This window comes from Acinetobacter sp. YH16038 (assembly GCF_013417275.1).
In the GTDB taxonomy this organism is placed as follows: domain Bacteria; phylum Pseudomonadota; class Gammaproteobacteria; order Pseudomonadales; family Moraxellaceae; genus Acinetobacter.
The window spans coordinates 1-53,199 of sequence record NZ_VPEG01000002.1 but is presented as its reverse complement, the minus strand read 5'-3'; the positions used below and the strand labels follow the sequence as shown (position 1 = coordinate 53,199).

Annotated in this window: 74 protein-coding genes and 7 tRNA genes (1 of these 81 only partly in view); 22 read left to right on the top strand and 59 right to left on the bottom strand. The window is 42.3% G+C overall.

The genetic code is table 11. The annotated features are described in order from the left end of the window. Together FTV34_RS00435 and FTV34_RS00430 are read left to right on the top strand one after the other, a co-directional pair. A protein-coding gene (locus tag FTV34_RS00435; RefSeq protein WP_180068375.1) for an inorganic triphosphatase crosses the window boundary here: on the top strand, window positions 1–717 show its final stretch. It extends 741 nt beyond the left edge of the window; the window shows 717 of its 1,458 coding nt (coding positions 742–1,458); its start codon lies off the left edge, out of view; the stop codon is at window positions 715–717. Between the two features lie 120 nt (window positions 718–837). Next, the gene (locus tag FTV34_RS00430) at window positions 838–2,289 is read left to right on the top strand and encodes a CYTH and CHAD domain-containing protein (protein ID WP_180068373.1); all 1,452 of its coding nucleotides are present in this window, start codon (window positions 838–840) and stop codon (window positions 2,287–2,289) included. A 22-nt stretch (window positions 2,290–2,311) separates the two neighbouring features. On the opposite strand, the gene FTV34_RS00425 is transcribed toward FTV34_RS00430, so the two are convergent. After that, window positions 2,312–2,944 (bottom strand): hypothetical protein, encoded by a 633-nt coding sequence (locus FTV34_RS00425; protein WP_004786345.1) that lies wholly within the window; start codon window positions 2,942–2,944, stop codon window positions 2,312–2,314. Between the two features lie 110 nt (window positions 2,945–3,054). Between FTV34_RS00425 and FTV34_RS00420 the strand changes: the two genes are divergently transcribed. Continuing rightward, entirely contained in the window at window positions 3,055–3,450 is a 396-nt protein-coding gene (locus tag FTV34_RS00420) for a DUF3144 domain-containing protein (RefSeq protein WP_004786347.1), read from the top strand. Between the two features lie 107 nt (window positions 3,451–3,557). After that, window positions 3,558–4,622, top strand: coding sequence for an amidohydrolase (locus FTV34_RS00415; protein WP_180068426.1), 1,065 nt, complete (start codon window positions 3,558–3,560; stop codon window positions 4,620–4,622). Between the two features lie 215 nt (window positions 4,623–4,837). On the opposite strand, the gene FTV34_RS00410 is transcribed toward FTV34_RS00415, so the two are convergent. Together FTV34_RS00410 and FTV34_RS00405 are read right to left on the bottom strand one after the other, a co-directional pair. Further along, window positions 4,838–7,603 (bottom strand): pitrilysin family protein, encoded by a 2,766-nt coding sequence (locus tag FTV34_RS00410; protein WP_180068371.1) that lies wholly within the window; start codon window positions 7,601–7,603, stop codon window positions 4,838–4,840. Window positions 7,604–7,744: 141 nt separating this feature from the next. Further along, a complete protein-coding gene (locus FTV34_RS00405) occupies window positions 7,745–8,566 on the bottom strand; it encodes a PhzF family phenazine biosynthesis protein (protein WP_180068370.1) in 822 nt (273 codons plus the stop codon). A gap of 116 nt (window positions 8,567–8,682) precedes the next feature. On the opposite strand from FTV34_RS00405, the gene FTV34_RS00400 reads away from it, so the two are divergent. Both FTV34_RS00400 and gloB read left to right on the top strand, forming a co-directional pair. After that, window positions 8,683–9,267 (top strand): flavin reductase family protein, encoded by a 585-nt coding sequence (locus tag FTV34_RS00400; protein ID WP_180068368.1) that lies wholly within the window; start codon window positions 8,683–8,685, stop codon window positions 9,265–9,267. Between the two features lie 120 nt (window positions 9,268–9,387). Continuing rightward, a complete protein-coding gene (gene gloB, locus FTV34_RS00395; RefSeq protein ID WP_180068366.1) occupies window positions 9,388–10,122 on the top strand; it encodes a hydroxyacylglutathione hydrolase in 735 nt (244 codons plus the stop codon). Window positions 10,123–10,134: 12 nt separating this feature from the next. Here the strand turns inward: gloB and FTV34_RS00390 are convergent, their stop codons facing one another. Then, a complete protein-coding gene (locus FTV34_RS00390; protein ID WP_004786360.1) occupies window positions 10,135–10,407 on the bottom strand; it encodes a hypothetical protein in 273 nt (90 codons plus the stop codon). Window positions 10,408–10,825: 418 nt separating this feature from the next. Between FTV34_RS00390 and FTV34_RS00385 the strand changes: the two genes are divergently transcribed. Further along, window positions 10,826–11,029, top strand: coding sequence for a hypothetical protein (locus FTV34_RS00385; protein ID WP_004786362.1), 204 nt, complete (start codon window positions 10,826–10,828; stop codon window positions 11,027–11,029). 145 nt (window positions 11,030–11,174) lie between these two features. On the opposite strand, the gene FTV34_RS00380 is transcribed toward FTV34_RS00385, so the two are convergent. From FTV34_RS00380 to FTV34_RS00370, 3 genes are all read right to left on the bottom strand, one after another. Beyond that, a tRNA-Leu gene (locus tag FTV34_RS00380) sits at window positions 11,175–11,259 on the bottom strand. Window positions 11,260–11,299: 40 nt separating this feature from the next. Next, window positions 11,300–11,373 (bottom strand) — tRNA-Trp (locus tag FTV34_RS00375). A gap of 33 nt (window positions 11,374–11,406) precedes the next feature. Continuing rightward, window positions 11,407–11,491 (bottom strand) — tRNA-Leu (locus FTV34_RS00370). A 520-nt stretch (window positions 11,492–12,011) separates the two neighbouring features. Between FTV34_RS00370 and FTV34_RS00365 the strand changes: the two genes are divergently transcribed. After that, window positions 12,012–13,037, top strand: coding sequence for a site-specific integrase (locus tag FTV34_RS00365; protein WP_180068364.1), 1,026 nt, complete (start codon window positions 12,012–12,014; stop codon window positions 13,035–13,037). Between the two features lie 96 nt (window positions 13,038–13,133). Then, window positions 13,134–13,805: a hypothetical protein gene (locus FTV34_RS00360; RefSeq protein WP_180068362.1), complete on the top strand. Its 672-nt coding sequence runs from the start codon at window positions 13,134–13,136 to the stop codon at window positions 13,803–13,805. Between the two features lie 108 nt (window positions 13,806–13,913). On the opposite strand, the gene FTV34_RS00355 is transcribed toward FTV34_RS00360, so the two are convergent. From FTV34_RS00355 to FTV34_RS00125, 48 genes are all read right to left on the bottom strand, one after another. Beyond that, window positions 13,914–14,429, bottom strand: a complete 516-nt coding sequence (locus FTV34_RS00355) for a glycosyl hydrolase 108 family protein (RefSeq protein WP_180068424.1) — start codon at window positions 14,427–14,429, stop codon at window positions 13,914–13,916. 248 nt (window positions 14,430–14,677) lie between these two features. After that, complete coding sequence (locus FTV34_RS00350; protein ID WP_180068360.1) at window positions 14,678–15,169, bottom strand: hypothetical protein; 492 nt, start codon at window positions 15,167–15,169, stop codon at window positions 14,678–14,680. A 58-nt stretch (window positions 15,170–15,227) separates the two neighbouring features. Further along, on the bottom strand, window positions 15,228–15,950 hold the full coding sequence (locus FTV34_RS00345; RefSeq protein WP_180068359.1) for a leucine-rich repeat domain-containing protein: 723 nt from the start codon (window positions 15,948–15,950) through the stop codon (window positions 15,228–15,230). 3 nt (window positions 15,951–15,953) lie between these two features. Continuing rightward, complete coding sequence (locus tag FTV34_RS00340; protein ID WP_180068357.1) at window positions 15,954–18,854, bottom strand: hypothetical protein; 2,901 nt, start codon at window positions 18,852–18,854, stop codon at window positions 15,954–15,956. Beyond that, entirely contained in the window at window positions 18,841–19,017 is a 177-nt protein-coding gene (locus tag FTV34_RS00335) for a hypothetical protein (RefSeq protein WP_257226070.1), read from the bottom strand. The genes FTV34_RS00340 and FTV34_RS00335 overlap by 14 nt, the downstream gene beginning before the upstream one ends. Window positions 19,018–19,025: 8 nt before the next feature. Continuing rightward, a complete protein-coding gene (locus FTV34_RS00330; RefSeq protein WP_218949113.1) occupies window positions 19,026–19,334 on the bottom strand; it encodes a hypothetical protein in 309 nt (102 codons plus the stop codon). Between the two features lie 7 nt (window positions 19,335–19,341). After that, window positions 19,342–20,262: a phage BR0599 family protein gene (locus FTV34_RS00325; protein ID WP_180068353.1), complete on the bottom strand. Its 921-nt coding sequence runs from the start codon at window positions 20,260–20,262 to the stop codon at window positions 19,342–19,344. After that, on the bottom strand, window positions 20,262–21,473 hold the full coding sequence (locus FTV34_RS00320) for a hypothetical protein (RefSeq protein WP_180068351.1): 1,212 nt from the start codon (window positions 21,471–21,473) through the stop codon (window positions 20,262–20,264). Before FTV34_RS00320 ends, FTV34_RS00325 begins: the two co-directional genes overlap by 1 nt. 42 nt (window positions 21,474–21,515) lie before the next feature. After that, window positions 21,516–24,374, bottom strand: a complete 2,859-nt coding sequence (locus FTV34_RS00315; RefSeq protein WP_180068350.1) for a hypothetical protein — start codon at window positions 24,372–24,374, stop codon at window positions 21,516–21,518. Window positions 24,375–24,432: 58 nt separating this feature from the next. Continuing rightward, window positions 24,433–24,756: a hypothetical protein gene (locus tag FTV34_RS00310; protein ID WP_180068348.1), complete on the bottom strand. Its 324-nt coding sequence runs from the start codon at window positions 24,754–24,756 to the stop codon at window positions 24,433–24,435. A 76-nt stretch (window positions 24,757–24,832) separates the two neighbouring features. Further along, window positions 24,833–25,480: a hypothetical protein gene (locus FTV34_RS00305; protein ID WP_180068346.1), complete on the bottom strand. Its 648-nt coding sequence runs from the start codon at window positions 25,478–25,480 to the stop codon at window positions 24,833–24,835. Window positions 25,481–25,541: 61 nt separating this feature from the next. Next, entirely contained in the window at window positions 25,542–25,769 is a 228-nt protein-coding gene (locus FTV34_RS00300; RefSeq protein ID WP_180068422.1) for a hypothetical protein, read from the bottom strand. A gap of 77 nt (window positions 25,770–25,846) precedes the next feature. Beyond that, the gene (locus FTV34_RS00295) at window positions 25,847–26,188 is read right to left on the bottom strand and encodes a phage tail assembly chaperone family protein, TAC (protein WP_180068344.1); all 342 of its coding nucleotides are present in this window, start codon (window positions 26,186–26,188) and stop codon (window positions 25,847–25,849) included. Further along, window positions 26,188–26,670 (bottom strand): phage tail tube protein, encoded by a 483-nt coding sequence (locus FTV34_RS00290; RefSeq protein ID WP_180068342.1) that lies wholly within the window; start codon window positions 26,668–26,670, stop codon window positions 26,188–26,190. The genes FTV34_RS00295 and FTV34_RS00290 overlap by 1 nt, the downstream gene beginning before the upstream one ends. A gap of 69 nt (window positions 26,671–26,739) precedes the next feature. After that, complete coding sequence (locus FTV34_RS00285; RefSeq protein ID WP_180068340.1) at window positions 26,740–26,940, bottom strand: hypothetical protein; 201 nt, start codon at window positions 26,938–26,940, stop codon at window positions 26,740–26,742. A 9-nt stretch (window positions 26,941–26,949) separates the two neighbouring features. Next, window positions 26,950–27,318 carry a DUF3168 domain-containing protein gene (locus FTV34_RS00280; protein ID WP_180068339.1) on the bottom strand — a complete coding sequence of 123 codons (369 nt, stop codon included), beginning with the start codon at window positions 27,316–27,318 and terminating at the stop codon, window positions 26,950–26,952. Window positions 27,319–27,359: 41 nt separating this feature from the next. Further along, window positions 27,360–28,139 (bottom strand): hypothetical protein, encoded by a 780-nt coding sequence (locus FTV34_RS00275; RefSeq protein WP_180068337.1) that lies wholly within the window; start codon window positions 28,137–28,139, stop codon window positions 27,360–27,362. Window positions 28,140–28,237: 98 nt separating this feature from the next. Next, complete coding sequence (locus FTV34_RS00270; protein WP_180068335.1) at window positions 28,238–28,708, bottom strand: HK97-gp10 family putative phage morphogenesis protein; 471 nt, start codon at window positions 28,706–28,708, stop codon at window positions 28,238–28,240. A 26-nt stretch (window positions 28,709–28,734) separates the two neighbouring features. Beyond that, on the bottom strand, window positions 28,735–29,010 hold the full coding sequence (locus tag FTV34_RS00265; protein ID WP_179992020.1) for a hypothetical protein: 276 nt from the start codon (window positions 29,008–29,010) through the stop codon (window positions 28,735–28,737). Between the two features lie 104 nt (window positions 29,011–29,114). Then, window positions 29,115–29,444 carry a phage head closure protein gene (locus FTV34_RS00260; RefSeq protein ID WP_180068333.1) on the bottom strand — a complete coding sequence of 110 codons (330 nt, stop codon included), beginning with the start codon at window positions 29,442–29,444 and terminating at the stop codon, window positions 29,115–29,117. Window positions 29,445–29,452: 8 nt separating this feature from the next. Continuing rightward, entirely contained in the window at window positions 29,453–29,743 is a 291-nt protein-coding gene (locus FTV34_RS00255; protein ID WP_179992022.1) for a head-tail connector protein, read from the bottom strand. Further along, window positions 29,740–31,182, bottom strand: a complete 1,443-nt coding sequence (locus FTV34_RS00250; RefSeq protein WP_180068331.1) for a phage portal protein — start codon at window positions 31,180–31,182, stop codon at window positions 29,740–29,742. Before FTV34_RS00250 ends, FTV34_RS00255 begins: the two co-directional genes overlap by 4 nt. 10 nt (window positions 31,183–31,192) lie before the next feature. Next, a complete protein-coding gene (locus FTV34_RS00245; protein WP_180068329.1) occupies window positions 31,193–31,360 on the bottom strand; it encodes a hypothetical protein in 168 nt (55 codons plus the stop codon). Window positions 31,361–31,441: 81 nt separating this feature from the next. Then, entirely contained in the window at window positions 31,442–32,782 is a 1,341-nt protein-coding gene (locus FTV34_RS00240) for a phage major capsid protein (protein ID WP_180068325.1), read from the bottom strand. Continuing rightward, window positions 32,779–33,369 (bottom strand): HK97 family phage prohead protease, encoded by a 591-nt coding sequence (locus FTV34_RS00235; RefSeq protein ID WP_180068323.1) that lies wholly within the window; start codon window positions 33,367–33,369, stop codon window positions 32,779–32,781. The genes FTV34_RS00240 and FTV34_RS00235 overlap by 4 nt, the downstream gene beginning before the upstream one ends. Window positions 33,370–33,423: 54 nt before the next feature. After that, window positions 33,424–34,926, bottom strand: coding sequence for a terminase large subunit (locus tag FTV34_RS00230; protein ID WP_180068321.1), 1,503 nt, complete (start codon window positions 34,924–34,926; stop codon window positions 33,424–33,426). Window positions 34,927–34,998: 72 nt separating this feature from the next. Beyond that, complete coding sequence (locus FTV34_RS00225) at window positions 34,999–35,340, bottom strand: TerS protein (RefSeq protein WP_257226068.1); 342 nt, start codon at window positions 35,338–35,340, stop codon at window positions 34,999–35,001. A gap of 233 nt (window positions 35,341–35,573) precedes the next feature. After that, complete coding sequence (locus FTV34_RS00220) at window positions 35,574–35,906, bottom strand: HNH endonuclease (protein ID WP_180068318.1); 333 nt, start codon at window positions 35,904–35,906, stop codon at window positions 35,574–35,576. 3 nt (window positions 35,907–35,909) lie between these two features. Beyond that, complete coding sequence (locus FTV34_RS00215; protein WP_180068316.1) at window positions 35,910–36,113, bottom strand: hypothetical protein; 204 nt, start codon at window positions 36,111–36,113, stop codon at window positions 35,910–35,912. Window positions 36,114–36,424: 311 nt separating this feature from the next. Next, the gene (locus tag FTV34_RS00210; protein ID WP_180068314.1) at window positions 36,425–36,913 is read right to left on the bottom strand and encodes a recombination protein NinB; all 489 of its coding nucleotides are present in this window, start codon (window positions 36,911–36,913) and stop codon (window positions 36,425–36,427) included. A gap of 17 nt (window positions 36,914–36,930) precedes the next feature. After that, entirely contained in the window at window positions 36,931–37,281 is a 351-nt protein-coding gene (locus FTV34_RS00205) for a Gp49 family protein (RefSeq protein WP_180068312.1), read from the bottom strand. Between the two features lie 34 nt (window positions 37,282–37,315). After that, window positions 37,316–37,591, bottom strand: coding sequence for a hypothetical protein (locus FTV34_RS17860; protein ID WP_257226066.1), 276 nt, complete (start codon window positions 37,589–37,591; stop codon window positions 37,316–37,318). Continuing rightward, window positions 37,533–37,754 carry a hypothetical protein gene (locus FTV34_RS00200; protein WP_180068310.1) on the bottom strand — a complete coding sequence of 74 codons (222 nt, stop codon included), beginning with the start codon at window positions 37,752–37,754 and terminating at the stop codon, window positions 37,533–37,535. The genes FTV34_RS17860 and FTV34_RS00200 overlap by 59 nt, the downstream gene beginning before the upstream one ends. A 209-nt stretch (window positions 37,755–37,963) precedes the next feature. Further along, the gene (locus tag FTV34_RS00195) at window positions 37,964–38,284 is read right to left on the bottom strand and encodes a hypothetical protein (RefSeq protein WP_180068308.1); all 321 of its coding nucleotides are present in this window, start codon (window positions 38,282–38,284) and stop codon (window positions 37,964–37,966) included. Window positions 38,285–38,738: 454 nt separating this feature from the next. Continuing rightward, window positions 38,739–39,233, bottom strand: coding sequence for a hypothetical protein (locus tag FTV34_RS00190; RefSeq protein ID WP_257226065.1), 495 nt, complete (start codon window positions 39,231–39,233; stop codon window positions 38,739–38,741). 94 nt (window positions 39,234–39,327) lie between these two features. Next, a complete protein-coding gene (locus tag FTV34_RS00185; RefSeq protein ID WP_180068305.1) occupies window positions 39,328–39,768 on the bottom strand; it encodes a hypothetical protein in 441 nt (146 codons plus the stop codon). 18 nt (window positions 39,769–39,786) lie between these two features. Next, on the bottom strand, window positions 39,787–40,017 hold the full coding sequence (locus FTV34_RS00180) for a hypothetical protein (protein ID WP_180068303.1): 231 nt from the start codon (window positions 40,015–40,017) through the stop codon (window positions 39,787–39,789). Continuing rightward, window positions 40,017–40,433 carry a hypothetical protein gene (locus FTV34_RS00175; protein ID WP_180068301.1) on the bottom strand — a complete coding sequence of 139 codons (417 nt, stop codon included), beginning with the start codon at window positions 40,431–40,433 and terminating at the stop codon, window positions 40,017–40,019. Before FTV34_RS00175 ends, FTV34_RS00180 begins: the two co-directional genes overlap by 1 nt. Further along, a complete protein-coding gene (locus tag FTV34_RS00170) occupies window positions 40,426–40,935 on the bottom strand; it encodes a hypothetical protein (RefSeq protein WP_180068299.1) in 510 nt (169 codons plus the stop codon). Before FTV34_RS00170 ends, FTV34_RS00175 begins: the two co-directional genes overlap by 8 nt. Continuing rightward, window positions 40,928–41,278, bottom strand: a complete 351-nt coding sequence (locus FTV34_RS17855; protein ID WP_257226061.1) for a hypothetical protein — start codon at window positions 41,276–41,278, stop codon at window positions 40,928–40,930. Before FTV34_RS17855 ends, FTV34_RS00170 begins: the two co-directional genes overlap by 8 nt. After that, entirely contained in the window at window positions 41,271–41,558 is a 288-nt protein-coding gene (locus FTV34_RS00160) for a DUF3310 domain-containing protein (protein ID WP_180068297.1), read from the bottom strand. Before FTV34_RS00160 ends, FTV34_RS17855 begins: the two co-directional genes overlap by 8 nt. After that, window positions 41,555–41,719 (bottom strand): hypothetical protein, encoded by a 165-nt coding sequence (locus tag FTV34_RS00155; RefSeq protein WP_180068295.1) that lies wholly within the window; start codon window positions 41,717–41,719, stop codon window positions 41,555–41,557. The genes FTV34_RS00160 and FTV34_RS00155 overlap by 4 nt, the downstream gene beginning before the upstream one ends. Beyond that, entirely contained in the window at window positions 41,716–42,930 is a 1,215-nt protein-coding gene (locus FTV34_RS00150; protein ID WP_180068293.1) for a hypothetical protein, read from the bottom strand. Before FTV34_RS00150 ends, FTV34_RS00155 begins: the two co-directional genes overlap by 4 nt. Continuing rightward, window positions 42,927–44,303, bottom strand: coding sequence for a replicative DNA helicase (gene dnaB, locus FTV34_RS00145; protein ID WP_180068291.1), 1,377 nt, complete (start codon window positions 44,301–44,303; stop codon window positions 42,927–42,929). Before dnaB ends, FTV34_RS00150 begins: the two co-directional genes overlap by 4 nt. Further along, window positions 44,296–45,174: a DNA-binding protein gene (locus FTV34_RS00140; protein WP_180068289.1), complete on the bottom strand. Its 879-nt coding sequence runs from the start codon at window positions 45,172–45,174 to the stop codon at window positions 44,296–44,298. The genes dnaB and FTV34_RS00140 overlap by 8 nt, the downstream gene beginning before the upstream one ends. After that, window positions 45,171–45,335: a hypothetical protein gene (locus FTV34_RS00135; RefSeq protein ID WP_180068287.1), complete on the bottom strand. Its 165-nt coding sequence runs from the start codon at window positions 45,333–45,335 to the stop codon at window positions 45,171–45,173. The genes FTV34_RS00140 and FTV34_RS00135 overlap by 4 nt, the downstream gene beginning before the upstream one ends. A gap of 52 nt (window positions 45,336–45,387) precedes the next feature. Then, window positions 45,388–45,852, bottom strand: a complete 465-nt coding sequence (locus FTV34_RS00130) for a phage regulatory CII family protein (protein ID WP_180068285.1) — start codon at window positions 45,850–45,852, stop codon at window positions 45,388–45,390. Window positions 45,853–45,917: 65 nt separating this feature from the next. Beyond that, window positions 45,918–46,115, bottom strand: coding sequence for a hypothetical protein (locus FTV34_RS00125; protein WP_180068283.1), 198 nt, complete (start codon window positions 46,113–46,115; stop codon window positions 45,918–45,920). A 131-nt stretch (window positions 46,116–46,246) separates the two neighbouring features. Here FTV34_RS00125 and FTV34_RS00120 point away from each other — a divergent pair, with 131 nt between their 5' ends. From FTV34_RS00120 to FTV34_RS00060, 13 genes are all read left to right on the top strand, one after another. Then, the gene (locus FTV34_RS00120; RefSeq protein WP_180068280.1) at window positions 46,247–46,927 is read left to right on the top strand and encodes a S24 family peptidase; all 681 of its coding nucleotides are present in this window, start codon (window positions 46,247–46,249) and stop codon (window positions 46,925–46,927) included. A gap of 123 nt (window positions 46,928–47,050) precedes the next feature. Further along, complete coding sequence (locus tag FTV34_RS00115; RefSeq protein WP_257226057.1) at window positions 47,051–47,524, top strand: hypothetical protein; 474 nt, start codon at window positions 47,051–47,053, stop codon at window positions 47,522–47,524. Beyond that, window positions 47,521–47,802 carry a hypothetical protein gene (locus FTV34_RS00110; RefSeq protein WP_180068278.1) on the top strand — a complete coding sequence of 94 codons (282 nt, stop codon included), beginning with the start codon at window positions 47,521–47,523 and terminating at the stop codon, window positions 47,800–47,802. Before FTV34_RS00115 ends, FTV34_RS00110 begins: the two co-directional genes overlap by 4 nt. Next, window positions 47,799–48,305, top strand: coding sequence for a hypothetical protein (locus FTV34_RS00105; RefSeq protein ID WP_180068276.1), 507 nt, complete (start codon window positions 47,799–47,801; stop codon window positions 48,303–48,305). Before FTV34_RS00110 ends, FTV34_RS00105 begins: the two co-directional genes overlap by 4 nt. A 1-nt stretch (window position 48,306) precedes the next feature. Continuing rightward, window positions 48,307–49,227, top strand: a complete 921-nt coding sequence (locus FTV34_RS00100) for a recombinase RecT (RefSeq protein WP_180068274.1) — start codon at window positions 48,307–48,309, stop codon at window positions 49,225–49,227. Continuing rightward, on the top strand, window positions 49,224–49,883 hold the full coding sequence (locus tag FTV34_RS00095) for a PD-(D/E)XK nuclease-like domain-containing protein (RefSeq protein WP_180068272.1): 660 nt from the start codon (window positions 49,224–49,226) through the stop codon (window positions 49,881–49,883). The genes FTV34_RS00100 and FTV34_RS00095 overlap by 4 nt, the downstream gene beginning before the upstream one ends. Continuing rightward, window positions 49,880–50,113 carry a hypothetical protein gene (locus FTV34_RS00090; protein WP_180068270.1) on the top strand — a complete coding sequence of 78 codons (234 nt, stop codon included), beginning with the start codon at window positions 49,880–49,882 and terminating at the stop codon, window positions 50,111–50,113. Before FTV34_RS00095 ends, FTV34_RS00090 begins: the two co-directional genes overlap by 4 nt. Next, window positions 50,110–50,355 (top strand): hypothetical protein, encoded by a 246-nt coding sequence (locus tag FTV34_RS00085; RefSeq protein ID WP_131214555.1) that lies wholly within the window; start codon window positions 50,110–50,112, stop codon window positions 50,353–50,355. The genes FTV34_RS00090 and FTV34_RS00085 overlap by 4 nt, the downstream gene beginning before the upstream one ends. Before the next feature lies 1 nt (window position 50,356). Beyond that, complete coding sequence (locus FTV34_RS00080; RefSeq protein ID WP_180068268.1) at window positions 50,357–50,947, top strand: HNH endonuclease signature motif containing protein; 591 nt, start codon at window positions 50,357–50,359, stop codon at window positions 50,945–50,947. Next, window positions 50,947–51,288, top strand: a complete 342-nt coding sequence (locus tag FTV34_RS00075) for a hypothetical protein (RefSeq protein ID WP_180068266.1) — start codon at window positions 50,947–50,949, stop codon at window positions 51,286–51,288. The genes FTV34_RS00080 and FTV34_RS00075 overlap by 1 nt, the downstream gene beginning before the upstream one ends. Continuing rightward, complete coding sequence (locus tag FTV34_RS00070) at window positions 51,281–51,670, top strand: hypothetical protein (protein ID WP_180068265.1); 390 nt, start codon at window positions 51,281–51,283, stop codon at window positions 51,668–51,670. Before FTV34_RS00075 ends, FTV34_RS00070 begins: the two co-directional genes overlap by 8 nt. Further along, window positions 51,667–52,014: a hypothetical protein gene (locus FTV34_RS00065; protein WP_180068263.1), complete on the top strand. Its 348-nt coding sequence runs from the start codon at window positions 51,667–51,669 to the stop codon at window positions 52,012–52,014. The genes FTV34_RS00070 and FTV34_RS00065 overlap by 4 nt, the downstream gene beginning before the upstream one ends. Before the next feature lie 11 nt (window positions 52,015–52,025). Beyond that, complete coding sequence (locus FTV34_RS00060; protein WP_004782416.1) at window positions 52,026–52,337, top strand: AlpA family transcriptional regulator; 312 nt, start codon at window positions 52,026–52,028, stop codon at window positions 52,335–52,337. A gap of 61 nt (window positions 52,338–52,398) precedes the next feature. On the opposite strand, the gene FTV34_RS00055 is transcribed toward FTV34_RS00060, so the two are convergent. The 4 genes from FTV34_RS00055 to FTV34_RS00040 form a co-directional block, all read right to left on the bottom strand. After that, window positions 52,399–52,484, bottom strand: a tRNA-Leu gene (locus FTV34_RS00055). 384 nt (window positions 52,485–52,868) lie between these two features. Beyond that, window positions 52,869–52,953 (bottom strand) — tRNA-Leu (locus FTV34_RS00050). Between the two features lie 40 nt (window positions 52,954–52,993). Beyond that, window positions 52,994–53,067, bottom strand: a tRNA-Trp gene (locus FTV34_RS00045). 33 nt (window positions 53,068–53,100) lie between these two features. After that, a tRNA-Leu gene (locus FTV34_RS00040) sits at window positions 53,101–53,185 on the bottom strand. Window positions 53,186–53,199 lie beyond the last annotated feature (14 nt).

Sequence of the window (53,199 nt, the reverse complement as noted above, 5' to 3'; positions counted from 1 at the left end):
GCAGAGCAGGAACATATTGATCAGGCACAACAGGCCTTGAATCATCTCTATCTGACCCTACTTTTGTTTAAAGATTGGCATACTCAGGTTTCAGACGAATGGGCGCATCAGCTTGCCGCATTTAAACATCAGTTTGAACATCTGCAACATTTACAGCACATGCAAAACACCCTAGCTGGCTTCCTGCAAAATCCTACGACTGCAGAGAACCTGACTAAAGATATTCTCTATGCCAAAGAGAAGCTGAGCAATCTGGTGAAGTCTACTCAGAATGTGCATCACTATCTGGAATTGCTGATCTTCAGCTTAAGTACAAATGAAGCTAAGCCGCTGGAATTGAAATCTGCAGCGCAAACTACCTTGCAGCAACAATACAAAGTCTTGCATGAACAGATGAACCAGACTGATATTACCAATTTTGAGAGTCTGGATCAGCTAGCAATTCGCATTCAGGAATTAAAATTCAGCTTCCCAATTTTGACCACGATTTATGATGTCAAAAACCTGCAAAAATACAGCAAGGCTTTAAATGATGCACAGCAGGCAGCAAATGAATATCAGACATTGGCCTCCTCTGCCCTGTATATCCAGCAGACTGAGCTGGAAGCCAGTGACTGGTTTGTGTTGGGTTGGCTGACTGCCAAGCAGGAAGTCTATGCACAGCGCTTACTGGAAGCGACAGAACAGTTTCTGGTCAGCCGCAAATTTCTTAAATAAGTATTTAACTGACTTTCAAAGCACGCTACGGCGTGCTTTTTGTTGCACAAGCACATCACAATACTTTTGTTGTTTGGTCTATATTGATTGTTATGAGCTTCATCGAGAAGGAATGGCCCGATGGCAGAAATCGAACTCAAATTCCAGATTCCGCAAAGTATACGTCACCAATTCGAACAAGATTTTCAGCAGTACGGGCCAACTCGACATCATTTATGTGCCAAATACTTTGATACTGCCGATCAGCAGTTACAGCAGCACAAAATTGCACTCCGGCAGCGTCTGGAAGATCAGCAATGGTTTCAGACCTTAAAAGCACCGAGCCAGCATCAATTTGAACGCTTTGAGCTGGAAGAAAGACTGGATACCGCACCGGACAACTGTGATTTAAAAGCTTATGCCAAGCATAAACAGGCTCGGAAGATTCTAAAACAGGCACTTCACACCCTAGATACGTCTCTGACTCTACAATTTGAAACTGATGTAGAGCGGGATCTCTGGATTGAAAATTACCGAGGAAGTCAGATTGAAATTGCACTGGATAGAGGTGAGATTCGTTCTAATGGCCAGACCTTGGATATTTATGAAGTTGAATTTGAGCTCAAAAGTGGCAAACTTGATGACTTAATTGATTTTGTTAAACCCTGGATTCAACGTTATCAGTTATGGCTGGATGTACGCAGCAAATCTGAACGTGGTTATGCTCTGCTGAATAATAAAACTGATCTTCCGGTCCAGCATCAGACAACCTTAGAGCTCGCAGCTAAAGACGATATTCATCATATATTGCAAAAAATTATCACCAACTGTCTGACGCACCTGTTTCCCAATGCGACGGCGATTGCGCTAGAGAATTACAATAGTGACCATGTGCACCAGGCCCGCGTCGCTATCCGGCGTTTACGCAGTGCCTTAAAAATCTTCCAGCCCTATCATCAGGATTTGACAGAGGAATGGCAGGATCAGTTACGCAATATCTTCCAGCAATTAGGCTCTACTCGGGATCGCGATGCTTTAGCTGAAAGTCTGCTTCCTCAGCTAGAAGCTGCGGGTTCACCAGTATTGCAGTTGCCTCCAGCCCAACAGGATCAGGCAGATATTAGCCAATTATTCAGAAAGCCAGCTACGATGGAGCTGATACTGGAGCTACTACAATTTAGTCAGGATCAGAGTGCAAACCAGCAAAAGTCCTCGCATAAAATCCTGTGTAAAGGACTCAGCAAACTGCATCAGAAAGTCTGTGCAGATGCAGAGAATTATCAGGAACTGGATATTGAATCACGCCACCGAACCCGCAAGCGGGTTAAACGCTTGCGTTATAATGTGGAATTTCTGCAAAGCCTGTTTCCGGAAAAGGAAATCAAAAGATATCTGAAAGCGTTAAAGCCCTTACAGGAGACTTTAGGTCATTATAATGACCTGTTTGTCGCAGAAAGCCTATATAGGCCTTATGCAAAAAAACACTCCAAAGCATGGTTTGTCATCGGATGGCTCACCGCAGAACAGCAGCATCTGTCGGAACAGGCTGCCGAGCAGTTACAGAAATTTTCTCACACCCAGCCATTCTGGTAAGAGATAAATAGACAAAATTGCTCTAGCGATATTTTCCATATACTTTCCAGGTATTGTTATCAGCTAATGGATCGCTATAACTATCGCTGCGCTGCTTACGCGGCTTATCACGGGCATCAACCAGTTCAAAATGTGGTTCGACACTCAGGACGATGCCATTCACATAGAACCGAGTCCGGGTGTATTCACTTTGACCATGCTGGAATACATAAGTACGCAGATCTACAAATTCACGATGTGCCACAAGTGCCGCTGTCTCATCACTGTCTAGCCAGCGTTGCATGGCCTGAATCTGTTCCGGTTCAAATTGCCCACATTTTTCAATCAGACTGGCAATGCCACGAAAAGTTTTGGATTCTTTGGCGCGGGTTTTATTAATCCGGATGCGGTCCACATGAAAATAGAATAAAGGCAGATTCAAATGGCTTGGCAAATGAATCGCATCCAGAACTTCATCTTCCATAAAAGGCTGAAACAGGTCTTGTGCCCTTTCAATCAGACCCAGCCATTGCTTGTAATATTCTTCGACCTGCGACTTGGTGCCATAATAAATTGGCAATCCTTCCACATTGGCCAGATTTGCTGGTGGCCAGATATTCTGGCGTAATAAGGCAATATCACTTTTCAGACTCTGTACAGCAATTGCATCTTGCATGAGATTTACATTTTTATTGCTTAGGCTATTTTTAGATTAAGGCAAAGGTTTAGTTTCTGCAAGGCTTTGCCTATAATTAGTGATTAAGATTTTATTATCAGGAAAAATTCATGGTTCAAAAGATTGAAGCAACCGATGTAACCGAAGAAGAAGCGTTAAATGCTGCATTCTTTGAACGTGCTGATGAATTTATTAAACAGGCCAACGAATTTAGCCGTGTAGAAAAAGGCTCTCAGGAAAACCCGGCAGAAAAACGTGGTCAAGTCAGCGCTGCAATGCTGTTTGGTACTGCCCGCTTTAATACCTGGGTCGCTGCCAACAATTTCAAAGATGGCAACGAGATGCGCGACGCTAAAGATCAGGTCATGTCTTATATCTTGCAGCAATTTCAGATGATGCTGGAAGATAACTACGATGAATACTGTGAGCAGTTTGAGAACTATTTACGTTTCCGTCGTAATGAAGAGTTTCATGCCAACAAGCATCAACACGACCACGATCATTAATGAAAGCCCTACGGGGCTTTTTTTAAATCTTTGATTTTTAGTTTGACTTTAATGCTGTATTTATCCTATAAAAAATGAATAAAAATTAAACGATGACCCAAAATATCATGCAGCAACTGCCCTTTCCGATTATAGATCCGCATATTCATCAGTGGGACCCTTATACCACACCGCATGCCGCAGCCTCTGCTGTAAAATTATTTGGCAAACATCCAAAACTGCTGGACAAAATGGTACGGCTGATCAAGCCCAAAGCAGTGATTGATACGATTGGTCTGACCGAACATCTGACCGCGCCTTATCTACCGGAAAACTATAAACGTGACATCGGTCATTATCAGGTGGAACAGATTGTGCATATAGGGGCAAGCTGGCATGAACATAAAGGCACGGGCGTGGTTAATGAAACCAGGTTTATTGCCGGGCTGCCTTTTGCTGAACAGAATATTCAGCTAGGCGGCATTGTGGCTACAGCTGACCCTCGTCAAAAAAACTTTAAACAGCTGCTGCAATTGCATCAGGAAGTTTCGCCGAAACTACGCGGTATTCGTAAAATGGCATCGTTTCATGCCGATAAAGGCATTCATGCCTGGACCGATGAACCGCATTTATACTGCAATAAGAAATTTCTGAAAGGATTTGAGGAATTAGCCAAAGCCAATTTAAGTTTTGATGCCTGGGTTTATTCTACCCAAATTTCTGATGTGGCCCATCTGGCCAAAACATTTCCTGAAACGCCGATTGTGCTGGATCACTTGGGCACACCTGCCGGCATCTTTGGGAAAGTCGGTAAAGCAACAGGACAAACAGCACAGCAGCGAGACTATATTTTTCAGACCTGGAAAGAAGACCTGGCTGAACTGGCAAAATGCCCAAATGTGTATAGCAAAATTTCCGGTCTGTTTATGCCTGTACTCGGTCATCGTTTTCATTTAGAGCGAAAACTGGCAAAAAAAGATGAACTGATTCAGCTCGCGGCTCTATTGATCCAGCATGCCCTACAATGCTTCGCTAAAGATCGCATCATGTTTGCTTCTAATTTCCCGATGGATCGTGTCAGCACAGATCTGGTCACCATCATTGATGCCTTTAGCGATATTGTGCAGAGCTATGACGAACATGCTGTAAAGCCGGTTTTTTATGAGAATGCCAAACGCTTTTATAGCCTATAGATACGTGGAAACGTCATCCGTAACTGGTTGAGGCAGGACTACATCATAAGAGGATTGTTTCTAGAATAAATTTATTTCGTGAAGGTGGTGGACGAGTTTTGCGGATGACAAATAGTTTTGGCTACTTTTGCCGAAGCAAAAGTAGCCATATAGACATCTAAACATTTATTTAAAATGAAAAGAGACCGTCATAGACTTATAAAAAATTACAGAGTTTATTTCACTTCTTTCCCATACTGATCCGCCATGACTTCGACCAGTTGATCCGGTTTAACATATTTTTTGATAACGGCATCGACATCTGCCTTGGTCAGCTTGGCAATCGCCTGATCACGTTTCTCCCGATAGATCAGATTACGATCTTTTTCCAGTTGTGGAATCAGCATGCTGTGAATACGGCGATCATCTTCTAGTGCAGTGACGCGCTGTTTCAAAATCGTGGCTTTCGCTGCTTCAACTTCCTGCTCGGTTACCCCTTTGGCCAGAAGCTCATTCAATACCTTATGCACCGCTTGTGACACCTGTGCTGATCGGCCAGGCGTATAATTCGCCTGAATGCCTAATGCGCCTGAATCAATCCATTCATCATACTGAGCATTGGCACTAAAACCATAAACCAGCGCATTTTTCTCACGTAATTCCTGTGCTAAACGTGAAGACAACTGAGAATCACCCAGAATATGCCGGAAGACCAGCATGGCTGGCAAATCTACATGTTCTGCACCGACCGGGAATGTCATGACAGCCTGATAATGACCGAACTCGCGCTGTTCAGACAACGCATGGATTTTCTGTGCCGGATAAACTGTATATTGACCACTTAAGCGCTCATAAGGCTGCTTCGCTTTCCAGCTCGCAAAGTTATTTTTGAGGACTTTGCTCACGGACTTCGGATTAAATTCCCCTGTCACTGCGATCTGGGCATGATGCGTATTAAAGAACTGCTGATATAACGCTACGACATGTTCACGAGTAGCAGCCTGAATCTGTTTTTTTGCCAGTTCAGGTTCAAAATGATAGCGAAGGTCACCCGGCTGATAAATCTCGGTCGCGCGAGACATGGTCAGGCCGGCCACCATATTGGGCTCAGTATAAGGACGGTCTAACGCAGACAGGCTTTGTCCTTTAATCAGGTCAAACTGGCTCTGCTCAAAGGCCGGTTTATTGAGCACATCCAGCACATACTGGAAAAATTCCTCAAACTTCTCTTTTTTGGCACTGATCTGAATGCTCATGCCATTTTCAGAGGAACTGGCCGTGGCTGAACCACCAGACTCAATAATTTTATCGGCAATCTGTTGCAAGCTTTGGGTTTCAGAAGAACGCAGCAATAAGTAAGCTGTCAGATCCAGAATCTCGCCTTTATTGAACAAACTTTGTGCCGTACCAAAATTAAGTGCAATAGTGGCATAAACTTTGTCATCCTGAGTCTGGGTCGGGAATAAAGCGTATTTAATACCATTCTTCAGTTTGCCCCGTTGAATCTGCTTGTCCTTAGCCTGTAAATATTGCTTGGACTGCGCCACATACTGCTTTACTTCTGCCTGATAGACACTGACATCTTTCAGCGGTTCTGCTGCTTCAGCCTGCTGGTCCAGAGTTTGAGCCGGCACTTCAGTCTGGGGCAACTCCTGTGCTTTTTTCTGATCTTCTGGTGTCGGCAAGATATTGCCAGAAATACGATATTCTGGCTTAAAGAATGCCTTATACACCTGATTGATCTGATTGACATCCAGCTTTTCTATGGCTTGCAGATCTTTGAAATACTGGCTCCAGTCACCTGAATAAGCCACTACATATTCACTTAAACGCGAACCTAAAGCGGTTGCGCTATTTTTAACATTGTCCGCCTGGTTTCGGGTTAGACTTTTAGCCCGGTTTAATTCGGTTTCATTAAATGGCTGGCTCTGCTCTACCCCCTGAATTAAGCCCTGCTCAACTTGTTTGACTTGATGATTTGGCGCATAGATGGCCCCCATAAAGACCAGATTAAAATCTTTATCGAGCCAGGTCATGGACTGCACTGTAGTGGTCTTACCAGTCTCGACCAGACTTTGATACAGGTGTCCGCTAGGTTGCAAAGTATATAAAATTGGAGACATGGCCAGTGTGGTTTTAATACTTTCTTCTGACTGGTTCAGATAAATATTAAATTTGGCCAGATCACTACCCTTTTGCACGGTAAATTCACGTTGTTTGATCTGTTCAGGTTTTAGCGCAGGCACTTTTACCGATTCAGGCACTTTGCGGGACTGAATCGGACTGAAATGGGTATCAATCTGCTTCAGCACTTCTGCCTTATTAAATTTGCCTGAAATAATCATGAGGGCATTATTCGGTGCATACCAGTGACGATAAAACTGGTTCAGCTCCTGCATCTTGATCGATTGCAGTTCGTTCAAGTCACCAATCGGTAATCGCCCCAGATACTGATTGCCATAAGCTGATTTAAATACCTGATCCATCAGTACGGAAAATGGCTGATCCAGACGGATTTCACGCTCACGTTTCACGATGTCAATTTCAGTCGGCACATACTTTTCTTGCAGGACCAGCTTGTCCATGCGTTCCGCTTCAAGGAAAATCACTTCATTGACCGCGGTCTGCTCAGGACGAATCACATTGGTATATTTGGTTGAGTAATAGTCGGTACTGGCATTGGTCATTAAGGTATATTGATCCAGACGGCGCTGAAACTCATCTCCCTTCACATTTTCCGTGCCTTTAAACGCCAGATGTTCAAGCAGATGCGCTAACCCACCTTTGCCTTGAGGATCATTCAGTGAACCGGTCAGATAAACCGTATTCATAAACACTTTATTTTCTTTATCATTGGGCGCAAGAATAATTCTTAAGCCATTTTCCAGTCGATATTCTTCGATATTCTGTTCTGTTTTCACCAATACCGGCTGTGCAAAACTGGCCGCTGTCCAGCCAGATAATAAAATCGCCAAGCTTAAACGTTTAAAGCGTATTTGCATTGTTCATCCAAATTTTTAAGTGTGAATTTTTATTTACAGTCACTCTGATCTTAGAGAAAAGTCTTTATTATGAATAGTCTATTTTATGAGATGCCAAATAAAATACCGCGCAATTTCACGGTATTTTATTGAGTATGTTAATTAAATATAAAGTTCGGCCAGCATAAACAGTTTGGCATAACCTGAAATCTCAATGCGGCCTTGTTCTTTTAATGCGCAATACAATACACCGCCACGTTGAGAGGCCTGATAAGCTACCAGTTCAGTTTTATTTAATTTCCCCGCCCAGATCGGTGCAATTCCGGTATGAATTGAACCGGTGACCGGATCTTCATTAATCCCATTACTCGGTGCAAAATAACGTGATATGCAATCATATTGCGTATCGCCAGCAGTAATCGCGACATCCAGTAATGGACCCGCTGCTGTAATTGCGGTTCTTTTTCCATTCAGCTGCTTCAGCAATTCAATATTGGGGTGCTCATCCAGCACATCTTGCACTGATTCATATTCAATAATATAACCTTGCGTATTCAGATAAACATTTTTAAAAGGCTTCGTCAGCGCCTGTCTTAAGGCTTCCGGATAATCTGTGATGAGTTCAGGCTGACGGATCGGGAAATTCATCCGGATTTTGCCATCCTCATCCTGGCATACTGTAAAAATGCCCAGATCTTTGACATGAAAATAAATGGTTTTTGCAGAGCTAAAATCCTTGAATAATACAAAGCTGCTGGCCAATGTGGCATGTCCACAGAAATCCACTTCCTTGGTCGGCGTAAACCAGCGAATTTCATAATTTTCTGCATCCAGCACTTTGACAAAAGCGGTCTCAGACAGATTATTTTCCAGGGCAATATTCTGCATCAGGTGATCATCCAGCCAAGCATCCTGCACGATGACTGCAGCAGGATTTCCCTTAAATAGAGACGTCGTAAAAGCATCCACCTGGTACATTTTCATTTTCTTTACTCCTGTATGTAGGTGTTTAGTTTAAAAGCTTTTTTCCAGAAGGGGAATTTTATATGCTGTAAATCAAATGATTTATTTTTCTCCCTTTTCACTCATTAAGGTTCTTTATGAACAATTCACATATTCAAACTGTACCTTTAGAAAAAGCCTATCGCCTGATCACACATGGTCCCACTGTGTTAGTGTCTGCCAATGATGGACGAGACACTGATGTCATGGCCGCTGCCTGGGCATGTGCACTCGAATTCAGTCCAGCAAAAGTCACCGTAGTACTGGATAAAAGCACCAAGACCCGAAAAATAATAGAAAATTCTGGCTACTTTGCCCTGCAGATTCCCACCCTCAAACAGCTGGAAATGGTCTATAGTCTGGGAACATTGAGTCTGTACAATGCCCCAGACAAACTGGAGCAGTCCGGTGTGCAGTTATTCAAATTCGCAGATCAAGAGATCCCAGTTGTAGAAGGTTGTGCCGCCTGGATTTTATGTGAGCTGATTCCCGAGCCACATAACCAGCAAGCCCATGACCTGTTTATTGGTAAGGTCATTGCCGCTTATGCCGATGATCGGGTGTTCCGTGATGGGCACTGGTTCTATCATGAAGTCAGCGAAGAATGGAAAAGTATTCATCATGTCGCCGGTGGTCACTTCTATACCATTGGCGAAGCTGTCGCAGTAAAAGATGCAGAATAAATAACCGATCTTTTTAAACAAATCATATAAAAAATTCTTGCAAACAGGCGACCTTGACCACAGTCAGACTGCCTGAATTTATGCTACTTTATCCATAATATCTGTTTGGTCTGATGTCTTATGATGCCGTTTAAAATCCACTGTATTGATGTCAAAAACTCATTACAAAATTATATCTGGTTACTTGAACATACACCGACGCATCAGGTCGTGGTCATTGATCCCACTGAAGCTGTGCTAGTTCAGGATTACTGTACCGAACATGGACTTGAGCTGAGTCAGATCTGGCTCACCCACTGGCATAAAGACCATATCGGGGGCGTTCCGGATTTAATTCAAAAGCAATCATTACCGGTATATGGCCCAAAAGCTGAGCTGGAAAAAATTCCGTTTATTAACCATCCACTTGAACATGACGACCAGTTCAGTTTTCATGGTGTTGAGGTACAGATTATTGCCGTACCGGGTCATACCCTAGGCCATATCGTGTATTTCCTAGATGCTATTGATGTGCTGTTTTGTGGCGACACTCTGTTTGCTATGGGCTGTGGACGGGTATTTGAGGGCACTTATCAGCAGATGTACCACTCTCTGGCTCGTCTGGCTGCCTTACCGCCACGTACTCAGGTTTATTGCACGCATGAATACACGCTGTCGAATGCACAGTTCGCCAAACATGTAGAACCGGATAATCCAGCAATTCTGGAGCGTTTCGAACAGGTTGAGCGTATGCGCATGCTTGGACAATGCACCTTACCCAGTACGATTGCAGCAGAACTGGAAACCAATCCTTTTTTACGCGCAGACAGTGTCGAAGAGTTTCAACGTTTACGCGTGATAAAAGACTCGTTTTAAACTTATAGCTGCTTAGAGTAGCTGATGCTTCTGAGCATAGTCATCCAGTTCTTGCTGGGTGACCACTCGTACCGCATTCATTTCATCAATCCTGACCAGCAATAATCCACCCAAAGCAGGTTGATAACGGCGCGCACTGCCAAATGGCGTATACGCCACCTTGGACTGCACTGAAAAATCCAGCCAGTCTTCATGGCCCAGCATCACAGCTACAGGCTCCTGCCCTTGTTGCTGCATAAGTTCAATTTGCTGTTTGACGTACTGTTCAATATTTAATTCAGTCATCATCAATCTTATTTAAATTATATCCATGACAGTATAAAGCGTTGAGCTTAAAACCATGACCTGAATACTTGGAAACTTTGCTGGATTGTATATTTTTAAGCCTTACTCAAACTCTAAAACTTTAAACCACGCTAATTCCTAATTTAAAATGAATAACAAATAAACAATTATTGATTTAAATATTTGAATATTAATAACTATTCAAAAAATTATTTAGGCTTAAAATTAAAATATTTAGTTACAACATCTTGAAAATAATAAAAAACATAGACTTAGATTAAAAACCCTATATTTCGTCTATATTATCTTGTTCATTAAATCCGCAAATTCAATTAAATTAATTTAAATAAGGGTATTTGCCCTTTAAAACGAAAATTCTCACCCTTATCTATGATTTAACTGATGAAGGAGTTATCTCGTGAAAAAAGTGGTTAAAGCAAAAAACGTTCTCGCATTTAGACTTTGGTTAGAAAAATTGGGGTATTCGGTTCGCACCCTGGCAGACAATCGTGGTTTTAGTTTCAGTTTTAAAAAAGAATATGGTCTGGTGACTTGTGATCTTTCAGGTAATGCATTGGCCATGCAACTGGGTGAGGAGTTTGAAGATCATCTGAAAGCTTAAATTAGATTAATCAGTACACTCATGATTTACCCTTTTATTTGAGTAAAATTTTCTTATTCCTATAATCAGCCCATTTCGATGGGCTTTTTTTCGTTTAAAAAATTTCAGGCGAAAAAAAACAAGGCATCAACCTTGTCTCTTTTGATGGTGGGGACGGAGAGACTCGAACTCTCACACCTCGCGGCGCTGGAACCTAAATCCAGTGCGTCTACCAATTTCGCCACGTCCCCATCAGGGTACCAACTTAGTGTCGGACTTTTTTTCAAACTTTGGCAGAGGATCAAGGATTCGAACCTTGACGAACGGTTTTGGAGACCGTCATGCTACCATTACACCAATCCTCTACTCGGCCATTTTACTCAATCTCTTGAGTAAATTGGTGGGGACGGAGAGACTCGAACTCTCACACCTCGCGGCGCTGGAACCTAAATCCAGTGCGTCTACCAATTTCGCCACGTCCCCGATGGCTGTGTATATTATAGAGATAGCAGGTCATTGACAAGTGATTTTACAAGCAATCACTGCCTATTCCGCTATAAATTAAACAGTTAATGCAATTTTTTTATTTTTTATAAGATTTAACAAGAAAACTCGGCCTTATGAGGTTTCTTTGCTACTGCTTTGAACTTAATCTCTAAGCTTGTCTAGCTCAGTCTCAGCAGATCAGACCTCTAGAACCTCACTTATCTTGATCGAGCATGTTGTTTAAACAATAAATGAATCCAATACAAAGAATAAAAAGCCGAGCCAATAAAAATGTCGCACTAAATTTCAGGCAAAAAAAAACAAGGCATTAACCTTGTTTCTTCATATATGGTGGGGATAGAGAGCATATCGCTATTAAACTGAAACCCTTATTCTGTAAGGGTTTTTCTTTTAGCCTTTGATTTTTAATAAATTAATATTGTATTAGAATGTATTGTAATGTGATTTAATACATCATCCAGACATCTAATTTGCACCAAATCTGCACCACGACATTATGAAAATACCAAAGGCTATTCAACGCGGTGATAGTTGGCGTATTTGCGTCAATCATCAGAACAAGCGTTACACCTCTACCCATGATACAGAAAAAGAAGCTTTAGAGTGGGCAGCTCGAAAAATTATTGAACTTAAAGACGCGGCTAAAGCATCAAAAGGTGAATTGCCTAAACATACTTATCAAGAAGCAATTGAGTATTACCTTAAGAATGTGACGCCAAAAAAGAAAGGTGCACGCTGGGAAACTTTGCGCTTAAGAAAGCTGATCCGCGATAATCCGCAATTAGTGTCAAAAAACCTTACGGATCTTAAATCATTTGATTTTGTGAAATATCGTGATGCCAGAATCAAGGATGTGACTGCGACAACTGTTTCAAGGGAAATGGAATTGCTTAGCGCGGTACTGCATTGTTGTATCCGTGAATTAGGTTGGCTGCATACCTCTCCTATGACTACAGTATCAAGGCCAAAGCTGCCACCACCACGAAATAGACGCGCTGCAGATCATGAGATTGAAGCTATTTTAAGTGCCTGCTCTTATGTTGAAGGTGAGCCGGTTAAAACTAAAGGTCAAGAAGTCGGCTGGGCAATGTTGTTTGCACTTGAGACTGCAATGCGCCTTGGTGAAATCACAGCGATGACCTGGAAGAATGTTCACATTGATAAAATGTATGTGCATCTACCAGACACCAAAAATGGTCTTGCTCGGAATATTCCATTGTCCGAGCGTGCTGAAGAATTGCTGCGCCACATGCAAGGTGTAAATAGTCCTCGCGTTTTAAGTATTGAATCAGACTCCCTATCCTCTTTATTTAGACAATATCGAGATAAATGCGGTATTCAGGATTTAAGATTCCATGATTTGCGCCATGAAGCCACTACTCGCATGGCCCAGATTATCCAGAACCCTGCCGATCTAGCCAAGATTACCGGACATACGGATATTAATATTCTGGTGAACACTTATTACAATCCAACTGCTACCGAGGTTGCACAACGATTAAGAAATGGACTTAGGAGATAACAATGAAAACATGGACCTACTTTTACATAGAGCACACGATTAAAAATGGGGAGGTTTTTAGGAAGGAGCCTGGGTGGGCTGTAAGGCATAGTTGTTTTGATTATCTGGGTAAGTGTGGATTTAGTGAAGATTAGAGTTTTTTTATTTGTATCAGTATTAATTAGCTTAATATTCTTTGCATTGTCTTATTGCTACTACTACCTAGAAACAAGTCAAAGACTTCCGTTGGAGAGAGCGGTATCTATTACTTTTTCTTTTATAGGCTCCATAGGCACAATTGCATCAATAATATTTGCTCTATATTTTTATAATAAACAGCAAGAGGGGCAGAAAAAACTAATAGGATCCAATCAACCAATATTCATACTAACAACATCTGCCTTGGAGAAATCCACTGACTCAACAAGGCAGCCATCTTATTCTTTTGATATCAACATTAAAAATTTTGGCCATCTAGCCTCAAGCTTCAGCTTAGTAAACGTCGGCTCCGCAGAAGGTCTAGACAGTAAGATAATAATTGAAATACCAGATGCTTTTGTTTCTCTTTTTAATCGGGATGATTCTCATAGTTTTAGGGTAAACATCTCAAATATATTTGATATTCAATCATATCCAAACACAAAAAATATTAGTTTCGATCTGTTATTGTCATATATGGATAAATTTAATTCATCAAGATTTAAAGTATATGCATTAAGCATAAATGAAGATGGTGAGCCTAAATTAATGCCCTTGAAGGATCATCACTTGCTTAGCTTTAATGGTTAGGCATTCGCACACCCATAGTATCGATTATTCATTAAAGTAAAAAAACAAAGCCCTCATGTGAGGGCATTTATCTATTTTACTAGAATATTGTCAGTCTAATGAATAGGGTTAATTATCTCGCGCTGCATATTTTAGGTTATCCGCAACACGATTCGTCCAGCCTTTGCCATAGGTCGGCCATGTTTTTAATGATGTATAAAACCTTAGTCGCTCAGCAGTCAAAGTTAGAATCACATCATTTAGATCCTGAGCATTCACGGCTTCCATGGTTTTAGGGCCAATGATTCCATCTGTGGTTACACCTACTGCCTGTTGCAGCTCCATCACTGCACGCTTCTTTCCAGCATTAATCGCAAAATCCCAAAGCTGAAATGTGATAGCGGAATGCAGGCCATTACCACCCAATTTATCCCACCAGTCTTTTTTGTAGATTTCTTTGGCCTGAGTAAGCGTAATGTTTTTAATATCCAGATTTGGATAAGTATTTGCAGCAATGCCGTACTTAGTGCCCTTCAAGATACCCACTCCGACTTTACCCCCAGTCCAGTTGCCCGGATCTCGTCGATCTATAGTGTAACCACCTTCATGTCCAATCAAGCGCCGGAATGCTTCATCAAAGGTAATTGAATCGGCAGGCAGCTTTGCAAAGCCTAGAATAGTTGGCTCAGGATGTAGCTCTGGCTGGTATTTCTTTTTCCCAAAGTAAGCCAGTGCTGGCAGAACAATGGTTAAAATCAGTGAATGATATTCAGCCGGGATAAGCTGCGTGTTAATCCCTTCCTGCAGTAAAACAGGAATGACACCCAATAAAAAAGCCCCAATCAGGGGCCATTTAACGCTGGTGTATTTCAGCGCGTTTTCTTGTAAAAAATTCATTTCGTTTCACTCATGTAATTGCGTTCATAAAGTTTGTTGCGGATTTCATCTAATATTCTTGATGTTTGATCGCCCTGTTTTTCGATAATCATGATTCGTTGGTCATTGTTGGCTGTCTTGGATTGAGTGTCTCGAACATCATTCGATAGCGTGTACCACGAACCCACAATCCCTGAAACCAAGGCTATACCACCCCATTTAAACCACTCACCAAGAGTATCAATTCGGGTTTTGCTGGTCTTAAGCTCACCAACATCTCTTTGAATTTTCTCAAGCTCTGACTGGAAATTGGTCTGGGTTTGCAACAAGTCAGCTCGGGTTTGCTGGTGGTCTTTGCTAAGCTGAGTGATAGTCATGTCTAATCGATCAAGCTTCTGTGGAATGTCTCCAAGCTTGTCTATCTTCTGACACATATCAGTCATCTTGTCAGAGAGCAGCATAAGTGAGCCTGCGCTTGCCACTGGTGGATCAGTTGTGTAGTCGGCCATTGCGCCCCCTAAATATTGGTAATAAAAAAGCACCCGGAGGTGCTGATGAATTTAAAATTTATAAATCACCGACCATTTTGCTAGCATACTTAGACCAAAACGGAGCGGCTTGATATGCCGCAAGTGATGCTGCTGGAACATGAAATACACATGCTGAGCGAATGCTTGCAAATGCATCATCAAGCAGTGTTGGTGGTGTTGGCGGCTTAATGTATAGATTCTGCATTCTCGTCAGATAAGCAAACGCTTGACCATTAATCTGAGTAACACCATCGCCGATTGTGATATTTAACATATATGCATTTGAGTCAAACGCATAGGCGCCAATGGTTGCTACAGAATTCGGAATAACAACCCCATTTAACTTGGCCCATCCTGAAAATGCCCGCTGCCCAATTGTGAGCAAGCCCTCCGGCAAAGTTAGGTTTACAGCATTCGACCACCCGGAAAAAGCATAATCTCCAATTGAGGTTGCGCTAAGTAAAATTAAAGAAGTTGCTTTTAGGAAAATCTGTGTATTTGCCCCAGTATTAAAAGCATTGTTTGCAATCGATGGCAAATTAATAGTCACTGATGTAATGCCATTTGGAAAATTAGCAAGACTTCCTCCAAACTGAATTACGCCACCACCATAAGGGTCGGAGGGTGCAAACAGTTCAATGGTTTTTGTTGCTCCGCTTTTTTCTGCCGTTACTATAACTTTCTGACCAGCTGTATAGTTAGATGAAAAAGGGACTGTAAAGTCCCCATTTGCATCTGCAACTGCAGTATATGTTGCCATTATCTATCCCTCAATATTGATCGTAATCGTCGCACCAGGTTCGCTTTTCCCCGTAATTTTTGAACCATCTGCCTGCATATTTGCTTGCAATGATTCATCAATGTTTACGGTTATGTTTGCAGTCGGCACAGTATTTCCAGCGACTTGAGATTTAGTTGCTGTAGCTGTCAAAATCAAGCTTGCTGCTTCAACAAAGAATGAATGCTCAAACACTTGAAATGAATCATAGCCATCACGTGCGGACCATAGGCGCAATGTGTGCGGTTTATTTGGCACTAATGCAGATGAAGGAATTGTCGCGGTGTTTGTAGTGATGTCACTTGCGCTATCTAAAATTGCATTCTCAGAGATAAGCTCATATGAGTATGTAACACCACTCTCTACAGTCACACCTTTATCAAAAAATCCAAGAATCTCACCGCCTGTTTGCTGCAATCGGTTTCGGTCAACCCAAGTCAAAACAATATCACTTGTCACCAAAATAGTTTCGGGATAGTAAATATCATTGAATTTTACATTGGCTGGTGGATATGGTCGGATAGCCCGCGCTTTAATTTCAATCGGAAGACCTGTTGCTGAAAGCTCTTGAATGCCGCTCGGCGTAGTTGTTAAAACTTGCGCTTCAACAATTTCACTTTGTGCGTACTGAGTAGCATCAAATGCAACATCCGGAAGATCGAATACGAATAAAGACCCGCTACTATACTTTTTCGGCACAGTATCCAGCACTCCACGCTTCACAGTTAAAACTTTCGTTTCAACATCAAAGCTCACAAACCCCATCCACTCATCATTCAGTAAAATTAGATTATTTGAGTTTGCTGTTTGGGTTAATGAACCTGTGACTGTAAATGATGATGTTGTTTCTACAATCGGCTGATCAAGCTGTAAAATATCGCAATACTCAAGACGAGAAACTTGCTCAAATTCACCCACACCCCCATCTGTGTAAAGCAAAGCGTTCAATGAGTTGCTTTGTGGTTTGGCTGCAATTGCTACTACATAGCCAATATCAGGATTATTGGATAATTCCAAGTCTGCATTTGTCTGCCCGGCACGAAGCACTGTTAGATAATACGGAGCTTCAAATACTGCATTCATGCTTGGCTGCGGTGGCTGTGGCGCTGATTCAACCGGAGCATCAACTACAATCGAAGTATTCATTTCACTTGAATACGGAATCACTTCTTCAAAATCAATCGTTACAGTATTGTCCGCACCATTACCTAGATTGATTTTCATAATACGAACAAGGATTGTGCCATTCCATTTTTTAGACCAAGACAAACGAATTAAATCGTATCTATTCCATTTGCGAGCTTCACGCCAACCGGTTGTGAAACTCCCCGACCATGCAGGCGTTGAGAACTGTTTTAATTTCCAGTTCGCCACAATCTCAGCATTGCGCATATTCATGAAATACGGGAATTCGATAGACTCAGCATTCGCATGGCCCATTGTGAGAATTGAGCCATTTTCATAGACTGAGAAAGTCGAATTCTTGATGCGTGGTCTGTCGTAATACGTAACATTGAGCTGATTCACAATGTCGTCACTATTCATAACTTCAAGAGATAAATCTTTGATCTTGTTTTCAGCAACAGAGTGGATTTCATCTTCCGCAAACCAATCATCACGAAATAAAACCATCTCATATAGACCGGTTTGACGGTTGACGCGAATGCCAGCTTCAATGTGATAGCAAAGCTCTTCAATCGCTTCGATACATGATTTCTCATCAATCGCCCACGACACGCCCAGACCCTCATCCCAGATTCGATCCGCAGCTTTCATAAAATTCGCGTCATTCACATCAGATTCAGGTTTACTCATTGCTGTATCGTCTGTAAGAATTTCGCGGATTTTATGAATTGGGTTAATATCAGGGGCTTCTAATTTACTGTAGTAATCTGGCGGATGAACAAAACCGAGCGTTATTCTTGCGAGCGCTGTAATTGAGCCGCTAGAGGATCCTCGGCCATGCAGTTCTATCTTTGGAATACCCATAACAGGCAATAATCCAGAAACAGTGATTATTTTGTTTCCGTTGCTATCGCGTGGCGTTTCAGTTTTAACTTCATTTAATAAGCCTGGATAACTGTAGTTGTTATTATCAAAACCCCACTCTATTTCAATATTGGTTTCGGCATAGCCCATTAATGCATCTGGAAATAACAAACTTAACTCACCATTGTAAAATGCAGATGGATCAGGTAACCCACCACCACCAACGCCAATTGATGCAGTATGGGTGGGCATAACTGATGTGCCTGAGTTATACATTGACGTTGCAGAGTCATACTTCATACTATTGATTGAAGTATCCCCATCTGCATCATATTTAACATTAAAATTAAAGGGTAGTGCACGGTCTGCTGTGCCACTATTTATATAACCATCAATTGCGGACTTTAAATCATACCACTGCCCATCACCATTATTCTTTACATGAATCCGCTTCACCCAAAGCAACATCTCTTTCATGTAGCCTGAGTTGCCAACATAGAAAGCTGACTTCCCACTAGCTCCAAGAGTATTGGCTACCTCCTCATATATCCCACCGACACCAGAAAAATCAGGCCCTCCTTCCCCGCGAAATACCAAGTATGATTGATAGGGGTAGCCAGAAACCAAAGGAAAGTATTTTTGGTATTCTGCATTTGGCTCTTGGTCTGGTGTGCCAAAATGTATATCGATCTGCCCGGATACTCCCCCTTCATTTTCACCAAAAAGATTGTTCTCTAGCACGGGAAGTAGATTTGGTGGGTGCTTTAACGGATCATGAATAACCCATTTTCGATTATCAAAATTGATTCCGATCAGTTTTTCAATACGATTACCAATAAAAGCCGCGAATTTGGCGTAGTAACGATAACCAACAACCTGCGAACTACTTTTTCCCATTTCTCGCCACCTCTATCACCTGCAAAGCCATTGCATCTTTTGTGTTTATGAAATCCTGAGCATCTCGACCATTTTTTAAGAAATCCTGCCAATCCCAACCTTGACGTAAAAAAAATGCCCGGGTTCCGCCCGAGCACATTTTTGCTTTCCGAATATCAGACATATAAATCTTCATTTTTTACCGCCTTTCTGCTTAATTGGCGAGGTCGTCTTACCCCAAATATCTGTAATGTTTGCATGAACATGAGGACTACCTGCAATGTCGCAAAATGAAGTACCTTCATCAGCAATTGTACCGTCCAGCTGATTTGGCTTTGGACGGTTTTTCTTCTGCATTTTACGCATTTGCAGGAAGGTGTAGACCCCAACAATCAGAGAAACGGCACCAGCAATCAAAGCACCAATCAATAAAGGTGCGATTGAGGTAGAGACAGGAATATTACTCGGATCAAAACCAGTAAGAAGTAATTCGATATTCATATTTACTCTACTTAATTAACTGCGTTTCTAATGGGTTTTCAGTCGGAATATTTGGATGACCACCAAAGCGCTTGTGATTGTTAAATTTCTCATGACACATTTTCAGTGACTGATCACAACCTGGTGCAACTCGTACCACACCACCAACCTTCAGGTCGATATGCTGGCGATATAGTCGGATGCTGCCATTTACGTCATTACCGACAATAAAGGTAAACACACCATCTTTTTTAAGCACACCGCGATTCAACCAACCAGGTGCGTATGATTTGATTTCCATGACCGGATCACCATCTTCAAAAGTGGGATTACCCAGACCATCCAAAACAGGTTGGCCTAGCTCATCGAGTACCGGGATCCGTTCAAATACCAGATTGCCTTCCTCATCTTTGACTTGAGTCGGATTGACAGCAAAAGTCACATCAAGACCATTGATCGCAGTCACTGTTACATCGAATGACCACTCGTTAAAATCCAATCCACAAAACTTGTCGTAAATGTTATTCATACACGTACGCTGAAATTTACGGGTCAAAATCTTGCGACGCATAAAGCTTTCTGCAGTCGAGCAGATCAGCGTCATTGTATTGTCACGATCATCAAATTCAGGCTGAGTCACACGTCCTTTAAACTGTACCAGTGATTCACCAGCATCCAGTTCAATCAGGGTGAAATACACTGACTCTAGATAAATCTTATTTAAGAACACCTGGGTAAAGCTGTCATCTGCATCATTGAATAGTGGATATGGATGCGGAAAAGTCAGCTCGACTTCACACTTATCAATATCCGCATCTTCAATATTCCCACGGCTTAAACCGCGCACTGGGTAATACGTAATGTTGTTATGGGTAATCGCTTTACGTGCACTGGTGAAAAACCATTGCTTATCCCCATGCTTAAATTGATAAAGTTCTGAACGTGTCATTAGTTATCAATCTCCACGATTGGAACAGTAATTCTCGATTTTCCAGCGCCTAAAAACTGAAATTCAATCTGATCTGCATCCAGGCGATGCAAACCTAAATAGCAAATGGTTTGAATGTCATTTCGCAGGGTGTCAATTGCCGGTGAAACAGTAAGTGATCCACCAGTCCGATCGGTAATTTCATGCGCTGACCAGGTGCCATCCTTGCGTTTGACTGCGATATGCTTGCGGTCGGCTTCAATGATGTATTTGGTATTGGTGCTTAAACTGGTGGTGATGTTGCCGGTATTTAAAATATTCAAATGCTTTTCATATAGTGGCATCCAGAAAGCCCGGGACCGACCAGATCGACGGAACAAAAACCGGCGATAAGCATTGAACTCTGACCAGTCCTTTAAAACCGAAATGAATGGCTTTAAATACTTGGGTTTTGCATGATGGGTATACTGCTGAAAACCACCCACCGCACCGTCAATAATGTTTTGATGCTGGGTCAATGTCATTTCCAGTGAGTCACCATCGAGCAGTAAAGGCTTCCAGTAAATATCCTCACCCTTGTACTGCCCTGGCACGTCACCTTCATGCTCTGGTAAATCTTCAGCCAGTACTCGGAAAATAACTGAAACATTGGACCAGAAACCGCCCGCATTGATTGAAGCATCACCATCGATAATGCAGATCCGCAGCGGCATGATCACAGCATTGGTTACAGTCACATTTGCAGCCAAACGGAAGCCATCCTGGTATTCAGTGATCAGTTCTTGAATTATCTCATCCGTTTCCGGGTCCCGGATTTCTTCCTGAATGATGATGTAGCGGCCACGACTGACAATCTCGACCACTTGACTACCTTCACTGCTCTCAATAAAAGCAAAACCGACTCGAAGGTCGGCTATGGTGTCTGCTGCATCCAGAATGATGTAATCATCATCCACAATATCTGGAATGACTCGTTTCACCTGCCGCAGCGGAATGCCCCACTGTTTGCGCAGATTGGCATACAGCATGTGAAACATATCACCCATGGCTTTACGCATTTCTGTGTATTTGAAATTCAGGATCTGACGCGGTGCATCGCAAAGTGGATAGCGTTCTTCACTCCCATCAAAAGATTCATGAACCTCTGTCATCCACTCCAGGCGCTCGGTTGATTCTAATAGAGGGCAATTTGTTAATACATGCACCTCGCCATATGACGTTTGTATTTTCATTTTGTCCTCAAATTGATAAAAATAAAGCCCACCGAAGTGAGCTTATGCAAATCCTAATTCCCGTTTGTTCTGCTTGAAGAACTTCACGAAAGCTTTCTTGCCATCTGGCCCAAACAGGTAATCCCCGAGTTTTTCGCGCTCATCTACGATGACAAAGTTTGGGTTTAGATTGACGTTTGGTGATGAATTGCTTTCACGCGACTCATTTAAATATCGAGTTAAATCCTTATTTTGCTCAGGATTCAAAACACGCTCTCCACCATCAAGCAGCCAAGTACCTTCCCTTGGAATGTTATCGATACCATCATGGGCCATACCAGTTAGATTCACCGACTTCATGCTTGCAGCCTGTGCAACCTGTAAAGCTGCTGCAGCCGCACCGACTGCCGGCGCAATATATGGACCAACGTATGGTGTACCCACCACAGCATCATAAGCCTTAGAATATGCCGCTGGAATGTTCAGCATTGCCTGAGCTACTGCGAAAGCCTTTTGAGCAGCAAACAGTACTGCATAGGTTTTAGAGTTTTCATCAACTAATGCAGCAAAACCACCAAGCATAGACTGCATATAGGACGCTGAATATTTGGTTTGCAGCATCAATTTGTCTTGTTGGTACTTTTCCTCATTCAGCAAATCGAGTTCACGCATTTTTTGCAATACTTCAAACTGCCGCTCTAATGGATTTTCTTCATACCCCATCACATCGCGGTAATCCTCAATCGCACTGTCGCGCTCATAAGATTCTTCGAGGTTTTGTTGTGACAGAGAGCCTTGAATTAGTGCCTGTTTCATTGCTGGCGAGTATTCAGAAGTGTTGAGAATTTCCTCTCGCACTAATGCATAATATTCGCGAGCATATTCACCAGCAGTCATCCAGTTGCGACTAGCTTCAAGCAGTTGCTTTTTATCACTCAGCTCTTTTTGTTTTTGAGCCTCCTGATATTTAGCAACGTCTTTTTCGTATGCGGCTTGCTGAAGGGTTAGGTATTTTTTAATGGCAGCATCATCACCAGCATAAGCCACATTGATTGCTTTGATGGATTCTGAGTTTTCGTACTCTAACTTTTGCAGTTCACTGTAATATTGACTTGCAACAGACTGTTGCGCCCTGAGTCTTTCATCATGGATTCGTTTAGCCTCTTCATTTGTGGATGCAATTATGCCTAATTCGGCTTGAGCATCTTTAAGCATCTCGCTTGTGCCTTTATAACCAAGGACAGACACATGCACATGCCCACCAGTAGATCGACCAGATGGATTTGCATATTCATTAATTGCTTTAATAGTGAAGCCATATTTTTTGGCTACTTCTTGTAGTCGCTTAATTGAAGCATTAGCCTCGCCTGCATCCTTAACAGTAAAGTCAAATGCCTGACCAACCGCATGCTTGCTGTTAGTTCCCTTGTGATAACTATCATTGAAAGCTGTAAAACGGTTAAGCTGAGAACCCAAAGCATCCTGAGCCAGTTTGGCAAATTCCGCTGTGTAGCCTCTTACTTTGCCACCAGCAATAGATTCGCTAGATTTAATACGTAGCCCATTCAATGCTGAAGCACCAACAAGACCATTAAGCTTTGCTTGTTCTTTCGCTAACTTTTCAGCTGCTTTTGCCTGCTTTTCTTTAGCTTTAGTGTTTTCATCGGCCGTCTTGGTGTCTAGAGCAATGCCTTTTGCCGACTTGGTAGAAGCTGAATTGACAGCCAGAATAGCATTGACTAGATTGTTAGATGATTTACTTGCAGTGGAACTAGATTCACTTAATGAATTTATGCGAGTTCCATAGTCATCAAGAGTGGCAGTAATATCATCAAACATAATATTGATGGTATTGATCTTTTCACCCTTAAGGGCAGCAATTGCAGCAGCTACGCCACCAATCAATTTGCCAGCAATACTAAAAGCCGCCGAGACTCCAAGAGCAACTTTAGTAACACTTCTAAGTACAGAGCCTATACCCTCACCAACCTGTTGAAGTTGAATGCCGTTTTTTGATGTGCCGAAAATCGCATTTGCTACATCCACGATGGCGGGCATAAATCCTGAGACCAGTTGGTTTTTCCAGCCTTGGAATTGCAGATTAACAGCCTGTGTTTGTGCTGCTAAAAGTTGAGACTGCTTGATAGCTTCTTCTGTTTTGAGGATGCCCGCATCTTCCAGCGCCCTTCCGTAGTCATCTAGAAGCCGGCCATTTTCCGCAAATAGTGGCGCAAGGTTGCCCAGATCTGATGCCAAGCTCTCAAATACAAACCGACGTTCTTGCGATGTTACGCCAAGCTCATCCAGTTTATCGTTAAGCATTTGAATGGCTTCGATACCATCTTTGCCTTGGAGTGTTTTGGAAAATGATTTGATCTGATCTTCAGATAATTTTGTATTGTTTTTTAGTGCATCAAAGAAATCAGCAGCCCCACCGCCTTGAGTTGCGCTAAATTCACCAAGTTTTTCTTGAGTATCAGCCAAAATAGAACCAAGCTGATCCTGGGACACACCTAAACCTTGGGATGCGTACTCTAAAATCTGAAAACTTTTTACGCTTGTGTTGGCTCGATTTGCCAGAACTAGCAGCTGGCTATCTGCTTTAGCTGTTTCAATCGCTAAGTGGGTTAATCCACCAATAGCAGCAGCTATGCCGCCCACAGCCATGCCTGAAAGTGCTGCGCCAGCAACCAAAACTCCGCCTTTTAAAGATCCAATTTTTGTATTGAAAGAGTCAACAATCGAACCCAGTTGAGTTCCACCCAAAGCATCTGCTACCTGATCCTTGAATCCAACGAAAGCTTTATTCATGTTATCAGTGGTTTGTTTGGTTTTGCGTTCCGCCTGCGTCATGCCCTGTTCAAATGAACCGAGCTTTACCGCTAAATCTAAGGTCAACCGACCAAGGGATGCTGCTGCCATAACTTTTCCTCAGGCAATAAAAAACCCCGCTGGTGCGAGGCTTTAATACTTAAAAACTTTAAGAGTATTTCTTAATACAGCTTCTATATGCTGCCGTATAGGTAGCCAATGCCTGAAATTTAATACCCTGTTCTGTGTATTCTTTTGGCAAAGTGTAGATTAAATTAGTTAATATTCTTTTTATTTCCTCTCTATACTCTCGATCATCCCATTCATCAACTAGCTCGAGCTGCTCTTTCAGGGTTTCACCTTTATATTTATTTTCCAGTAGCTCCATAACATATTTTGAATACCCATCACAGCGCTCATCTAGGGTTCGCTCTTGAGCATAAAGAAGCGGTGTAAAGCCGGCCATTAAAACCGCTATTAATGTTTTTTTCATGTGAATACCCTTCAATAAGTAATCACAAGATACTAACTAAACAGCCAAAAAGAAACCTCCCGAAGGAGGCTTGCTTTTAGAAGTTGTATCGAAGGCCAACTTTGTAGGTTACACCATCAACATCTAGTTCGCTGCTTGAACCAGAACCGCAAATATTGCCATAACAAACTTCGCCGCTTGTATTCCATAGCCATTTATAACCAAGCGCAGCGTATACTGTTAGTGTTGGCTGAAAGTAATGACCAACTTCTAACTCTACAGGCAATACAAAATAATCTAAATCAATCGCATAGTCTTTTGCTGACAACCAGGCATAACCTACACCAGTGGAAACTATCCCATAGTTATTATTTTGGTTGAATAATCGATAGCCAAACTTTGAATAAATTTCAGAATATTTCCAGTCGCTATCAGCTTGATAGGTAAATCCAAGTCCTGCAGAAAGATTCTCCTGAACCCCCATTACCCCTAGATCAATACCACTAAAATTAGAGTCGCCACCCACATTTTCCGCACCAATTCTTGATCCAGAAAAAGCAGCATTAAAACTTACATAATCACCAAGGGCAGAAGAAGTGCTAGATGAGTAAGATTTCTTTGGTGCTTGATATTGCACTGGCTCACCCATTGGTGCTGGCTCACCTTGCTGCACCATTAATGGCTTGTTCGCTACTGCAACTGTCGAAACAACCCCAACAACCCCAGCTAAAATTAATTTTCTCATTATATTTCCCCTATTATGGTGGGGATAAGATACTTTATTCTTTAGGTGAAAAGAAACCAACCTAAGTCGATTCCCCTCCAAAACTTTGCATCATATATTCTTCAAGTGAAAGCTCTGTTGGTGGATCCTCGTGAGGCATAAAGGATTTCGCTTTCACATTTTTAACACCTTTAGATCCCATGTAGGTCGCCATTAGATTACCAAATCCCTGTTCTATGCGTCTGCCAGTAAAAAAAGAGCCGCGCTTATTTCTAAACGCGGCCCATTGCGAAACCTCAGCATTAGTCATATTGGATTTAGCTTCAGCAATTGTGCGACCACCCACCCCATTGAGAACCAGTTCACACCAGAATTCATCGTCTGGCGTTAATCGGACTTTCCCTCTTCATCCTTTGGTGCTTTTTCAATACCCAGAATTTTATTAAATACAGCACCTGCCAAAGATGGCGTGAAGTTTGTTGATACCTGCTTTTGGGTTAGATAGACGTTGCCGTCATCATCAACCAATGCTTTAGAAATCCACTCAGCAACCACATCTTCACCTTTATTTAATCTCTTAAATAATGGCTCGGTAACCGCGTAAGGCAATTGCTTGATGCGAATATCAACAGTTTCAGTTTTTCCATGATGCTTGAATTCAACTTCAGCCTCATGAATATCATTAACCAATGCACCTTGTGCAATATCGCTTAGATTTAATTTAGCCATTATGGAGTCACCACTGCTGGATCACGGAAGATTGTAGTTACACCTGATGTGCGCACCAGAGTGAATGAATAGGTAATCAGAGAATCTTGGGCAAGATCATCAGGTGAAGTTGGGTTTAAGTAACCTTCAAAAGTCCACCAGACACGATCACCTGGTAAATCAATTGTATCGGTTGCAGTGTCATATTCAGGTGGTGTTTCTGCATGGCTTGAGCCAACATACCATTCAACTTTTTCACCAGATTCAGCTAATTGAATTAGCTTGATATGGCTTGCATTTTCATCATCCAACTGAATAGAAATAGAGCCCTCACCCGGATCACGCATACCGCGCTCATAGTTTTTAGTGTCAGAATCAAGGCATGTCGCATCAATCTTGCCAAAAGAGTCTTGACCAAAGCCAAAACCTGAATAACAACTGAAGCGAACAACTTCTTTATTTACGACCGCATATACATGCGTTTTGTTTGTCTTAACTGCCATGAGTAGCTACTCCTCAATTTTAGGCATAAAAAAAGCACCCGGTTGGGTGCTATGTGGAAATTTGGAAATCTATTTATCTTTAATCATGTGATCTGGTGGCTTTGGTGGTTCTGCCCAAACAGTTGAGTCAGCAGGCTGAAAGCTCCATCCAGAACATTCTCGGAAAGTATTGTGTTCAGCATCATAGATAAGAATTGATGGACCATTAGCCCACACATAACACTCTTGATTATGTTTCGGCTTTTCATCACCTATTGTTTTCCATTTCATCTTCAATTCCTATCGATCCAAAAACCAATTTGCATCAAAGCCACGACCAAAAATATTGGTATCAGCAATGCGCTCAAAATGGTTCGGGTGAATACCGGTGACGTAACAATGTGGCTCTAGCGTTTTACGGATCATTTCACGCATATCGGAGGAGCGCTTTTTTATCGTATCGTAGACCACAATCTGAAAGGACATGTGATCTGCGTTAGCTGGACAATCCAAGTTATTTTGTGGATCCCCGCCAACCACCGACCAGACCGCATAGGGATAAGGTGTTTTGTAAGGCGCAATATCCTCATAGACTCGCACAGGATTGCCGAGTCGCCCGTACAGGTCGCTATTGGCCTGAAGAAGATCTTCAATGGGTAATGTGCTCATAATTCTTCCATTAAAAAACCGCCTTTCGGCGGTTCGTAAAATTAAGCTGCTATATCTGGCATTTTGGCGCCTTTCGACAAATTATCGAATGCCCATAAGGGTTGTAAATTCGAATAATGACAAAGCTGAATTAATTCATCTTTAGTCTGAGCTGATGCCAATGGAATAATGTGATCAACATGCCAATCACCATAATTATCCCAACTCATTCCATCTGTAAACTTTGAGGCTAAATATCCTCTTAAAAACTCCCAAGTACAACCAAGATACTTGTTGGTCTTCGTGGACTGCTTTTCCCCGCGCTTAGCAAGTTCAAATTTAAACCTAGCTCGCATATTCTCTTTGATGCCGAACATCTTATCTACTTGTCTTCTGTTTTTTCGGTACTTGCGGTTGTATTCATTGCGCGATTCAGCATTTACCCTTTGATATTCCGCTTGCTTTCTAAGGTATTCCTGCCTGTTTCGCTGATAATAATCCCTATCCCTACCATTAATTACTTCTTTGTTTTTTTCACGATACTCTTTTGCTTGAGAAAGCACCGCATCCCTATTATCCTCATAATACTTGCGATGATTCTGCTTATATTGCTCTATTTTGTTTTGGTAGCATAACTTTTTTGCTTCAGAAACCTTTTCGGGGAATTTCTCCCTATAAGATTTTGCCCTATCAAGATATTTTTGCTTATTCCTTAAGTATTCTTCACGCTTTCTAACCTTACAACAAGCTTTACACTCTTTGCCGAATCCATCTTTACTTGCAGTCTGCTTGTGAAATTCAATTAAGGGTTTTTCTGCTCCACATTTACAACATTTTTTCATACTTACCACCGCTAAATAGTAATACGCTAGTTTGAGGTGTCGGCAATGTTCTAGCGTAAACACTTTCGGGAGCTACCCTAGCCGACCTTTGAATTATATCATAATTTTGCTAATTCTTTCTCAATTTCTTGGTTGAAAGATGTAGCAAATTGATTTGTTACTTGGGATATATTGCTGGATAAGGCGGGTCTCATAAAAGGTGTGGCAGGCATCTTGGCACTGCCAAACTCCAAATATCTCCAATAGGTCGTGATTCCACCAGATAACTTGGATAAGGCAGCCTTATCGGTATTTGCATTCTGTGCAGCACCACCACGCACACCGACACGCATCACCACTTCATTCGAGTTTCGTGTTTTCCCTGCGGCAATTGCAATATTTTTCCAAATCTTTTCGCTTGTTTGCGGGTCATCAATGCTTTTTGCACCTGATCGAGCCGCATCACGCACAACAGCCATCGCTTTACGAGCAGAACGCCTTGCAGCATTCTTGATTAAGCGAGGATTTCCAAGTCTTTTAAGCTTTTCCTGAACCTCATCCAAGCCTTCAATTTTAAATTCTGCTGACATAAGCGCCTCGCATTAAAAAACCCGCTCTAGGCGGGCTGTTTTTCAAAAATAAATTCCACTTCCATATAGCGCATGGGTTGGTCGGGATCTACTTTCTTAAAATCCAATATTTTTAGCGAATAGCTATTTTCATTCTTAGGCAACACTATGTCATCAATACCACCAATAGAAGTACTTACGCCTATTTGCTGCCACTCCATAATTGCGATAGATGTAAACTTACTACCTAATTCAGCATTTTGGATTTTGGTAATTTCTTCAGGTTTGAACCATTTTTCGAGTTCAATAATATTTTTATTCATTTGCACCTCTGCAAAACCTGATTAATGAGTGCGGAAACCACTCAGGTTAAGTGGCTTTCAGTGATCAGCCTATCCGCTCAATAATTATACCGAAATCAGCACAATTAAGACACTAAAGACAACTCCAATGTCATATAAATCCGACCGTTTTCGTTGTCTGGCTTTGGTGGCGAAACAATCTGGAATGTCTGACCATCAAATAAAACGCGCATACCAGTGTCAATATCACTACGCTTACGCAGTTTTAGCCGGGCTGTGGTTTCTGATCCGGCAGCTTTGGCGTTTAAGCTATCCTTCACAGAAAGGAATTCTAATTTAGACCAGAGCTTCTTATATTCAGTCCAAGCTTCGGTTTCATAGTTGTATTCATCATAGACCGTGGTTTTATGCTGAATCGTTACACGATGGCATAGTTCGCCGGCACGCTGGGCCATAGATCACCTCAAATCGCTGTAGGCTTACGATATGGATAAAGTAGGCTTTGAACCGGCATCGGCAGAAAGTTGCCATTTACCGGCATTTCCTGCTCAGCATTGCGGTACTGATCCCAATATCCACACAACAATAAAATTGCCTGATGAATTGCTTTAGGATAATCAGATTCAAACTCATCAGTGATGTAATTCAACACCACTGAATCTGCTGCATCTAAATATCCCTGAAGCATCAAGTCATTTGAATCATCGTCATAGCGCAAATGCTCTTTTAGGGTCTCAAGACTCACAATACTCATTCTTCACCCCATTTCTTTTGCGCCAATTTGAAGTTTTCATGGCTAAATTCGCCTGAATGATCCTTTTCACAGTGCCATAATGAGCCTTTATGCGTCACAAACTGGCCAGATTTATACTGATTTTCAGCCTTAAAAATGCCTTGATATTGGCCTTTTTGGTCTGAATTTTCGGTATTTTGAGGCGTATTTGGTGCAGATTTACCAAAAGGATCATCCATCTGGTCACGCTTAGACAATGCTTCAAGCGAATAGTTCTGCTGCTGCATGTAAACCGTGTCACCGCCTTCCAATGGGCTTAAACCAAGCTTTTGACGCGCCTCATTCGGTGTCATGATTGCCGCGCCCACACCTTCTTTAAGTCGCTGCATCTGAGACACCGAATCCATGCGAATCAATGTATCCAGATCAAGAAAGGCTTCCAGATTGGAGTCTTTCAAGCCAAGGCTTTCATCAAGCAAGTTTTCCCGAGCTTCAATCAAACTCTGTAAACAGTCTGAATAGTAAATTTCATTCAGATCGGAAACTTTTTGACCGGCTGGAATGGTGCCAATACCCAACTTGAATTGCGGCACATGGAAAACAGCACAAATGACTTCGTTGCTCATTCGCATCTGCTCAATCAATTGAGAATCAGCAGCTGAAACTGTGATTGCTTCGAATTTCAGACCATCACCAACCACCGCAGTGCAGCCTGCATTGGCACCACCATAGTTTTCATTCCACTGCTGTTTAACAAACTTTGCTTTTTCCTCAGAGATTGGCCCGGGTGCTGTCAATATTCCACCTGGTCGACTGTTATTTCTGAAATGGGTGCGCTGGCTTTTCTGGATTTCCAAGCCATGCCCTGCTGCTACCGCACACGCTGTAATCGGCGACAAGCCCACAAGTGGATGGTAAAAACAGTTAATGCGGTCATGAATGATTTCAGATGCTGGCACGACTTCATGCGAAGTCTGATTAAGCCGATCATCATTGAGCTGATAAAAAACATCACCGGCATCACTAATCAGTGGTTTTGTCAGGTCGGGGTTTAACACTTTCAAGCCGACAACCTTGCCTGAGAAGATATCCCGAACCTTCATCACATAGGTATTACCGCGAAGCAGTAATGATGTGGTCCATTGTTCGCTAAATTGCTGCCATGTCTGGTAGTGATTTGGCTTATTTAGGACGCTAAAACGCTCTGGAATATCTTGATCAATCCAGACACCCTGCTGCTTCTTTTTTAGCAGAATCGGCATCTTGCCAATATCTTGAGAAATTAAAGACACACAACTAAATACTGCATGATGTGCTGCAAGATCTTCCCGAGTCAGTTCATCATTCTTTTGCCAAGCGCCAGAATAAGGCTCCTGCACAAAAAAAGAAGTCCACCCTTGGTTTGAATGGACTCCTTGGAGGGATTTCTTTTTACCAAATAAATTTCCGAAAAAGCCCATTCTTTACATCCTATTCTTTGGTTTTATCTTCTTTTTTTGCTCTTGGTGATGCCTTTTTAGGCTCAACATAGGCCTCTGCTACACCAATTTTGAGCAATACATTTGCCTGAAAATCAGGAATCTCTTTAATATCCCCGACATTGGAATCGTGGGTCATCTTTAAATATTTAATCTTCATAGACTGTTCCTATAGCTAAACAATTGTGATGCTTAGATATAAAAACAGCCCCGATTAAGGAGCTGTTTTTGGCAACTTGGATTAGCCACCAGTTGGTGTGTAGTCCAGGAATGCTGCAGCAATCGGACGACGTTTCGCCCAGGTGATGAACTTCTCAACACGTACCGCAAATTTGTTTTCTTGCCATAAGTGATGAGTCGTACCACCATCAACCAGAGTTGCTTGATCAGAGTAAGACACATCCACACCACCATCCTGAGCAAGCAGGATTTCAGAAGTTTTCACAAGAATGATTTTGTCGCCGACTGTTTGTGATGTGATTACAGGGATACCCATCAATGTACGAGTACCGCGAAGTGCCATGCCTTGGAAGTAGGTATTTCCTAGCGCATCACGAAGCAAGCTGATTTGAGCCGCGCGTGTTTCCGACATGATGAAGTATGAGCCATCCAATGAAAGGTTGGCTGCCACAAAGCTATTAATCAGAGCCAATAGGTCAGCCTCATATGCTGCCGCAGTGGTCCCAGTATTTGCTGTTGCTGTCACCCCATTTAAAACACCCGCAGGACGAACCGCTGTGGCAGCACCCGCATCAAGGAAGGTGTTATCAATTAAGGTTTTTGATGCTTCAATTAAGTCATCACGAACCAAGACATCTACGGCTGGATCAGAGCGGCGCATTAATTCCTGCGTGTAGACAGTAATCGCAGCAAGCTTGTGCTCTTTGATTTCCACTTCACCATAGGTTGGGTTTGTTAATGGTTTTGGAGCACCTTCACCCACCCATGAAGCGGTACCGCCGGTTAACTGGCTTGGGATTTTCGAGTTGAACGGCACATTACGGAAACCTGTAAGTTGATCAAATACAGTTGCAGCGCGAAGCATGTCAACAAATTCACCAACAAGGCGGTTTTCGGTAACTAGTGATGCTGCAAAGCCCGCATCAGTAGTGGTGCCTAATGTGGCTTTTGTTACCAGATCCTGAACTTCATCGCCGAAGCCACGCTCTTTCGCAATATCAAGTGCAGACTTATAGTTACCTTCTTTTGCTGCTAACTGTGACAGGATTTTTGCACGAGCATATTGAGCAAAACCAACACCTTTAGCGAGTGGCACAATTTCAATTTTTGGCTTTTTGCCTTCAGGATCTGGATCGCCTTTTGCTGACTTTGTAGCTTCTTCAGCAGTTTGACCAGCAACAGGAGTTGCGGTTTTTGCAGCAGCTTCAGTGGCAGCAATTTGCTTTTTAGTGCGTTCAATATTCACTTCAATCGCTGCGATATCTTTTTCAATCGCCTGAATTTCTGCTTCAGTCGCTTCATCGGGAGTGCTGCCCGCTTCTGCTGATTTTGATAATGCTGTTTGCATTGCTTGGTTTTTTTCAGCCAATGCTTTAAGCAGTTTTGCTAAATACTCTTTCATAATTTCACTCCACCCTTTGTTGGGCTATTAAGTTTTACGACAACGTGTTTTTGTTCAGGTGAAGCGCCACCTGGAACGTCTTGAGGTTTTTTGCCCAACGCGGCTTTGTGTTCCTCAAATGCTTTTGAAAATTCTGTTTCTGATTCACGGTTACAAGGGATAGTCACCAATGAAAGCTCATACCATTCCCATGAGTTGAACTGAATGCCACCACCCTTGATCATTTCCGCCTCATCCCAATTCGGGATAAAGCCGACTGATAAGCCTTTAACCAAGTCGTATTTCAGCGACTGATACGCCTCATCTACCCGATCCTTTAAGACACCCGGTTCTTCAATTTCAGGGATGTGGATTTCGACTTCAATGCCATTTGCGGTGACTTTTGCGCTTGTCACCTGCCCGATTGCTTTTGTTGGGTCATGATGGAAAAGCAAAGGCATAGGCAGATTAAACTCTGCGCCTTTTGGCACCATCACATCCTTGGCGCGATCTTGATTTGGTGTGCTTGCGATTCCTTTGAAGGTTCGCTTTTGCTCATCAAGGCTCTTAATTTCGACAGAGCCAAAGGTTTTATGTAGAGCAGACATAAGGCTCTCCCAATAAAAAAGCCCGCGTAATGCGAGCTTTGGAAAATGAATAAATTAAACAAAGTAGATGTTGTATGTTGCTTGTTTTGTTTCTTCAAAATTAGAAACACCACACGCCATCGCTAGGGCAACCATGGGGTCAATCCTATTTGTGGCTTTGGATTTATCCAACTTGCGACCACCAGCCGGGTCTTTGACCACCACAGCATTCGCGGCTGCCATGTTTAGCGCAGGGTTGTTATTGTGAACGATTCGAGCGTTTAAGAGTTGCGCCTCCAATGTATCCAAAGCGGGGGACATATCTTTAAATCCTTGACCAAATGCCACAAGCGGCAATTCCAGCCCTAGCTTGTCACATTCTTTTTTAAATACATCTATCCGCCATCGGTCAAACGCGATTGCATGCAGGATTTTTACATCTGATGCAATTTCACCAATGTGCTTTGCTACATATTCGTAATCCACAGTAGCGCCAGGAGTTGTAAATAAATACCCTTGTTTCACCCATAAATCATAAGGAACCCGGTCGCGCTTAGCCCGATCAACCAAACCTACCTCTGGTGTCCATACGGTAGGATATGTGTAGTATTTCCCACCCTTTCTACCTAAAAAAACACAAGCGGTTAAGTCGGTACGAGCTGACAAATCCAGTCCTGCCCACACTTCATCGCACTCATAAATTGGCGGCAATTCACCAAGGCATGTATCCCATGTCTGTTTAGCAATGAACGGTGACACAGTAGAAACACGCTGATTCAAATTTAGGTTCCTGAAAGTGTTTTCAGCACTTGGCATTCGACTAGCCTTTTCTGCTAATTTTTGCATATCAGGTTCCGATCTAAACTTACCTAGCGCTGGATTGGATAGCTTCCAAGATTTCTTGTCCAGAATATCCATTTCCATTGGGGTGGTGTAAAGGTGGCATACTGTCTTTGGATCTTCACCTTTTAGCGCGTCATCAATCCAGATACTCAGCAGGTCTGCATCGGTGGCAGCTTGTGTACTAATCACCATCAGTAGCGGTGCTTCATGTGCACCCTGTGCTGTCACCACAGCATCAACAAATTCGTCTTGCGGTCCTTTTACCTGTCCCGTCTCATCAAGAATTGCCAGAATAGGTGATAGGCCGTGTGTTGTTTTACCTTCAGCAGATAACGCCCTAAACTCTACGTTTTTTGCCAAGCCAACTAATGTTTTTGTTGATGGGATGATATGTACCAGATCTTGCAATGCTTCATTCAAGTTAATCATCTTCACGGCTAACTTAAAAACAATCGCCGCCTGATCTCTGGAGAGTGCACCACTTACAATCTGACTGTTTTGCTTTGCCTCTGGCCCTATCAGATGGGCCAATAATATTCCTGCAATTAATGCAGTTTTCCCATTCTTACGTGCAATACTTAATATTGCCGTATGTGTTCCATGCGGATTGTCATAAACATCTAGGATGAATTTCTTCTGAAAATCCTCAAGGACAATTGGCTGTCCAACGTGTGCACCCTCTGGTGCTTTGCAATATCTCTCGATAAAAGCAATTACCCGCTCACCGCGTGTCATATCTCACCTATAAGACGATAGGCATTAAAAAACCGCCTTAATGACGGTCTGATTTATGCGATTAGTTGTGTTTCAGCTTGGTCGAGCCAGTAAATCATCAGCTTCTTTAGTTTTATCAGCGGTCTCTCTACCTTTCGCTGCTGCCGAGTTTTTACCGCGCTGCTTGTCCGACTCTCCAACCGTTGCTACTGCATGAACTTGGATATGTTTTGACAGTGCGATTGATCTGCGGCTAAGTGTTTCCAGTAATGAATGCTTGGGGTTTAGGACAACCGTCCCGCGATCATTGGTTAGCGTGTCACCTTCCTCAAGAATCTCCTGCTGAATGCGCTCAATGTCTGCCTGACAACGAGCTAGGTTTGCTGCATGTTGCAGGTCTACCGTGTTCCAACTTTCCTTTACGCGCGCGCGCACGAGAGCATACCAAAACGGCATGTCAATATCTCGAAGTTGAACGTGTTCTGGTGGCGCAATATCCTGATCATCCACCAATTGCGTTTTGACATGTGTGCTGTCTGACCGCTTTCTTCCTGCCATGTGTTCTAGCCCTTAAAATCCCAATAGAATTAAAAAGATGGTACAGGGGCGGTCTTTAACTGAAACGATATTTTTCAAGCAGATACCCGCCCCATGTCTTTGATTCTATTCTATTTATTCCAATGATGATTGGGATTGAGTGGAAAGCCAGACTCATCACAACCAACAACAATATTTTGCTTTTCCTGTCTCTGAATAGTTGAGTCATGATGTAACTTACACACCGCTTGCCAATTACTCTTATCCCAAAACAAAGACTGATCACCCTTATGTGGAATGATGTGATTGACTACGGTTGCAGCCACAATCTTATTTTGTTCTTCACACATGACACACAAAGGATGTGACCTAAGATAAGACTCTCTGGCCTTGCGCCATCTTGAGTTGTATCCACGTTCGCTTGATGTTCGCTTATCGCTGCGCCATGATGGTGAACCACTCATACCTTACCCATCCAAATACTGTGACTTAGGCTTCTCATCTTGATCACCACCTTCCAACTGAATCAGCAGCTCATTGATCTGAGCGTTCTGTTCATTGTTGATCTGAATGAGTTGGTTGTTTTGCTGAATCAACTGGTTGTTCTGTTCTATTAGCTTTAGAAGTAAGTCGTTCGATGCACAACCGCATTCGTTCTTTTGATCGCTCATATTGTTTTTTCATCCATTTACGTCGTGCTTCACAGCCTTGGCATGTCATGTAAACCACCTTACTAAAGTATCCAACCACGTACTCTCACGAAGCTTGATAAACATCTCAGGATTGCTCAGGTCATCATTGCTGTGAATTGAATACACCCAGTACCATTTGTCTGCATAAAAGTCATAACAGAAAACATCTGCCGACCCATTGCTGCCGATGCGAAAATATTCACCATTCTTAATGAGTTGATGTGTGCAGAACTTTGGTCTGCGCTTCCACTTCCATGCTTCAGCAGTTACGTCGCGCTTCTTAAACATATTTAGCCCTCATAACACCACTTCAAATCATCCGGCACAGTCAAATGCACATGCAACTGAGTCACAGCAAAGTCATGCACATAACCCAAATACTCGGTCATCTGTTTCACTGTCGCCTTGGTTGTACTGCAAAGCCTGATGACCTGTTCACCGATAGCCTTATACTCATCTGGTTCGGTTTGCTTTACCTTAGCAATGGCATGACACATTTCAGCAAACTGCTGGTCATCTCGACGGTAGATATAAGTCAGGAATTTCTTCTTGAACTCGTAATGGAGTGAGTCTTCATCCTGACCAGTCTTTCTTCTAATCTCACCGATCCATTTCCAGTAAAGTCTGTTCTGTGCTGCTGACCGTTCATCTGGTGTTTGATTGATCCTCACCACCAACGGCTTACCCTCATTAATCGCCTGAGTGTAATGGGTATGCATGTAGTTAATGGCTTTAGTGATGTCTGCATGACTTTGAATAGGAAACACGGCTTTTTGCATTTCCTATCCCTCTTCAATTATTGCGCTTGATGTAATTTTTCTTTCAGTAAATAACCTTCTAGCATCCAGATTTTATCTCGAGCATTTTCATACGCGATTTTCTGACCAATGATTCGATCAAAATTTTCAGGACTTGCACATGCTGATTCACCAGTAACAGTGAAGCCGTTTTCAAGCGACAAAATGCAGATCGTTAATTGTGGTGAGCCACAAGTTTTATAATCATCTGCACAGTATGCAAGGTCAAACTTATCACCTGTAATGTAACGAATAGCCTTAATTTTTGAATCAATATGATCTGGTGTTAAGCGTGGTGCATTTAAGCCCTTGTCTTGAATTTCTTGTTCAATCTGTTTTTCGTTTGACATTTTCTTCTCGCAAAAAAAGAGCAACACGGCTCAGTTAAAAAATCTCTTTGTCTGTTTGATTCAACATCCGATCCACTCTCACCAACCACTGATCAAACATTGCTTCGCTCTCGACCCGATTACCCAATTGAAAGGTATCGAACTTAAAATGACAGGAATGGCATAGCGGAACGGTGAACTGGTCAGAAGCCTTAATCGATCTACCCTTACCATGCTTTGCTGAATTTGAATGAGCAGCCTGACTATGTGGATTACCGCACCGGATGCATGGCAGCTTTCTGATTGCAGCGAGTCTTTTTTGATTCCGCATTTAATTGTTCTTCTATGCCGTGGATCTGTTTATTTACTTTGCGAAGTTCGGCACCGCACATTTCTTTAAATGCATAGCTTGAATACAGATGGTTGTAATTCATCAATCGGCTGCGGTTCTTTTCAAGTACTTCTAAATTCCGTTTTGCTTCTACTGTGTCCATATCCACCACCGATAAGAAAAGAAAAAACCCCTCAACATCTAGAATGCGAGGGGTTTTGTTTGCCGTAATACGTCCGGCTAGAGTCACCGAAGTGACAAGGGTTTATTCATCCAGCCATTTGCCACACTTACGGCATTCAACCTGAACAAAAATATCAGACTCGTAATCGTAGTGGTGAAAGCAGAATAGGCGTTTTAGGAATTGGAGCATCACAACACCTCGAATTGATCTCCCTCATACACAAACTGAAAACCTAAACAGCGTTCATCTTCAGTTAATGACGGGAACATTGGTGATTTCTCTTTTGAGCAAATGATGGCGACACACTCAGCCCTGCACTTGTCTTCACGATCTACAGCAAGAATCTGCTCGTTATTATCTTCGTCTGGTAGTGATTCAATAACACATGGTGCCAAGTAACCAAACTCGTCAGCAATACCCCAAGCGTAATCCCATGCCTTATCACCTGCTCTAGCAATATGCACATCATTAAACTGGAATTCATTGTTTTGGTATTTGATTGTTTTCATGATTGGCTCGGTTATTTTTAGAATCTGATGCCCTGATCTTGCTTACACCAACATTTTTCAGGGCATTAAAAAGGATGTGGCGATCTGCCACACCCTTGCCTTAGATTACGATATTGACCAGCTCGGCAACTGATCTACCGCTACTCACAATCACACACACCTAACATGCACGGTCTGCTTTACTTGCTTTCAATCCTCTTTAGGTCGGGACGCTACTCCCTAGTCTAGATTCCCGAAGGAAGTTTACTCAAAGGCATGTTCCACTGGTCAGCACTCCAGCAGGGTAATTGTCTTTTTATGGACAACAAAAAAGCCCACCTTTCGATGAGCTTTAATCGCTAGTGTACCCGACTACTCAAGCGCACTATATCAGAAATCCTATACTGCGCGTTTAAACGAGTCAATACCAAACACATCAAATATATTAAATTTTTTCCGTATGGGCTCAATATTGCTAAAACACTCGGTTTGACCTGTAAAAGATTTCCTTGGTTTGTATTTGTATTTTTTTTAACAACCTCAATAACAGGGCTTCAAACTTATAAAGTTTCTTTCTATCCCTACTTTGAAGGCTCAGCACCTCGTATTCATAAGGCATTAAAGCTGGGAAAATAAATCTCTGCTCTATAGATTTGGTTGTTATGCCAATTTTGTAAAATTCTTCCTGACTATCAAAGCATCTTATAATGTAAATCATTGCGCCCTGATCCATTAGACTTTCTGTATTGCAAGATACACAACCTCTACCAGCTAATAGTTTTTTAGCCTTTGTATTTATCCACCCATGCCTAGGGCAGCGAACCCTTACCAGTGAATCAACATCCTTGTCGAACCTAACCTGCGAGAAATCATAATTAAAATCTTCATAGGTTAATTCCAAAAGCTTCATAAAATTTTGGTGACGACGTTGCATAGCTGAAGCTACGCAAGTATTATTGCGCTCAGTCATATTGTTACTCATCCTAACAGTGTGATTAGAGCCGAATTGGTATTTCCAGTACCCTTTCGGCTCGCTTGTTTATTATACCATAAATGCTTAATTTCTATTCAATTTTCAGTCTTTTATCATGTCCTGATAGATAGAATTTTCCTGCATATACCATGTTGTTTATCGAGCTTCTTGATAGGGTAAATTCTTTCTCCATCTGGCTTAATGACATCCCTCTCACATTCTTCTCAATGAATAACTGAACCGCACGCTTACCAGACTCACAAACCAAACTCGACTTATTAAAATCTACAATCAACTTCCGCACCTGCTCAGCCTCAAAATCATTAATCTGGCAAATAACCTGATCCTTACGTGGTGCCACCCCTTTGTTATTTTCAAGAATCAGCCAATAAATCTGATTTACCCCAAGTGAGTCCGGCTCATGTCCTGACTTCATACGTGAAATCTGGATGTATGCCCCATACTGCTTAAGCCAATCTTCAATACTAAAACGACCCCAATTCATCACTTCCGCCTTCACCATCGCATTCATCCCTATTCCCTCTTAAACTTAATTTAATCTTTCAACCCAATTGATAGGCTCATATGTGATTGGCAAACCACCACGACAAAGTAAATCTTCAACCGTGTCACACGCATGTACCCACTTTCGATCTATATCCATCATCAATATTTTTCCTGCGTACTGCTTGAAGTAAAAGGCACCACCAACCCATTCAGGTGCTGGAGCAAAGAATTCTGTTCCTGCTGGCGCATTGGCCTTAATTAAATTCAAATCCATCACTTCATCCCCCAAATCAGCATTCCCGCATCCCGCTGTTCCTGATTCGTTCTGCCTTGCCAACCTGTAATTCGATTAAAATCCTCTGCCTTCAACTTTGTACGTGTCGGCTTAACCAATACCACCGCTAAACCGCATTCTTTTGCCATCTCTGCGAGCAATTTGCCTGTTGCGTGGTTCTCCCCTACATTCTTGGCAATCTTCTCTCCTGCGGTCTTAGAATGCCCAAAACGGAAGTTTGATTTTTTATTCAACCAACCTGCCTCAATGACGACTTTCTTGATTTCATCTTGATGAGTGCGGAATAGCTCTACAGTTTCAGGAAAGGTTAAATTTTTAAGTTCCAGTGACCGTCCTAAGACAGCCACTCCTGATTTTTCTAAGTCTGGATCGATGCCAATAATCAGGTCAGTCATTGGCACCTCGCACAATACTGTCAATCTCAGCCTCAAGGTCGCTGACTTTCACAAGCACCTTGATATATTCCAGCCATGCACTAGATTCTTCCCATTCACCACCATGCTTACTGATATCAAAGTCAATTAAATGGGAAAGTTCTGGCTCATTCTCGGCTATTGCCAGAGCGTCTTTAGCAATATTCTTGACATATTCTCTGTTCTCGATGTGATAGAACTCAGCACCTTCAGGAACCGATTCAATTGCTAGGACTAAACTTTTTAAGTGCTCTAACTTCGATTTAACCTCATCAACTGCATCCACCACTTGCTCACACGTCCAACTACAACGAGCAGAAAGACCATTAACACCATGAAGCATGCTTGATATTTTCCGCATGGATGTTTCGAAGCGATCTTTTCTAACTACTTCACCACTTGCATCAAATTCCAGATCTTCTAGTTTTGCATCACGGAATTGAGGTAAACGAATATCTTGTTCCGTTACTGGGTTCTTATTCATAACCACCTCGCAGAGCTTGTTCTAAATCAGCAATTACATATTCAGTGGTAACTCGATGCCCCTTGTCGTATAAATCCATTTCCTGAAAACCCCTTAGAGATTCCTTAAGCTCACAAAGCACTTGTGAAACAGCTTCAACCTGCTTCTTCTTCTCGATATAACAAGTCTCCATGTTGTTGAGCTGGGCTTTCAGCCCCTCAATCTGCTTCTCACACTTCCGCAGGTCAGCATCCTGCATCTTGATTACTTCATCCATTTCTTGAATGGCGGCTTCTTTAGCCTTCACCATGTCAAATAATTCAGCCACAGTTTTAAGCACAGTTTCTTTGCTAAAATCAGTCATGAACAGGCCCTGCATAATTTGGTTGATATTTCTCAGCCTCTAAAGTCGCTTTAGGCACCTCACTGCTTTGGTTCTGGTAGTAGTGCTCAATCATTAAATCGATGTAGTGCTTCGCTTTCTCTAGATCCTGCAATCCATTCTTGCTTGCATGTCGGCACACATACTTGATTACATTGGCTTGGCAGTAGTCGAGCTGATTAGCCAAGGCAAACTGATAAGGCTGAATCACCATATCCTTGTAATGGCTTCCACCCACTTGAATATCACTTGCTTTCATCATTCCCCACTCCAAAAACTGTTTTCAAATTTTTCCGCTTCTTGCTTTTCAACCATTGCCTGATGTCGCTTTTCCCATTCTTCTTGTGCAGCCTGTTTAATTTCTGGTGATGCTGTATGGCTGAGTCTGATGTCGTTGAGTTCTTTTAATGATTTGCTTGTCATGCTGCTTGCTCCCCAATCTTTTGAGCCTGTTCACGCTTGCGTTTGTGATAAGCCCGGTTTGCTTCACGCTTGCAAAGAACGCACTTAGTTCCATAAGCTCCATGTGACATCACTCGCTTATGAAGTGCCATCCCATGCTTCTCGCACTCGCCCTCAAAATGCGTTTCACCTCTTTTCATAGCTTGTTTCATTGCTTCCAGGTTGCGATTTATACGTTTCCATTTTTCCGTGATTGGTCCGTATGACTTCTTGGCTCTATCAGACTCGCATTTGGTGCAGCGATGCACTTTTGCATGAACTATGTACTCAACCGGGCCATGCTTTTTGCATTCACCATAAAAACGTTTCTCTCCACGGATACGTGCGTCATTTGCCAGCATTCGGTTATTGGATAATTTTTGATTGTTGTACTGCTTCACCTTTGTGCTTCTACAACTTATGCAATAAGTCGTTCCTGAGTTGTAGATTCCAAAACAGGTTTCTTTTTCCTCTTTGATGCAGTAAGCCAGGAATGTTCTTTCGCCTCGTTGCACAGCGTCTTTTTTACGAGCCATGTTATGAATGCGGATAAATGATTTTTTATCCATTGCCATAAGCGCCGGCCCATCCGCGTATTCGAAGTTTTTAATAATTTCTTCTAGCTCATGGATCCTTTCCCATGTCAGCGCATATCTACCGATAATTGCATCATTGATTCGGTTCCATACCACACCAAACTGTTTTGCTAGTTTGTTTGTGTCACCAAAACGCGCTCTTGCTTTAAATCCTTCAAGCAGTGTTTTTTGTTTCTGTAGGCGTAATTGTCGATCCTGCTTTCCCCTCTCCTTTTCAGCTTTTTTAAGAGCTACGCTTTTTTGACGCTCTTTTTTGATTTGCTCGGCCTTTTTCTCACGCTCTAAAGCACGTTGCTGTTTAGCCAACTCAAGTTCGCGCTCACGTCTTTTTCGTTCCTCTTGCTTGCGCTGTTTAGCTTCAGCACGTTGCTGGCGTTTTGTAACCTCTCTTGCCTGGCGAGCTTCTGTGTTAGTAGCTTCAATTTTTGCATTACGTTCAGATTCAGGAGCTACCACCTTTGCACGTTCTTTTGGAATATTCCCATCAGGAAACTTTGTGAAACCCATTGGCAACTGAGTGATTTGGTTTTTAGTCAGCCAAGCTTCAACATCGTTATTTAATTTTTCAGATTCGATTTGTTTTTGATAAATACTCACACCCCACCCCCTGCGCTTTGCCCTACAACCTGCAACTGCGTGTAATATTCTGGACTCAAGTCACAGAAAGTCGCTCGACCTAAATCAGTCGCCAGGCGAACTGTTCCGGTTGATCCGTTACGTGCCTTACCAATGATAATCTCTGCTGTGCCCGCTTCTTTTGAATCCTTGTTGTAAACTTCATCTCGGTAGATAAACATGATGATGTCTGCATCCTGCTCAATGGCACCTGACTCACGAATATCTGACATAACAGGGCGTTTGTTAGGTCTGGTTTCCAGAGAACGGTTAAGCTGTGACAACGCAATCACTGGACAACCAAAATCTTTGGCAATCTTCTTTAAGCCCCATGAAATATCACCAATCTCCTGCACCTTGTTTCCGGTCTTGTCTGGTGGTGTCATGATCTGGAGGTAATCAACAACAATGGCGTTCAACTTGCCGCCTGTTTTCTGCTTAACCTTACGAGCTTCACGGCGAATATCGGCCAAACTTGGAGAAGCTTTGTCGTTAATGAAGATTGGACATTTTTTTAAGGTGTCTACAGCGCGGTAAATACATCCAGCACCTTCAGAATCAAACTGAGCCGAACGCACCTGCTTAAGCGGAATCTGACCCAAACCTGAAATCATTCGTTCCATGATCTGCTCTTTTGACATTTCGCCAGACATAAACAGCACCACTTCACCTTGATTCACTGCCAGATCCAGCATGATGTTCTGTGCAAATGTGGTTTTACCCATTGAAGGTCGTGCACCGATAATCACAAGGTCAGTACGGTCAATACGGTCTAACTTGTTGTCCAGCTCAGTGAACCCAGTTTTCACACCGGTTTTCACTTCAATGCCTTCATGCATTTTCTGGTGACGGTCAATGATGTCGCCCAACACGCTTTCAGCAATTGATTTCACACTGTAGGTCGCTTGCTGGTTTGATGTGTTATCCAGACCAGATACCAAGGACTGAACTTTCTCAAGTGCCGATTCACCTGTGTAGCTCAGCGTATCGTTCGCAATAGTGCCAATGTGCTTGCTTAGATCATGGATCTTTCTACGAGTAGAGAAATCCTTAAGCTGCTTGATGTGCGTTGGGATTAATCCAGGCACACCAATATTTGATGCCAGCTCCATCATGTAAGATTCATCAACCTGAGTTGCTTCTAGTGAATTGGCGCGGATACGCTCCCAGATAATTACACTGTCATGACTCTCGCCTTTGGTGTGCTGCTCTTTAATGTGCTGGAAAACAATCTGGTGTTTACCAAAATAGAAATCCTCAATTTGAACCTGATCGATGTAGTCGCTGACTTCGGCAAAGTCCATGAATGCAGACAGTAAAGATTGTTCAATCGGGGCAGAAAATAACTCAGTCATTGCTCATCCCCTTAAATTTCTTAGCCACACCTTTGAATACTGGTGTTAGTTGATCTTGTTGTTCAGGTTGAGTGGCTTGAGGATTTTCTAACTGCTCAATCTCAGCATTCGTCTCAGCCCAATTCCATGTAGCTTTGAACGACTCCCATCCGCGTAAAACGATAATCTGGAATACACGCTCATTTGAAAGCTTGGCTTCAATCGCTTGGTTGAAGATGATTTTCAAAGACCGGTCAGTAATGGTTTTGCGTTTCTTGTTTTTTAGATCAATGAATTCTTGAGCTGTTTGTTCAGATACACCATTTTCAATAAGAACTTTTTTAGCTGAGAATTTTGCTGCTTTGGGTGCTTCAGCGCCTAAATTAATATCTGTAGTATTCTCTGTAGTATTCTCTGAATTAGATGCTCCTTTTGGCACATTTGATTGTTCCGTAGCGCACATTTGATTGTTCCCAACGGCACATTCAATTGTTCCATTCGGCACATTCAATTGTTCCAAATGGCACAATTTAGAACCTGTAAGGGTTTCAGAGTATTCAATCAGTGCTTTATAAAGATTTTCACGTTCAACTCGGAAATAAACACGCGGCGGCACACCTTTTTTCTTTTCAGAAATAAATCCCAGTTCTTTAAGCGCCTTGCGTGCGGTGTGCTGTTCTTTTCTGGTTAGTCCAGTTTCAAGGGTCCATTCATGATGATCTTTATAGATCCATCCATCAGTGTCTTTTGTGCGAGAGGTCCAGTAAACCAATTGAGACAACATTAAAGCCCCATTTACCCCACACCCCAAAAAAACATAATGCTTATTAAATGCGATAGGTTGATCATTCATAGCTTCAATTAACCTGATCATTGGAAGTAGTTTGCTCATGCATCACCTCGCACGAATACGTACAATTCATGGCGGGCTTTAGCTACCAAGCAAGCGTTATCGAGGCTTGGGTTTTGAAGATTGGCTTTAAGGGCCTGTTCTAAAAGCTGTATTTTTTGAGCAAGTATTCTTTCTCTGAAATTTCGTGTTAAACTAGACATGTTTACTTTCCTTGACAGTTAGTGAACAACCGGAAAAGCCTGAGGTCGTAACTCAGGCTTTTTCTGTTTCTGGGTTATCAATACAAGCTTGGATTTGTTTATCCAGCTCAGCCAAAGCAACATGCATCTGGTGAATCACCCTTGACATGTCTTGCACCTCACCTTTCGTGATACGGCCATCCGCCATGATTTCGCGGAATAGGCTCATTACATCACCGCCCTTCATGCCAATGCACAGCACTTTGTCAGTCAGTGACATGTCGCGGCATTCAGGAATTTCAGGTAGATCAATTGCGACTTTTTCATGTTCAGCAGCTAAAGCTTGCAAGATGCGGTAGTCACCAGTCATAGCCATCATTTTTGATGCTTCTGACAGTGTTAAGTGGTGAGTGTCGGTATTTGGATTAACTTTGCTGTTTAGAACAGCTGGACTTTTAATGCCCATCCTTGGGGCTAAGGCATTTGCACCACCTGGGTAGTCATGCACTGTGCTGTATGCTGCATCCGTTATGTTCATTTAGTCTTCCTAAAAACGTATTTTTGTTTACACATCTGCTTAATAATTGGTTTAAGCAGTGTTGATTAAGCTGCATTGTTGTTTGGGGTGGTTGATTGTGGTTTTAAAAATAGTTCAGGGAATTCAAGTTTTACCTTTGCTGGAATCCCACGAACCGTCCAGTTTTGAACTCGCTGAATGCTGTAACCTAGTGAATCAGCGACCTTTGCAGGCCCGCCTAGATTCGCGATGGTTTCTTTATCAGCCTTTACTGAGATAGCCATAATTTAATTCTCAACATCACGTTAAGTATATGGTAAACACAGCGTTAAGTATTGTCAATTATTCTGTTTAACACAAAATGTTTACTTTTTTGGATAATAAGAAGGCTTCTTCACACCGGGTTAACATGAACATGCATCCATCATTACAACGACTATTAAAAATCAGTGGCTTAAATCAAGAAGAGTTGGCTAAGAAGATCGACGAATCTCCACAGACTGTTAGTAACTGGAAAAGACGCGGTGTGTCTAAATCGGGTGCGATCAAGGCATCTGCTGAATTTGGCGTATCGGTAAACTGGATTTTGCAAGGTGATGAGCAAGGTCAAAATGTTGAGGTAACCAAGGTTCAAGGATGGGATCATCAGACTCCACTTGATGATGATGAGGTTGAGATACCGTTTTATAAGGAATTTTTAGTGTCGTGTGGTTCGGGTACAGCTGCGGAAATTATTGGTGAAGCGACAAGAAAGTTGCGCTTAAGCAAAGCAACACTCAATAAATACGGTGTATATGAAGGAAATGCTTATGCTCTAACAGCATTTGGCAACTCTATGGCCCCAGTAATCAATAATGGTGCAACCGTATACGTGGATACTGGAAGAACACAAATCATTGATGGAAAAATTTACGCCATAAATCATGGTGGGCTATTCAAATTCAAATATTTATATCGCATGCCAAAAGGTGGGGTGCGAATTGTTAGTGCTAATACTGAAGAGTATCCAGAAGAGATATTGACCGCTGAAGATATTATGGAGCAGGAATTCTGTGTAGTGGCTTATGCATTCAATGTGCAAAATCCCCTTCCATAAAAATTAAAAAAATAATAAGCCGCCTTCGGGCGGTTTTTTTACGCCTATAAAAAACTTCACAAAAGTAGTAAACAAAAATAGTCCACAAAAAGTTAACAAAATTGCTTGACGATGGTACACGTCATGTTTACTATTAATTCACAGACAACAAAAAGCCCCAGCGTTGCGGTAACAACCTGGAGCATGACCCACATACTACCTGTGAGTGAAATTATTATGAATAAAAAACCTATTCGCTTCAACCCAAACATTACAGGGGCTTTGTTCCTGGGTATTTTGGGAACTCTTTCTTTAGGTGCTATGGCATTTGATTCAAGCAAGCCTGTGAGCTTTCAAGCTGAATCTATACAAGATCAGCCACAAATCAACATCGCTGCCCAATCGTACCAGGTGGAAAACGCAGTCTGCCACCAGTACTGCACAGCAAAAGTTAAAGCTGGTGAATATGACATCTACGTTGATTATCAGCTTGATGATGGCTCAGTCGAATTCCTAGACATTCTAAACGTAGTCCATTTTGACAAGACCATTAATGCATACATTGATCTTTATGAGATCAAAAAGATTAATGCTGCGATTGCTGGGGGTGGGAAGTGAGTATTTTTTATTTTGTTCCAGAACACTGTGAAGAAAGTCGCTATCACTTGGAAACCAACCATTCTTGGACACCTGATGAAATTTTTGAATCCGATTTAGCAAATAGCTTTGCTGGTGATTGTGCTCAAGATTATTGGGATAACCATGATGGATGGGAATCCAATTGGCCTTTGGAAATACATTTATTTGAATCAATGGAAGCTAAGCAGCCTTTCTATAAAGCAAAAGTAAGAATGGAAATGTCGCCAGATTTCTCTGCTGATGAGGTGCCAGCATGAACACTTACGCTCAATTCTGTGGATGTGGTGCGGCAATGCGACCTATTCATCACATCGGCAGCCAGTCTTTATTCCTATGCCGTGATGGTCATAGCACCAAGGTAATTGACTGCAAGGTGAATGAAGATTTCACCCGTGATTTGTACTTTTCAGACCTGCCAAGCTTTCAGGTGGATCTGGATATTTCGATTGAAGATAACGTGCTGACGTTTGGTTTGTATCGCCAGATTGGTGAAAACCTGTGGGCAACGGCTGATTGTTCAATGGCTGTATTACCTCACACGATGACGCAAATGCGTAGCTCGAATGGTGACATGCGATATGCCGAGCCGGTGGGTATTGATTCTTGGCTTGTGGTGAAAGATACACCTGTGACCTTGCTGGATGTTTGGAATTTTGAAGCTGAGGAAGGTCAGACATTTGCGCTGACGGATGAGCAGATTAAAGAGCTACAGCGTCTTGTGAATGAGTACGCGGAACAACTATTTGAAGAGGTGGTTTGAGATGAATGCACCAGTAAAAACAGAAAATCAGGTTGCTGAGCATGATCCTAAGTCGATCAAAGCTTATGTATCAGACGCAAAAATCCGCCAAAAATTTGAAGAAGTGCTAGGCAAAAAAACTCAAGGCTTCCTTGCGTCAGTTATGCAGGTGGCGAACCAACCACAACTTAAAGGCGCAGTACCAGCAACTGTAATCAATGCGGCAATGATGGCAGCAACGCTTGATCTACCAATCAATAACAATCTTGGCTTTGCTTACATTGTTCCATACAAGCGTAAGTTCAAAGATGCTCAAGGCAAGTGGTCTGAGTCTTTAGAAGCTCAATTCCAGATGGGATACAAAGGCTTTATTCAGTTGGCACAGCGTTCAGGTCAGTTTGCACGTATTGCAGCAACACCAGTATTTGAAGGTCAATTGATTTCAGCAAATCCCCTGCTTGGCTATGAGTTCGACTGGACAGTTCCAAATCAGGGTGAAGCTATTGGCTATGTGGCTTTCTTTAAGCTACTGAACGGCTTTACTGCTGAGCTTTACATGAGCACTGCTGATGTGAAAAAGCATGCAGGCAAATACAGCCAGTCATTCAAATATGGTTCTGGTGTCTGGAAAGACAACTTTGAATCCATGGCTCTTAAGACTGTGACCAAGCTGCTGTTGTCAAAACAGGCACCGCTTTCAATTGAGATGCAGACAGCGCAACTTGCGGATCAGGCGATTGTTCGTGATGTGGAAACCAATAGCTTTGAATATATTGACCATGATGAGAGTGTTGGTGCTATCGAAACCAAAATGACTGTTCCAGATGCTGAGTTTCCGGTGCTACTTGAGCAAGTTAAAGCAGGCGCATTCGAGAAAGACTATGTGCTGAGTGAATACGCGCTGACAGATGCACAGCGTCAAGCTGTGGAGGTGTTGCCATGAAGTTATTTCGCTGCTCCTCTCTGCATAAACTAATTGGTGATGGTCGCTCTAAAGCGGCTGTCATCAGCGATACAGCAAAATCAGCCATTCGTGATGTGGTTAAAGAAGATCTTTACGGCTTTCGCTCATTCACCGGCAACCAGTACACAGCCAAAGGCAATCTGCTTGAAGATGTGGCAATCGAAATGTCTGGAAAGATGCGTTTTCGTAAGCTTACAAAGCATGTCGGTCGGGTCAGCAATGACCTAATCACTGGTGAGTGTGATGTGCTGGATCCGGAACGCAAGCTGATCATCGACACCAAATGTACCTGGGATATTGGCACCCATCCTTTCTTTGTTGATGAAGCCATGGAGAAGGTTAAAAAAGCAGGCTATGACGTTCAGATGCAAGCCTACATGTGGCTGTATGAATGCGAAGTTGCCGAGGTGGATTTCTGGTTATTCCCTACTCCTGTTGAGCTTACAAAGGATTGGGATGATCGAGAGCAATTGATCGATATGGTTGAAGCTATTGATATTCGTGAGCGACTAACCACTGTAGTTATTGAACGTGATGAGTCAATCATTCAGAAGATCAAAGACAAGATTCCGCACTGTCAGGAGTATTACGCAAAGCTTATGGCTGAGCGTAGCAAGGGAGTGAAAGCAGCATGAAAAAACCAACTCTAGTCCATCCGCTCATGACTGAAGCATTCATTATCTGGCTGCTTAGTATTGGTTACAGAGCAACGGTCAATCAGCATGGCGTTCGCTTCTTTTGTGAAGTGGTGAATAAGAACTTTCCGCGTGATGTGGTGATTGCAGGCACTGGCCGATTGAATAAGCCAGCAACTCAATTGTTTGAAGAATTTAAGAAATATAACCCTTTTGGAGATGCAGCATGAGTACATTAAAAGATTTGAACAAACACCTGTTTGATCAACTGGATCGCTTGGCAAAGGCTGATAAGGATAGCCTGGATTCTGAAGTTAAGCGCGCCCAAGTCATTTCACAAGTGAGTGAGCAGATTGTGGATGCACACAAAACTCAATTGGAAGCTGTGAAACTGGTGGCTCAATACAAAGGCCTTAACTCGAATCAGGAAGCACCACAGATCGCAGTTGGTGATATGAATCTGGAGGTGTGATATGTCGAAAGGTAAACCGATCAAATACACCGAAGAAATGCTGATGTTTTTACGTCAGCATGAGGAAACGCCACGTGCTGAGCTAACTTGCAAATTTAATGAGAAATTTGGCTACAGCCTTTCAGTGGACAGCATAAAAGCAAAGTGTTTACGCATGGGGTTAAAGACTGGCCGAAGCGGTTGTTTTTCACCTGGTCATAAAACTTGGAATGCTGGAGTAAAAGGACTTACCAGTGCCAACTCAACATCGTTTAAGAAAGGCAATACTCCTTTCAACCACAGGCCGGTTGGTTATGAGCGAATCACTGTTGATGGTTATGTTGAGATTAAAACGGCTGAGCCGAATGTTTTTGAGTTGAAGCACAGGTGGATCTGGGAGCAACAACATGGACCAGTCCCTGACAACCATGTCCTTGTTTTTAAGAACATGAACAAGCAGGACTGTCGGTTAGATAATCTGATGCTGATCACCAGGGCTGAACTTGCTCGATTGAATCAGTCTTTTTCAAAGCTTGCCACGCCAGACACAAATGAAACGTGCATCCTGATGGCAAAACTTAAAGATAAAACACATAAATTGAAGGTGGCGTGATGGATATTCAAAGAAAAGCGTTTGAGTCATCAAACAATGTAAATCCAGATTGGTCTTTTAAGTTTGATGAAGAATTGCAGCAATATGTTGCCACTGATTTTGAAATGACAAATCAGGTTGATGAATTTAATGAGCACTGGGATACGTTCCGCGCTGGATGGGAAGCCAAAGCCCAAGCGGTGCCGGAAGGGTTTGTTTTAGTACCGAAAGAACCTACTCCAAAGATGATCGATTCAACGTGGGATTACTTTGAAGATATCGAAGGCATGAGTCACAACAAGCGCAATGAGTTTATCTACAAGGCCATGATTGATGAAGCGCAGGATCCAGCCAATGACTGAAATTCAACAAACAAACATTGCTGTGGCCAACTTCATCATTGATCAGTTGTATAAAGAGAAGCCTTTCAATTTGGTTTTGGATGCAGGTCAGACCGGATCTTTATACAGCATCGCGAGTGAGTCACATCACTTGCACAGTGACTTTGTTCGCAAGCTGGAAGCAACTTTAAGACAGCGTGTGAACAATGGTACTGGTGTGATTCTTGAGATTAATAGCAATGCTGACCTGTATTACCACATGCTGTCGTCATATATCGCGAAGCATGAACAACCTGCAAACAATATTGATCAGTTCATCCAAAGTGGTGAATTTGATAAGGCTTTTAAAGATGTGTTTGGGTTGCCGAGTGGTGTGGTGAAGAGTTTGGGAGAAGTGTCGTGAATAATTATACCTACCCCACTCATGAGCATCTTGAAATTGATATTGAAAGCGATGTGATTAATTTTCCAAGACGTGACTTTCAAAAGTGTCAGCACATACAGGTGGCTATTGACTCCAAAGCAATGGAATTGGTTTGCAAGCAATGCGAAGCCAAGGTTAATCCAGTTTTGTGGATTAAGGACAGTATTGAATATTTTGCTCGATTGCAAAATCGGATTCAGGAAGCTAGGGAAAAGTTGAAAGAGGATGAGGAGGAATTAAAAGTTCGATCTCGCACTCGTTGCCAGCATTGTAGAAAAATGACAGCAATCAATTTAAAGCATCACAAATTTGTAGTTTTGTAGGAGGTGTCTTAATGGAAGTTGGCTCAAGCCGATGGATGCCTGAGATTTTTGCAATGTTTGAGGAGCTTAAATCTCAGAATCAATATCTGGTTGAGAAAGTCGAGCGCCTGGAAGAAATTGTAGACAAGAAACCTTTAACACTAAATACCGCTGAAGCAGCAAAAGTTTTGGGATATTCAGCGGAATATGTGAGAAAGCTTGATCGTGATGGTAAAATGCCAAAACGTGTGTCGAAGGATGGACAGCGCTCTCGATGGAATCGATCAGATATTGAAAAAATGGCTAAATCTAAGAAAACCGGAAGACCGAGAAGCAACTCTTAAAAGTAAGGGTTGCACCAAATCTGCACCAAAGCTGTATAAGTTATTGATTTTATATAATGTGTGGTGGGGATAGAGAGACTCGAACTCTCACGCCCAGAAGGCGCTGCGACCTGAACACAGTGCGTCTACCAATTCCGCCATATCCCCGTGGCTGTGTATATTATAGCGATCGCATCTGCTTGACAAGCGATTCTATGATCAACTCGGTGTTTTTATATCAAAAATTAATCAGTTAATTCTTTGATGATTAAATACTGGCTTATTTTTAATAAAACCGCTTAATTTCATTTCTCCAATTTAAAAAATCAAGTTATTTGAAAGAGTGCTGAATATTAATTTTAATAGTGTTTAGATCAGCCAATTGATTGGATATTTTAAAGGACTTCCCTCTTCTCACCTTCACTGATACTTAGTTTGAGTATTTAAAATCTACTCATCGAAAGTAAGCGAATAATGAAAATGAGATTAAAAGATGGCTCAGCCTTAAATTCCAGGCAAAAAAAAACAAGGCATCAACCTTGTCTCTTTTGATGGTGGGGACGGAGAGACTCGAACTCTCACACCTCGCGGCGCTGGAACCTAAATCCAGTGCGTCTACCAATTTCGCCACGTCCCCATCAGGGTACCAACTTAGTGTTGGACTTTTTTTCAAACTTTGGCAGAGGATCAAGGATTCGAACCTTGACGAACGGTTTTGGAGACCGTCATGCTACCATTACACCAATCCTCTACTCGGCCATTTTACTCAATCTCTTGAGTAAATTGGTGGGGACGGAGAGACTCGAACTCTCACACCTCGCGGCGCTGGAACCTAAATCCAGTGCGTCTACCAATTTCGCCACGTCCCCGATGGCTGTGTATA

Excerpts from the sequence above, each read along its gene's own strand:
- FTV34_RS00320 (WP_180068351.1), bottom strand. The coding sequence starts at position 21,473 with ATGAAAATACAAACGTCATATGGCGAGGTGCATGTATTAACAAATTGC.
- FTV34_RS00060 (WP_004782416.1), top strand. The coding sequence starts at position 52,026 with ATGGAAGTTGGCTCAAGCCGATGGATGCCTGAGATTTTTGCAATGTTT.
- FTV34_RS00200 (WP_180068310.1), bottom strand. The coding sequence starts at position 37,754 with ATGGACACAGTAGAAGCAAAACGGAATTTAGAAGTACTTGAAAAGAAC.
- FTV34_RS00120 (WP_180068280.1), top strand. The coding sequence starts at position 46,247 with ATGCATCCATCATTACAACGACTATTAAAAATCAGTGGCTTAAATCAA.
- FTV34_RS00190 (WP_257226065.1), bottom strand. The coding sequence starts at position 39,233 with ATGACTGAGCGCAATAATACTTGCGTAGCTTCAGCTATGCAACGTCGT.
- FTV34_RS00430 (WP_180068373.1), top strand. The coding sequence starts at position 838 with ATGGCAGAAATCGAACTCAAATTCCAGATTCCGCAAAGTATACGTCAC.
- FTV34_RS00250 (WP_180068331.1), bottom strand. The coding sequence starts at position 31,182 with ATGGGCTTTTTCGGAAATTTATTTGGTAAAAAGAAATCCCTCCAAGGA.
- FTV34_RS00100 (WP_180068274.1), top strand. The coding sequence starts at position 48,307 with ATGAATGCACCAGTAAAAACAGAAAATCAGGTTGCTGAGCATGATCCT.
- FTV34_RS00140 (WP_180068289.1), bottom strand. The coding sequence starts at position 45,174 with ATGAGCAAACTACTTCCAATGATCAGGTTAATTGAAGCTATGAATGAT.
- FTV34_RS00305 (WP_180068346.1), bottom strand. The coding sequence starts at position 25,480 with ATGAGAAAATTAATTTTAGCTGGGGTTGTTGGGGTTGTTTCGACAGTT.
- FTV34_RS00210 (WP_180068314.1), bottom strand. The coding sequence starts at position 36,913 with ATGCAAAAAGCCGTGTTTCCTATTCAAAGTCATGCAGACATCACTAAA.
- FTV34_RS00280 (WP_180068339.1), bottom strand. The coding sequence starts at position 27,318 with ATGAGCACATTACCCATTGAAGATCTTCTTCAGGCCAATAGCGACCTG.
- FTV34_RS00095 (WP_180068272.1), top strand. The coding sequence starts at position 49,224 with ATGAAGTTATTTCGCTGCTCCTCTCTGCATAAACTAATTGGTGATGGT.
- FTV34_RS00415 (WP_180068426.1), top strand. The coding sequence starts at position 3,558 with ATGCAGCAACTGCCCTTTCCGATTATAGATCCGCATATTCATCAGTGG.
- FTV34_RS00080 (WP_180068268.1), top strand. The coding sequence starts at position 50,357 with ATGTCGAAAGGTAAACCGATCAAATACACCGAAGAAATGCTGATGTTT.
- FTV34_RS17860 (WP_257226066.1), bottom strand. The coding sequence starts at position 37,591 with ATGCGGAATCAAAAAAGACTCGCTGCAATCAGAAAGCTGCCATGCATC.
- FTV34_RS00135 (WP_180068287.1), bottom strand. The coding sequence starts at position 45,335 with ATGTCTAGTTTAACACGAAATTTCAGAGAAAGAATACTTGCTCAAAAA.
- FTV34_RS00160 (WP_180068297.1), bottom strand. The coding sequence starts at position 41,558 with ATGATGAAAGCAAGTGATATTCAAGTGGGTGGAAGCCATTACAAGGAT.
- FTV34_RS00220 (WP_180068318.1), bottom strand. The coding sequence starts at position 35,906 with ATGAGTGGTTCACCATCATGGCGCAGCGATAAGCGAACATCAAGCGAA.
- FTV34_RS00115 (WP_257226057.1), top strand. The coding sequence starts at position 47,051 with ATGTTTACTATTAATTCACAGACAACAAAAAGCCCCAGCGTTGCGGTA.
- FTV34_RS00255 (WP_179992022.1), bottom strand. The coding sequence starts at position 29,743 with ATGAGTATTGTGAGTCTTGAGACCCTAAAAGAGCATTTGCGCTATGAC.
- FTV34_RS00205 (WP_180068312.1), bottom strand. The coding sequence starts at position 37,281 with ATGTCAAACGAAAAACAGATTGAACAAGAAATTCAAGACAAGGGCTTA.
- FTV34_RS00180 (WP_180068303.1), bottom strand. The coding sequence starts at position 40,017 with ATGGATTTGAATTTAATTAAGGCCAATGCGCCAGCAGGAACAGAATTC.
- FTV34_RS00125 (WP_180068283.1), bottom strand. The coding sequence starts at position 46,115 with ATGGCTATCTCAGTAAAGGCTGATAAAGAAACCATCGCGAATCTAGGC.
- FTV34_RS00275 (WP_180068337.1), bottom strand. The coding sequence starts at position 28,139 with ATGAAAAAATGTTGTAAATGTGGAGCAGAAAAACCCTTAATTGAATTT.
- FTV34_RS00105 (WP_180068276.1), top strand. The coding sequence starts at position 47,799 with ATGAACACTTACGCTCAATTCTGTGGATGTGGTGCGGCAATGCGACCT.
- FTV34_RS00365 (WP_180068364.1), top strand. The coding sequence starts at position 12,012 with ATGAAAATACCAAAGGCTATTCAACGCGGTGATAGTTGGCGTATTTGC.
- FTV34_RS00195 (WP_180068308.1), bottom strand. The coding sequence starts at position 38,284 with ATGAAAACAATCAAATACCAAAACAATGAATTCCAGTTTAATGATGTG.
- FTV34_RS00265 (WP_179992020.1), bottom strand. The coding sequence starts at position 29,010 with ATGAATAAAAATATTATTGAACTCGAAAAATGGTTCAAACCTGAAGAA.
- FTV34_RS00085 (WP_131214555.1), top strand. The coding sequence starts at position 50,110 with ATGAGTACATTAAAAGATTTGAACAAACACCTGTTTGATCAACTGGAT.
- FTV34_RS00400 (WP_180068368.1), top strand. The coding sequence starts at position 8,683 with ATGAACAATTCACATATTCAAACTGTACCTTTAGAAAAAGCCTATCGC.
- FTV34_RS00090 (WP_180068270.1), top strand. The coding sequence starts at position 49,880 with ATGAAAAAACCAACTCTAGTCCATCCGCTCATGACTGAAGCATTCATT.
- FTV34_RS00285 (WP_180068340.1), bottom strand. The coding sequence starts at position 26,940 with ATGAAATGGAAAACAATAGGTGATGAAAAGCCGAAACATAATCAAGAG.
- FTV34_RS00335 (WP_257226070.1), bottom strand. The coding sequence starts at position 19,017 with ATGTCTGATATTCGGAAAGCAAAAATGTGCTCGGGCGGAACCCGGGCA.
- FTV34_RS00310 (WP_180068348.1), bottom strand. The coding sequence starts at position 24,756 with ATGAAAAAAACATTAATAGCGGTTTTAATGGCCGGCTTTACACCGCTT.
- FTV34_RS00130 (WP_180068285.1), bottom strand. The coding sequence starts at position 45,852 with ATGAACATAACGGATGCAGCATACAGCACAGTGCATGACTACCCAGGT.
- FTV34_RS00240 (WP_180068325.1), bottom strand. The coding sequence starts at position 32,782 with ATGAAAGAGTATTTAGCAAAACTGCTTAAAGCATTGGCTGAAAAAAAC.
- FTV34_RS00405 (WP_180068370.1), bottom strand. The coding sequence starts at position 8,566 with ATGAAAATGTACCAGGTGGATGCTTTTACGACGTCTCTATTTAAGGGA.
- FTV34_RS00290 (WP_180068342.1), bottom strand. The coding sequence starts at position 26,670 with ATGGCAGTTAAGACAAACAAAACGCATGTATATGCGGTCGTAAATAAA.
- FTV34_RS00230 (WP_180068321.1), bottom strand. The coding sequence starts at position 34,926 with ATGACACGCGGTGAGCGGGTAATTGCTTTTATCGAGAGATATTGCAAA.
- FTV34_RS00325 (WP_180068353.1), bottom strand. The coding sequence starts at position 20,262 with ATGACACGTTCAGAACTTTATCAATTTAAGCATGGGGATAAGCAATGG.
- FTV34_RS00390 (WP_004786360.1), bottom strand. The coding sequence starts at position 10,407 with ATGACTGAATTAAATATTGAACAGTACGTCAAACAGCAAATTGAACTT.
- FTV34_RS00245 (WP_180068329.1), bottom strand. The coding sequence starts at position 31,360 with ATGAAGATTAAATATTTAAAGATGACCCACGATTCCAATGTCGGGGAT.
- dnaB (WP_180068291.1), bottom strand. The coding sequence starts at position 44,303 with ATGACTGAGTTATTTTCTGCCCCGATTGAACAATCTTTACTGTCTGCA.
- FTV34_RS00300 (WP_180068422.1), bottom strand. The coding sequence starts at position 25,769 with ATGACTAATGCTGAGGTTTCGCAATGGGCCGCGTTTAGAAATAAGCGC.
- FTV34_RS00260 (WP_180068333.1), bottom strand. The coding sequence starts at position 29,444 with ATGGCCCAGCGTGCCGGCGAACTATGCCATCGTGTAACGATTCAGCAT.
- FTV34_RS00425 (WP_004786345.1), bottom strand. The coding sequence starts at position 2,944 with ATGCAAGATGCAATTGCTGTACAGAGTCTGAAAAGTGATATTGCCTTA.
- FTV34_RS00345 (WP_180068359.1), bottom strand. The coding sequence starts at position 15,950 with ATGGCAACATATACTGCAGTTGCAGATGCAAATGGGGACTTTACAGTC.
- FTV34_RS00420 (WP_004786347.1), top strand. The coding sequence starts at position 3,055 with ATGGTTCAAAAGATTGAAGCAACCGATGTAACCGAAGAAGAAGCGTTA.
- FTV34_RS00235 (WP_180068323.1), bottom strand. The coding sequence starts at position 33,369 with ATGTCTGCTCTACATAAAACCTTTGGCTCTGTCGAAATTAAGAGCCTT.
- FTV34_RS00070 (WP_180068265.1), top strand. The coding sequence starts at position 51,281 with ATGACTGAAATTCAACAAACAAACATTGCTGTGGCCAACTTCATCATT.
- gloB (WP_180068366.1), top strand. The coding sequence starts at position 9,388 with ATGATGCCGTTTAAAATCCACTGTATTGATGTCAAAAACTCATTACAA.
- FTV34_RS00075 (WP_180068266.1), top strand. The coding sequence starts at position 50,947 with ATGGATATTCAAAGAAAAGCGTTTGAGTCATCAAACAATGTAAATCCA.
- FTV34_RS00330 (WP_218949113.1), bottom strand. The coding sequence starts at position 19,334 with ATGAATATCGAATTACTTCTTACTGGTTTTGATCCGAGTAATATTCCT.
- FTV34_RS00155 (WP_180068295.1), bottom strand. The coding sequence starts at position 41,719 with ATGACAAGCAAATCATTAAAAGAACTCAACGACATCAGACTCAGCCAT.
- FTV34_RS00215 (WP_180068316.1), bottom strand. The coding sequence starts at position 36,113 with ATGAGCGATCAAAAGAACGAATGCGGTTGTGCATCGAACGACTTACTT.
- FTV34_RS00185 (WP_180068305.1), bottom strand. The coding sequence starts at position 39,768 with ATGAATGCGATGGTGAAGGCGGAAGTGATGAATTGGGGTCGTTTTAGT.
- FTV34_RS00295 (WP_180068344.1), bottom strand. The coding sequence starts at position 26,188 with ATGGCTAAATTAAATCTAAGCGATATTGCACAAGGTGCATTGGTTAAT.
- FTV34_RS00350 (WP_180068360.1), bottom strand. The coding sequence starts at position 15,169 with ATGGCCGACTACACAACTGATCCACCAGTGGCAAGCGCAGGCTCACTT.
- FTV34_RS17855 (WP_257226061.1), bottom strand. The coding sequence starts at position 41,278 with ATGACTGATTTTAGCAAAGAAACTGTGCTTAAAACTGTGGCTGAATTA.
- FTV34_RS00315 (WP_180068350.1), bottom strand. The coding sequence starts at position 24,374 with ATGGCAGCAGCATCCCTTGGTCGGTTGACCTTAGATTTAGCGGTAAAG.
- FTV34_RS00170 (WP_180068299.1), bottom strand. The coding sequence starts at position 40,935 with ATGAATAAGAACCCAGTAACGGAACAAGATATTCGTTTACCTCAATTC.
- FTV34_RS00175 (WP_180068301.1), bottom strand. The coding sequence starts at position 40,433 with ATGACTGACCTGATTATTGGCATCGATCCAGACTTAGAAAAATCAGGA.
- FTV34_RS00410 (WP_180068371.1), bottom strand. The coding sequence starts at position 7,603 with ATGCAAATACGCTTTAAACGTTTAAGCTTGGCGATTTTATTATCTGGC.
- FTV34_RS00270 (WP_180068335.1), bottom strand. The coding sequence starts at position 28,708 with ATGTCAGCAGAATTTAAAATTGAAGGCTTGGATGAGGTTCAGGAAAAG.
- FTV34_RS00340 (WP_180068357.1), bottom strand. The coding sequence starts at position 18,854 with ATGGGAAAAAGTAGTTCGCAGGTTGTTGGTTATCGTTACTACGCCAAA.